This window comes from Gemmobacter caeni (assembly GCF_003054195.1).
Lineage (GTDB): Bacteria > Pseudomonadota > Alphaproteobacteria > Rhodobacterales > Rhodobacteraceae > Gemmobacter > Gemmobacter caeni.
Window position 1 is genome coordinate 1 of the sequence record NZ_QBKP01000005.1, and the last position, 56,561, is coordinate 56,561.

Below are 56,561 nucleotides of genomic sequence, written 5' to 3' on the forward strand. Positions count from 1 at the left end.
CGGTAAGATCCGCCTGACCCTGATCCTGCCGCATGGGCCGATCCCGCTGTACGCACCGCCCGAGGCGCGGGTGATCACGCATCCCGAGCCGATCACCGTCACCACAGACGGGCCGATCCCGCTGCCCAGCTACACACCTGCCGAGGAGGCCGCGTAATGAGCATCGACGCAAACATGATTTTGATTTCTGAAATCCCGGAGGAATGGAAGGATGGGCGGCAATTGCTCGCACTATGTTTTGCAAGCTGTCCCGACATGGTTAGGTGGCGCGTGGTGTGGTGGGAAGACCGGGAAGGATGGGTTTCGCATGAAGAATTTGACGACTATCCCACAAGTTTTGTGAGGGGATGCCCCGACATGGTGATGGAGTTGCCGTCCCCCAAAGACATGGTGATGAAATGAGCATCGACTGGAGCAAGACGATCACCGCCGAGGCCCGCGCCGCAACCGCGCTGGAGGCCGCCAAAGCCGAAGCCCGTGTCACGCTGGCAGCGGCCGTCACCGCCGCCCGCGCCACGCTGATCACCGATCTGCCGGGGCAGAGCATGATCTACCTGGCGAAAGAGGCGGAGGCCCGCGCCTGGATCGCCGATCCCACACCGGACCCCGCCGCCTATCCGCTGCTCTCGGCCGAGCTGGGCATCACCGCCCCCGATGGCGCCAGCCTCGCCCAGATCTGGCTCAACCTCGCCACCCTCTGGCGCAGCACCGCCGCCGGTCTGGAGGCCCTCCGCCTCACCGCCAGCGCCGCAATCGACGCCGCGACCACACTTGAGGAGGTCGGCGCGGCGATGGCAGGCCTTCCAGCCTGAACCAGAAGCGCCATCCGCTGACCTATGCGGGTGGCGCATAGCTCGCACATCGCCATTTCTCCTAACGCATTGAAATCATGTAACTATGAACTGGAAGGCCGCCAGTTCCGAGTTTCCGGCCCAAAAACAGGGGTTTCGGGGGCGAAAGACCCGGTGAAATCCCCGTAAGATATTGAAAAGACGTAACTATGAACTGAGTTGAAAAATCCGCGCACGAGTTCCGAGTTTCGCACTTTCCCCGGATTGGCTGAATCGCCCTGAAACAGCCGTTAAAGCCAAGTTTTATTGATGTTTTCGGGCGATTAGCAGCTCGGGTCCGGGCGCCAGCGAGGGCGCGGATCACGCTCTGGCCACCTGTTTGGCGCAATATTTTCGTCGCGACCGACATGACCGCCCCGAAGCCGCCCAGACACGGCACCAGAGCCTCACAGCCTCGGCAAGCGCCTTATTTTATTGAGGAACGACGGCTGGCGACGGGTAACGACACCTAGCGACGGATAGCGCCCCCTGCTTCCCTAAAAACACCCTTATTTTTGTCGGGTTACACCACTTATTTTTGTCGCGCTACAGATCGGCATGGGGATTCGGTCGATAACGCTAAAAAGCTAGCACAGCGCTATGACAGGACCGCGCGAGGCGCCCCGCGCCCCGAGGGTGGTCGCTAAGTGCTTGAAAATGTGCGGGAAATTGGTCGGAGCGAGAGGATTCGAACCTCCGACCCCCTGCTCCCGAAGCAGGTGCGCTACCAGGCTGCGCTACGCTCCGACCGTGGGGTGGGGGTTAAACCGGATTGCAGGGGTTTGCAAGGGGGCGAATGCGATTCTTCTGCGATCATCCCTCGTTCCTCTCTGCGATTTCGCGGCGGCGCAGCAAAAGAGAGATGCGGGGCGTCGTGCCCGTCTCGGGACGGGAGCGGGATTCCAGCACCGGACGGTTCTCCGACACTTTCGCGCGCCCTTCGCGCAGGACGATGTAGATGCCCGAAGCGATGATCACCGCAGCGCCCAGCAGGGTATAGCCGTCCGGCGTTTCATCAAAGATCAGATAGCCGTAGATCGCGGCCCAGATCATCTGCGAATACTGCATCGGCGCCACGATCACCGCCTCGGCCCGGCGATAGGCCATGATGATCAGCAGCATGGCGACGAAGCTGAACAGCGCGATGATGCCCAGCATACCCAGATGCACCACTGGCATCGGCTTGTAGACGAAGGGAAGCGCCAGCCCCAGCACCACGAAATTCGCCATCATCGGATAGAGCAGCAGCACGACCGAGCGTTCTTCTGCCCCGATCTTGCGCACGATGACCGAGGCAAGCGAGGAGAATACAGCCGCCGCCAGCGCGGCCGCGTGGCCAAGACTGAGCGGCTCTGCACCGGGGCGCAGCACGATCATCACGCCCGCCAGACCCACCAGCACCGCAAGGCCCCGCCGCAGGCCGACCTTTTCGCCCAGCAGGGGAATGGCCAGCAGGGTGATCAGCAGGGGCGCCGCGAACAGGATGGCATAGGTCTGCGCCAGGGGCAGCACCGAGAAGGCATAGAAAGCCGAGACGCCGGTGATGACCGTAGACACCATGCGCAGCGCCGTCCACCATGGATGGCGCGGGCGCAGGTGGCCATCGGTCCGGTCGCTCATCAGCATGGTGGTGGCGAGAGGGAAGCTCAGCAGGCCCGCGAAGAAGATGATCTGGATGGCGTGGTAATCCGCGCCCAGAAACTTCACCACCACATCATGCGTGGCATAGATGGCAAAGGCAAGAAGCGCGAGAAGCGCGCCCTGGGCATTGGGGCTCATGCGTCTGGACCTGCGGAAAGCGGCGCGAGCGCCGGGATGTTTGCGCTAGCGCCCGTTCTACAGAAGCCGCCCCGCCCGCTCAAGGCTTGTGGAGCGGATCGGCGGGAAAGCCCAAACGAAACCGGCCGCCCGAAGGCGGCCGGTCAATGCGCTGTCTGAAGGCTCAGAGGCTGGCGTCCAGCGCGGCCACGATGGCATCGCCCATCGCCGAGGTCGAGACCGGGGTACCGCTTTCAGGGCCCATCAGATCGGCCGTGCGCACGCCCTCGGCCAGAACCTTCTCCACCGCCTGCTCCAGCCGTGTCGCCTCGTCGCCGAGGTCGAAGCTGTAACGCAGTGCCATGGCGAAGCTCAGGACGCAGGCGATCGGGTTGGCCTTGCCCTGACCGGCGATGTCGGGGGCGGAGCCATGGACGGGCTCATACAGCGCCTTCGGACGACCATTGGCCATCGGTGCGCCCAAGGAGGCCGAGGGCAGCATGCCCAGCGAGCCGGTCAGCATGGCGGCGGCATCCGACAGCAGGTCACCGAACAGGTTATCGGTCACGATCACGTCGAACTGTTTGGGCCAGCGGCAGAGCTGCATCGCACCGGCGTCGGCATACATATGCGACAGCTCGACATCCGGATATTCCTTGTCGTGGATCTCCTGCACGACCTGACGCCACAGGATGCCCGACTCCATCACATTGGCCTTCTCCATCGAGCAGACCTTGTTGTTGCGGCGACGGGCCATTTCAAAGGCCGAACGCGCGACGCGGGCGATTTCCGACTCGGTGTAGCGCTGGGTATTGATGCCCACACGCTCGTTGCCTTCGGTGAATATGCCGCGCGGCTCGCCGAAATAAACACCCGAGGTCAGTTCGCGGACGATGACGATATCCAGACCGGCGACGACCTCTTTCTTCAGCGACGAGAAATCGGCCAGCGCGTCAAAGCACTGGGCCGGGCGCAGGTTGGAATAAAGGTCCATTTCCTTGCGCAGGCGCAGCAGGCCGCGCTCGGGCTTCACGCTGAAATCGAGATTGTCGTATTTCGGGCCACCCACGGCGCCCAGCAGCACGCAATCCACCTCTTGCGCCTTGGCCATAGTGTCATCGTGCAGCGGCGTGCCGTGCTTGTCATAGGCGCAGCCGCCGACAAGGTCTTCGCTCACGTCGAAGGTGATGCCGCGCTTGGCGTCATACCAACCGATGATCTTTTTCACCTCGGCCATGACTTCGGGGCCGATGCCGTCACCGGCAAGGATGAGGATGGAGGGGTTTGCCACGTCAAGGGCTCCTTGATCTGCACGCAGGGTTGGCTCCGCAAGAAAGCCTGGCGGTGGCGTAGCCTTTGGGGGCAGTCGGGTCAAGCAGGCTTGGGGATTTCAGGCTAGGGCAGATCAAGCGTGACCCAGACCGGGAAGTGCCGCGAACTGGCTGCAAGCGCCTCGGCCAGCGGGCCGGATGGCGGGCGCATCACCCCGGCGCCGGTGACGCGCAGATCGGCGGAGGGCAGGATGTAATCCACCCGCAATCCACCCAGCCCCCTGGCATAGAACGCCGTATCCAGCGACGGGTCGCTCTTGTGGCCAGGGTCCGCCGGGGCATTGGCCGCACGGGGGGTGGGGTCTTGCAGTCGGGGATCGGCCAGCAGGGCGCGCAGCGCCTGAGGGCGGCCATCGCCATCCTGAATGTCCAGATTGGCGTCCCCCAGCAACACGAAGGGTGCCTGTGGCGGATCGAAAGGCAAGGCGCCATCCATGAGCCGCAGCCAGAAAGCCGCCTCGTCATGGTTGCGGCGGCCATTGCGGTCTTCCGGCCCGTCAAAGACCGGCGGTGTCGCGGCCCAGGCCAGAAGCTCCAGCCTGCCGCCTTCGGGTAGTTCCAGCCCCAGGCGCCAGTGATTGACCGAAGAAAGGCGCTGCACCGCCCTCTCCTCCCCGGTCAGATCGGGCGGCAAAAGCGCGCCCGGCAGATCGGACCAAAGGAAGCCGGTATAATCCTCCGCAAGCTCGCTGTAGACCGGCAGGCGCGACAGCAGCGCCATTCCGCCCTGCCCCCGGAAAGCGCCATAGCCCATCGCATCGCGCGGGCCGTTCAACCGGCCATCCCGGTCAATATCCAGACCCGTGGGCAGACCGGAATTGGGCGCGAGAGCAAATTGCCAGCCGTAGGTCAGGCCCGCTTCGGCCAGCCGCCCCCGCAACGCCGTCAGCGCCGCCTGTTCGGCATCGAAGTCGATCCCCGTCAGCAACAGCACATCGGCATCCAGCGCGGCGATTACCCTTAACGCCCCGGCGATGGCCGGACTTTTGCCGCGTTCGATTTCTTCCAGAAGCAGCCCCGGTCCCTTACGGCCCAGCTCCGCGTTCCATGTAGCAATGAGCAGCGTTTCGGCCCCAGCGGGCAAGGCGGCGCACAGAAGCGCGGCGATCAGGCCGGCATATAGCCCTCGGCGCCCATCACGCTGGAAATGCGCCGCTTCTCGCGGATCATCTCGGCGATCTTGCCCATCGCGATACCGCGCATGAACAGGCTGAACGGCAGGAAGGCCCATGCGGTCATCGTCCAGATCAGGGTTTGCGGATTGGTCAGCGTCAGCGGCTCGAACCCGGCTGATCCGATGCGGACCACAGCGGGGATGAGGAAGGGCAACAGAAACCCGAAGGCAATGTTGATCCGCGCATCGCGCTCCAGCCGCACCACGACATCGCCGCCGGTGGTCGGATCGAATGTCGGCAGATTGACCCAGACGTTGAACCCGTTGCCCCGGTCCGGCCAGCCTTTCAGCTTCAGCATGATGACAAAGAAAGCCAGACCCAGAAGCGAGATCAGATAGGCCATCGCCGCAGCGGTGCGCACGGAAATCACCTGAAGGTCAGAGGCACCCTCGGTCATCATCAGGGTCGCCAGACGAACCGGCGAATAGGGGAAATCCATCGCCTCGCCGATCAGCAGGCCAATGGCGCTGATCAGGGTGCTGAGCGTCGAAGGCTCCACCATGCTTTTCTGGATCACGGTCAGGATGAAGACGGTAAAGAACAGGATGAGAAAGCGGATGCGGTTGAAGGGCGGGGCGTCGCGAAACTCGACCAGACCGGGATAGGTGGTCTTGTATTCCGCAAAGGTCAGTGCGGCCGCGAACAGGGCCACCAGCGCCACCATCTGCTTTTCGTCGGCGCCGGTTCCGGGCATCAGAACCGAAGGGGTAGCAATCAGCACCACCACAAAAAATGCCCGCAACGCGGCTCCTATCAGCCGTGTGATCACTGCCTTGCCTTCCTCGACCCGGCGCCGTCCGATACGTTGCCGGATGGCTTTTCCCAGTTTTCCCCGTGCTTTGCGACGGGCTGCCTCAATCTTGCCCAAGTTTTGCCTTCTTTCTTTCAAAGTCGCAACGGTTCAGACCATTGGACCCGATCAATGAGGCAATTACAGGGAAAAACTGTCGCCGCTTTGCATCAAAGCGGGGCAAGAAAAAGGCCGCCTTGGGGTTTCAGCCCAAGGCGGCACAAGATGTAGTAGCGCCTCAGGTCAGACCCAGGGGCGCAGCAGGTTGGCCTTGGCCTCGAATGTGTCGATGCTGGACACTTTTTCCAGCGTCAGGCCGATGTCATCCAGACCGTTCAGCAGGCAATGCTTGCGGAAGGGATCGACCTCGAAACCGAAGCTCTGGCCATCCGAGGTCGTCACGGTCTGCGCTTCCAGATCGACGGTCATCCGGGCGTTCTCGCCCTTCTTCGCGTCTTCCATCAGTACTTCGACAACCTCTTGCGGCATCACGATCGGCAGGATGCCGTTCTTGAAGCAGTTGTTGAAGAAGATGTCGGCGAAGCTGGTAGAGATCACGCAGCGGATGCCAAAATCCAAAAGCGCCCAAGGCGCGTGCTCGCGCGAGGAACCACAGCCGAAGTTGTCACCGGCGACAATGATCTCGGCCTTGCGATAAGCAGGTTGGTTCAACACGAAATCGGCAATCTCGGCGCCGTCCTGCGTGTAACGCATCTCGTCAAACAGGTTCTTGCCAAGACCCGAACGCTGGATCGTTTTCAGGAACTGTTTCGGGATGATCATATCGGTGTCGATATTGACCAGCGGCATCGGCGCGGCAACGCCGGTGAGGGTGGTGAACTTGTCCATTCCAGATACTCCTCAGACCGTCTCGGCCATCATCTCGCGCACATCCGTCAGGTGGCCGGTCACCGCCGCCGCCGCCGCCATGGCGGGGGACAGCAGGTGGGTGCGGCCACCGCGGCCCTGACGGCCCTCGAAATTGCGGTTCGAGGTCGCAGCGCAGCGTTCACCCGGCGACAGTTGGTCGGGGTTCATGGCGAGGCACATGGAACACCCGGCCAAACGCCATTCAAAGCCCGCGTCGATGAAGATCTGCGCCAGACCTTCTTCCTCGGCCTGAGCCCGCACGAGGCCCGAGCCCGGCACGACCATCGCGCGCATCCCCGGCTTGATCTTCTTGCCCTTCAGGATGGCGGCGGCGGCGCGCAGATCCTCGATCCGGCCATTGGTGCATGACCCGATGAACACGGTGTCGATCTTGATGTCCGACAGTTTCATGCCGGGGGTCAGACCCATATATTCCAGCGACCGGCGCGCGGCCTCGACCTTGCCGCCGGTGAAGTCTTCGGGCGCGGGCACTGTGCCGGTGATCGGCAGCACGTCTTCTGGGCTGGTGCCCCAGGTCACCACCGGGGCGATGTCCTCGCCCTTCAGCACCACCACCTTGTCGAAATGCGCGCCTTCATCGGTGAACAGCGATTTCCAGTAGGTCATCGCGGCTTCCCAGGCGGCGCCTTTCGGGGCATGCGGACGGCCCTTGATATATTCGAAGGTCTTTTCGTCTGGCGCGATCAGGCCAGCGCGCGCACCACCCTCGATCGCCATGTTGCAGACGGTCATACGGCCTTCCATCGACAGGTCGCGGATCGCCTCGCCGCAATATTCGATGACATAGCCGGTGCCGCCGGCGGTGCCGGTCGCGCCGATGACCGACAGCGTGATGTCCTTGGCGGTGACGCCCGGACGCAGCTTGCCGGTGATCTCCACCTTCATGTTCTTCGACTTCTTCTGGATCAGCGTTTGCGTCGCCAGAACATGCTCCACCTCTGAGGTGCCGATGCCATGCGCCAGCGAACCGAAGGCGCCGTGGGTGGCGGTATGGCTGTCACCACAGACCACGGTCATGCCCGGCAGCGTCCAGCCCTGTTCCGGGCCGACGATGTGCACGATGCCCTGACGGATGTCGGACACGGGATAGTAGTTGATGCCGAAATCCCTGGCATTCTTGTCCAGCGCCTCGACCTGGATTCGCGATTCCTCGTTGTCGATATGGGTGTCGCGACCTGCGGTGGTGGGGACGTTGTGGTCCGGCACGGCAATGGTCTTTTCCGGCGCGCGGACCTTGCGGCCGGTCATGCGCAGACCTTCAAATGCCTGCGGGCTGGTGACTTCATGCACCAGATGGCGGTCGATATACAGCAGGCAGGTGCCGTCTTCGGCCTGATGGACGACGTGATCGTCCCAGATCTTGTCGTAGAGTGTACGCGGAGCGGTCATGGCTCTCACCTTCATCAATGGGATAGCTGTGGGATAGGGGAAGGGTGCCCTCGGAGACGAAGGCAGGGCGCGGCATCAAAGCCGGGCAAGCACCGTGCGGGTCATGCCGAAAAAGCGGGCCGGAAGCCGCGCGTGATCGGTGATGTTGAAGTAGATGAACCCGTTCATGGGCCGTTTCATACGCCCGAATCCCCTTGCAAGGCAAGTCAGCTCTCGCGCGGGATGGCCTCCAGCAGGTCACCCGGCTGACAGTCCAGCACCGCGCAGATCGCCGCCAGCGTCTCGAACCGGATACCTTTTACCTTGCCGGATTTCAGCAGGCTGAGATTGGCCTCGGTAATCCCGATCCTTTCCGCCAGCTCGCGCGAGCGCATCTTGCGGCGTGCGAGCATGACGTCCAGTCGAACCACGATCTCCACCTCAGACAAAGCCCCGGTTCTCCTCCGCCACCCGTGCCGCCTCGGTCATGGCCCAGCCGATGGTCACAAGCAAGCCGCCCGCCAGCGCCAGCCAGAGCATTTCCGAGGTCAGGGCAATCGAAACAATCCGGGCACCCGGCGGATTGTCCGCCGTCAGCAGCAGAAGCTGCAAGCCGGGCAGAACCGTCTGGGCCACGGCCAGCAAGGCCAGCGCCACGCCAATCGCCCGGATACGCCGCGCCGCCATCGGCGTCAGCACCTCGGAGGCAGCATAAAGTGCGAACAGCCCCCGCATATGCCAAAGCGCGGCCAGCATAGGCACCAGCGCCAGCAGACCCAGGGCCAGCGTGCCCGAGGATTTCCCCGCCGTCAGCCTGGTTTCCGGCGGCAGCCCCGGAAACGCCGTCAGAAGCCAGCCGGGCTCCCGCACCCCATGCCATCCCCACAGCAGGACCAGCAGCGGCAGGCCGGGCAGCAGCAGGGTCACAACCCACCACAACACAAGCGACAGTCGCAATATTCTTGGCGGCATGATTTTCCCTCTTGCAAAGTAATTTTTCTGTAAAACAATAATTAATAACTGTCAAAGGAGAATCGCATGCGCATCGCCGCCCTGTTGCCGCTGCTACTTGCCGCCTGTTCCAGCCTTGTGCCTTCGACCCTCATGCGCCTGCAGGCGCTTGACCCGCTGACGGTTGATCCGTCGGGGATTGAGCTCGCCCTGGTCCTGCCCGATGGGCTGCGACCACAACCGCAGGGCGCCAGACTGGAGTTCAAGGCGGATCGCGCCGGGCATTCCGTTGCCGAAACCTTCGTGCTGGAGCCCCGGCCCGCCCCATCCCTGCCGGAAGCGAAAGGGGTGGTTATGGCCTTCGGCCTGTCCCGCGCCGATGCCGCGCGGATGCGGGCCGCGCAATCTGCCGTGGCCGCATGGCCGCAGGACGGGCAGAGTCACGGCAGCCTCGGTGTCGCGCTGGATGCCTGCCTGACCGGCGGCCCCCTGCCCCCGACGGCAGAGGGCGGGGTACTGATAAAGCTGGAGCAGGAGCAGGGCTTCCAGCCCCTCGTCCGGCCCGCACCGATTGCAGCCCTGATCGGTGCCGAGGCGATGGCAGGCCTGCGCCCCTGCGGGAACCCCGCCTTGCCGTGATCGGCGGAAGCGTGTAAGCGCCAGCTTTCGCCCGGGTCCGCGCGCATTGAGTCGCGCGGGCTTCGGTGTTAGCCTGAACCTGCAAACCCCGGCGCCGGGGCCTTTGGCGCGCTATCTGGAGGACGATGTCCTGTCTCATTCTGATCCCGCGACCGGCCTGCCGGTCGGACCGAGGGCCGAGCGCATGAACGACGCCGGCCCCAGCAGCGAAGAACTTCTTGCCCGCATCATCGCCTCGCTTGACGACGACAAGGCCGAGGACATCGTGCAGATCGACCTGCGCGGGCGTTCCGACATGGCCGATTACATGGTCATCTGCTCGGGGCGGTCCTCGCGTCAGGTGGCGGCGATTTCCGAAAAGCTGGTCGACCGGCTGAAGCAGGACTATGGCCGTCAGTGCAAGGTCGAGGGCAAGGAAACCGGCGACTGGGTTCTGATCGACACCGCCGATGTCATCGTGCATGTGTTCCGCCCGGAAGTGCGCGAGTTCTATCAGCTTGAAAAGATGTGGCTGCCTGCGGGCCAGCAGCGCCCTGCCCCGACCTCCGGGGTCTGATGCGGGTGCATCTCTGCGCCGTGGGTCGGCTGCGTGCCGGCCCCGAGCGTGACCTGATCGACGATTACACAACGCGCTTCGACCGCACCGGCCGCGCACTGGCGCTTGGCCCCTTCACCGAGCACGAGGTCGAGGACCGCAAGGGCGGCGGCATGGAGGCCGAGGCCGCGCTGCTCGAACGCGCCCTGCCCTCGGGCGCCCTGCTGGTCACGCTGGACGAACGCGGCAAGCTCTTGTCCAGCCCGGAATTTGCCGATCATCTGGCAAAATGGCGCGATGGCGGGCGGCAGGATGTCGCCTTCGTCATCGGCGGGGCCGACGGTATCGCCCCCGCACTGCGGGCGCGGGCCGATTTTTCGATCAGCTTCGGCAAGATGGTCTGGCCGCATATGCTGGTGCGGGTGATGCTGACCGAGCAGCTTTACCGCGCGGCTTCGATCCTTTCGGGCGCCCCCTATCACCGCGCCTGAGGTCAGTCAGGCGTGACTGTCAGTGTCACCCGGTCCCCGGCAAACCATGTCGTGCCGTATTCCAGCGGTCGCCCAGCCGCATCCACATTCACCGCCACGGATCGCAGGATTGGTGCCCCTTCCTGCACCTGCAAGGCAAGCGCCAGCACCGCCCCGGCGCGCTTCGCGGTCAGCCGGGTTTCGGCGCGGGTGTAATCGGCAACCCCCAGCGCGCCCAGCGCGGTGGTGACCGACTGATGTTCCTCCAGCAGCGCCAGCAGGCCGGGCAAAGTTTCCGCAGGAAAGACCGACCGGAACGCCGCCAGCGGCTGCCCGTCAGCAAGCGACACGCCTTCCATGACATGCACCAGAGCGCCGGGGGCCAGCGCCAGCGCCTCGGTCTCCTCCGTGCTGGCGGGGCGGGTCTCCAGCCGGGTCAGCCTGCGCGAGGGCGTGCGCCCCGAGGCGGCGACATTCTGGTGAAACCGCACCCGTCGGCCCAGCGGATAGTCGGTCGGTCGTGCTGTGACGAAAACCCCGGCCCCACGCCGGGCATGCACCGTGCCCGCCTCGGCCAGCGCACCCAGCGCATGCCGCACCGTATGGCGGTTCACGCCGAACCGGCTGGCCAGATCCGCCTCTGACGGCAATTTGTCGCCGGGGCGGTACAGCCCCCCTGCGATCTCTGCCGCGAGCGTCCCGGCAATGGATTTCCAGATCGGGCTGCGGGCCATCATCCATCCTGTCGCAAAAGTTTCACGCCATTGGGCGTTGTGCCGACTCGGCTCATCAGCTATCACTTGTCTAGTTGTATAGTAATCTAGACAAATCCGCAACCTGTCGAGGATCAGATGACCGAACGCCCGGAAGATCTGGCGCGGAAGGGCTGGATGTCCCTTCTGGCCAAGGCACCGCCAGCGCGGCTTGCCGCCCTGCTGCCCGACCTGCCCGAAACCGCATTGCTGCGCCCGGCCGAAGTGGGTTCCGTCATGGTGCGGGGTCGTGTCGGCGGCACCGGCGCCCCGTTCAATCTGGGCGAGATGACGGTGACTCGCTGCTCGCTGCGGCTGGACTGCGGCGCCGTGGGCCATGCCTATGTGCAGGGCCGCGACAAGGATCACGCCCGCCGCGCCGCCGTGGTGGATGCGCTGATGCAGACGCCCGAAGCCGCACGGGTCGAGGCGCAGGTGCTGCATCCCCTGCGGCTTGAGGAAGAGGCGCGCCGCACGACCCGCGCCGTCAAGGCCGCCGCAACGAAGGTCGAATTCTTCACCATGGTACGCGGAGAGGATCAATGACGCCCGAAGCCCTGACCGGCGGCTTCACGAATGCCGCAACCGATGCCGCCATCGCCTTCCGCGCCGCGCTGGAGGCGATGGCCCGCCCCGGCACGCTGCATCGCATGGCTGGCGTCATCCCGCCCGCCCCGCTGTCGCCCGCTGCCGGGGCACTGCTGCTGACGCTGGCCGATACCACGACGCCGGTGCACCTGGCCGGGGCTGTCGATTGCCCGGCGGTGCGCGACTGGATCACCTTCCATACCGGCGCCCCCTTCGCCCCGGCGGATCAGGCCGATTTCGCGGTGGGCGGCTGGGCGGCGCTGCAGCCATTGACCCGCTTCCGCATCGGCCAGCCGGATTACCCGGATCGTTCCACCACGCTGATCGTGGAACTGCCCGCGCTTTCCACAACCGGCGCAACGCTCCGTGGCCCCGGCATCCGCTACACCGCGCAACTGTCGCTGCCCGAGATCGCGGCGTTCCGCGCCAATCGCGCGCTCTTTCCGCTGGGCTTCGATTGCTATTTCACCAGCGGCGACACGCTCGCCGCCCTGCCCCGATCCACCCTCGTGGAGGAAGCCTGATGTATGTCGCCGTCAAGGGTGGCGAACGCGCCATCGACAATGCCCATGCCTGGCTGGCCGAGGAACGGCGCGGCGATCCATCGGTCGCCGAACTGACCCTGCCGCAGATCCGCGAACAGTTGAAACTGGCGGTGAACCGGGTGATGGCCGAAGGCTCGCTGTATGATCCCGATCTGGCGGCGCTGGCGATCAAGCAGGCGCGCGGCGATCTGATAGAGGCGATCTTTCTGATCCGCGCCTATCGCACGACGCTGCCCCGCCTTGGCGCCTCGCAGCCGGTGGAGACGGCGGCGATGGCGGTCGACCGGCGCGTCAGCGCCACGTTCAAGGATCTGCCCGGCGGGCAGGTGCTGGGGCCGACCTTCGACTACACGCACCGCCTGCTGGATTTCAAACTGGCCGCTGAGGGAGAGGCGCCTCTCGCGCCACAGGTGCCGGCGCGACCTGAGCCGGTGCCGCATGTCACCAGCCTTCTGGACCGCGACGGGTTGATCGAGGCCGCACCGCGCGACGACGCCCCTCCGCCCGACCTGACGCGGGAACCGCTGGAACTGCCCGCGAACCGCCCGCTGCGCCTGCAAGCCATAACGCGGGGGGATGAAGGCTTCATCCTGTCGCTGGCCTATTCCACCCAGCGCGGCTACGGTCGTACCCATGCCTTCGTCGGTGAATTGCGCATCGGCCGCGTGCTGGTGGAAATGGAGATCCCCGAACTGGGTTTCTCCATCGAGATCGGCGAGGTGGAGTTGACGGAATGTGAAACCGTCAATCAGTTCAAAGGCTCGAAGACCGAACCCCCGCAATTCACCCGAGGCTATGGCCTGACCTTCGGCCAGACCGAGCGTAAGGCCATCGCCATGAGCCTCGTCGACCGCGCGCTGCGCTGGCAGGAACTGGGCGAGGATTTCACCGGCGCCCCGGCGCAGGACGAGGAATTCGTGCTGAGCCATTGCGACAACATCCAGGCCACCGGCTTTCTGGAACATATCAAACTGCCGCATTACGTCGACTTCCAGTCCGAGCTGGAACTGGTGCGCCGTCTGCGGGCCGAGGCGATGCAGATGCAGGAGGCAGCGGAATGAAGGCCATCGTGTTTGATATCGGCAATGTGCTGATCCGCTGGGAACCGCATCCGGCCTTCCTGCCTGATCTGGGCAGCCGCGACGCGGTGGAGGATTTCCTGACCCGCACCGACTTCATGGCGCGGAATCTGCGCGCCGACGGCGGCGAAAGCTTTGCCGCGCTGGCGGCAGAGATTGCCGACCCGGCCGACCGTGCCCTGTTCGCCACCTATGTCGACCGTTACGCCGCCACAGTGCCCGAAGCTATCGAGGGCACATGGGCGCTGATGGACCGGCTGCGCGCGCGCGGGCTGGCCATCCATGCGATCACCAACTGGTCTGCCGAAACCTGGCCTGCGGGTATCGCGGCGCATCCTCGGCTGGGCTACGCCTTCGACGTGACCGTCGTGTCGGGGCAGGAAGGGATACTCAAACCCGAGGCACGGATCTACGCACGCCTCTGCGACCGTGCCGGGCTGGAGCCGGGCGATTGCCTGTTCATCGACGACAGCCTGAAGAATGTCGAGGGCGCCCGCGCCTTCGGCATGCAGGCCGAACATTTCACCACGCCTGAGGCTTTGGAAGCGGCACTGACCGCGCGGGGGCTGCTGTGAGCGACTACAACTTCGCCTATCTGGACGAGCAGACCAAACGGATGATCCGCCGCGCCATCCTGAAAGGGATCGCGGTGCCCGGCTATCAGGTGCCTTTCGCCAGCCGCGAGATGCCGATGCCCTATGGCTGGGGCACGGGCGGGGTGCAGGTGACGGCGGCCTGCCTGACGCCCGACGACCGGCTGAAGGTCATCGACCAGGGCGCCGACGACACCACCAACGCCGTGTCGATCCGCAAATTCTTTCAGCGCAGCGCCGGCGTGGCGGTGACCGAGGCGACCGCCGAAGCCACCGTGATCCAGACCCGCCACCGCATCCCGGAAACACCGCTCTGCGAGGGTCAGATCCTTGTCTATCAGGTGCCGATCCCGGAGCCCCTGCGCTTTCTGGAGCCGCGCGAGACCGAAACGCGCAAGATGCACGAGCTGGAGGAATACGGGCTTATGCATGTGAAACTCTACGAGGACATCGCGCGCCACGGCACCATCGCCACCGCCTATGCCTATCCGGTGAAGGTGGAGGAACGCTATGTGATGGACCCCTCGCCGATCCCGAAATTCGACAATCCGAAACTGTCGGACAACCCGGCAATTCAGCTATTTGGCGCGGGTCGCGAACAGCGCATCTATGCGCTGCCGCCCTATACGCAGGTCGTGAGCCTCGATTTCGAGGATCACCCGTTCGAGGCATCGAAAGCCCCGCATGACTGCGACCTGTGCGGCGCCGGTGACAGTTATCTGGATGAGGTCATCACCGATGACCGGGGCAGCCGGATGTATGTCTGCTCCGACACCGATTTCTGTGCGGGACGCCGCGCGGCAGGACATGTCGGACGGCTGGGCCAGCCGGGAGCGGCAGAATGACCGGGGCCCAAAATTCTTTGAAGAATTTTGGCGCTCCTGCCCGAGGGGATCGCGCGATGGGGGCGGTGGATATGGATATTTGTGCCAGGGTAAAAGAGGACCGGCCGCTTCTGTCGGTTCAGGGCGTGAAGAAGCTTTATGGCAACCGGATCGGCTGCACCGATGTGACGTTCGACCTGTTCCCCGGTGAGGTTCTGGGGATCGTGGGCGAAAGCGGTTCCGGCAAATCCACGCTGCTGGGCTGCCTGGCCGGGCATCTGAAGCCCGATGCAGGGCGCATCCTTTACGACGGCCGTGACATGGGCGCGCTGGGAGAGCCGGAGCGGCGGCGGCTCAGCCGCACCGAATGGGCCTTCGTGCATCAGAATGCCCGCGACGGTTTGCGCATGGGTGTCAGCGCGGGCGGCAATGTCGGCGAGCGGCTGATGGCGGTGGGTGCGCGCAACTATGGCACCATCCGCGACACCGCGGCCGACTGGCTGGGCCGGGTGGAGATTGCCGCCGACCGGATCGACGACCGGCCTTCCGCCTTTTCCGGCGGGATGCAGCAGCGTTTGCAGATCGCGCGCAATCTGGTGACCGGCCCGCGACTGGTGTTCATGGATGAACCGACCGGCGGTCTGGATGTCAGCGTGCAGGCGCGCTTGCTGGATCTTTTGCGCGGGCTTGTGCGCGATCTGGGGCTTTCGGTCGTGATCGTCACCCATGACCTTGCGGTGGTGCGTCTGCTCGCCGACCGGCTGATGGTGATGAAATCGGGCCGGGTGGTGGAACAGGGGCTGACCGATCAGGTGTTGGACGACCCGCAGCACGGGTATACGCAATTGCTGGTATCCTCTGTCTTGCAGGTCTGAACCATGCTTTACGCCTATGCCCCCGCCGACCGGAAACTGAAGCAATTGCCGCAAGGGACCGACCTTGCGCAGGCGGTCTGGGTGGATCTGTACCGCCCGCTCTCCGGTCAGGTGGCTTTGGCGCAGGCTCTGGGGGTCGAGGTGCCGACGCTGGCCGATATGGAAGAGATCGAGGTGTCGAACCGACTCTACCGCGAGGGCAGCGTCGATTATCTGACCGTGGTGCTGCCGGGGTTGAGCGAGACCAAGGCGCCGATGTCCGGCCCGGTCTGTTTCATCCTGCACCCGGAACGGCTGGTGACCGTGCGCCACCACGCGCCGCGCCCGTTCGAGACCTATCCGGAACGGGCAGACAAAGTGGGGCCGGGCTGCGCCGATCCGCGCCGGGTCTTCCTGTCGCTGATGGAGGAAATCGTCGGGCGGCTGGCCGACCTGATGGAGGGCTCGGGTCGGGCGCTGGATGCTCTGATGGCGCAGGTATTCGAGGAAGGTGCGAAGGCCAGCGATGACGCGCTGCAGGAGGCGCTGCGGCAGGTCGCGCGCGAAAGCGATCTCATCAGCCGGGTGCGACAGTCGCTGCTGACCCTGGAACGTGCGATCAGCTATTTCGGGCAGGCGCTGGACGAGGCCGGCGCGGGCCATGGGTTGCGCCCGGTGGTCAAGGGGCTGATGCGCGATATCCGGGCGCTGGAAGTACATGGCGACTTTCTGACCAGCCGCGTCGCCATGGCCTCTGACGTGACCCTGGGCATGGTGAACCTTGCCCAGAACAAGACGGTGAAGATCGTTTCGGTGGTGGCAGTGATCTTCCTGCCGCCCACGGTGATCGCCTCGGCCTATGGGATGAACTTTGCCCATATGCCGGAATTGCAATGGGCATTCGGCTATCCGATGGCGCTGGCGCTGATGCTGGCCTCGGCGGTGCTGACCTATCTTTTCTTCAAGTGGAAACGCTGGCTATGATCGAGATTACCAATCTTTCCAAGGCCTTTACCCTGCACAATCAGGGCAGCGCCGTGATCCCGGTGATGGCGGGGGCGGCGCTGGCCGTCGCGCCGGGCGAATGTGTCGGGCTGACCGGGCAGTCGGGGTCGGGGAAATCCACGCTGATGCGGATGATCTACGGCAATTACCTGGCCGCAGGGGGTAGCATCCGGGTCGGCGATCTGGATGTCGCTCGCGCCGCCCCGCGCGAGATCATCCGCCTGCGGCGCGAGGTTCTGGGCTATGTCAGTCAGTTCCTGCGCGTGGTGCCGCGCGTGCCGACGCTGGATGTGGTGGCGGAGCCGCTGCTTCAACTGGGCGTGCCGGTCGATGCGGCGCGGGCGCGGGCGGCGGATCTGCTGGCGCGGCTGAACATTGCCGAACGGCTCTGGGGTCTCTCGCCCACCACCTTCTCGGGCGGGGAACAGCAGCGCGTGAACATCGCGCGCGGCTTCGCACATCCCTATCCCGCGCTTTTGCTGGACGAGCCGACGGCCAGTCTGGATGCCGCCAACCGCGAGGTTGTGCTGGGGCTGATCGAGGAAGCCAAGGCGCGCGGCGCGGCCATCGTGGGGATCTTCCATGACGAGGGCGCGCGGGATCGCGTGTGTGACCGGCTGGTCGATGTGACCGGCTTCACCCCGCGTCTGGCGGCCTGATATGCTGATCGCGGTGGTCGGGCCTTCCGGGGCCGGGAAGGATACGCTGATCGCCGGTGCGGTGGCAGCGCGGCCAGGTCTGCGACTGGTGCGGCGGGTGATCACCCGACCGACCGAGGCCGGAGGCGAGGATTTCGAAGGGGTCAACCCCGAGGATTTCGCCGCACGCAAGGCCGCCGGGGACTTCGCGCTGGACTGGCAGGCGCATGGGCTGAGCTATGGCATCCCGCAAGCGCAGCTCGCTGCGCCAGGGGTGGTGATCTTCAACGGCTCGCGCCTGGCCCTGCCGCAGGCGCAGGCGCGGTTTCCCGGTCTGCGCGTGATCCTTGTCACCGCGCCGGATGCGGTGCTGGCGCAGCGGCTGGCCGCGCGGGGGCGCGAGCCCGAGGCCGATATCCGCGCCCGGCTGGCCCGTGCGGCCTTCACCCTGCCCGAAGGCATTCAGGCCACCGAGGTGCGCAATGACGGCAGTCTGTCCGAGGGCATAGCGCGGTTTCTGGCGGCGCTTCAGCCGGTCAGGGCGTAGCGATGCAGAAAATGGAAACGCCCCGCGCCATCCTCTCCGAACAGGCACAGATCCTCGATGGCGAAAGGTTGCGGCAGGACCGGGGCAAAATGCGGCTCCAGCACGTTGCGAGCCGCTGCGGCGTCCGGCGCACTCAGGCTGCTGGTCAGCGTCAGGTGGAAGCGGAATTCCTCCATCACGAAGGGATAGCCCCAGCGGTCCAGCAGGGCGCGCTGTCGCGAGCTGAGCCGTTCAGGGCGGCGGCGGGCGATTTCGGCCTCGTTCAGCGGCGCGCGCAGAGCATCGGTGCCTTCGACCACCGCCGCGCCAAGCGCCTGAAGCGCGGCCTCACCGCCTTCGGGGATCAGCGCCAGAAATCCGTGCAGATTGACCAGCCGCAGGTGGTCACAGACGGCGGGCTTCAGACGGCTGGCGAGTTCGGCAACCCCCGCCGCAACCTCATCCTGCCCCAGCCCGTCTGCCGGGCGGAAGGGCGCGCGGATCGTGCCGTGAAAGCCGTATTTACGCGGCTCTGCCGTCAGATCGGCAACAGCGGCAGGGAGACCCGGCAATTGTGGCTGTGGCCGGGGCTCGGCCGCGACCGGGTCCCAGCCCAACCATTCCGCCGCCCGCGCGGCAAAGGCGCCGGGGCGCGGCGCGTAATAGACAGCATAGCGTTTCATCTTTTCCATGGCGGCTGGCCTACCCTGCGACTGTCACAAAGGCGTGACGGTTTCGTGCCATTGCAGCCGCCTGCGCCCGGAACCGCAAGACAGGACTTTCTGAAATGACCGATACGATCCTTGCCAATGCCACCCTTGTTCTGCCGGGAGAAACCCTGCGCGGCCAGGTGCGGCTGTCTGACGGGCGGATTACTGACATCGCCGAAGGGGCCGCCGTGCCTGCCGGTGCCATCGACTGCGCGGGTGATCTGGTGATGCCCGGCCTGATCGAGTTGCATACCGACAATCTGGAACGCCATATCGAGCCGCGCCCGCGTGTCGGCTGGCCGCATCAGGCCGCCATTATCGCCCATGACGCCGAGCTTGCCAGCGTCGGTATCACCACAGTTTTCGACGCGCTGCGCGTCGGGTCTGTCGTGTCGAACAAGAAGGCCAATTACGGCGAATATGCCCGTGCACTGGCCGATGAAATTCTGGACCTGAGGGCGCAGGGCGCGCTGCGGATCAGCCATTTCCTGCATCTGCGCGCCGAGGTCTGTTCGGAAACGCTGGTGGCTGAACTGGCGAAGTTCGGTGCCGAAGATCGCATCGGCATCGTCAGCCTGATGGACCATACACCCGGCGAGCGGCAGTTCCGCGATGTGACCAAGCTGAAGGACTACCTTTGCGGCAAGCATGGCCTCAGCGAGGCAGAGTTTCACAAGCACGTCGCCGACCAGCGCGCCCTGCGCGATCAGGTGGGCGCGGTGCACGAGGCGGCTGTCGTCTCCGAGGCGCGGCGCTTTGGTGCGGTGCTGGCCAGCCATGACGACACGACCGCGCCGCAGGTTGCGGTTTCGGCGGGGCATGGGGTGCATTTCGCCGAATTTCCCACCACGACCGAGGCCGCGCAGGCCTGCCATGACCATGGCATCCGCGTGATGATGGGGGCACCGAACCTCATTCGCGGTGGCAGCCATTCCGGCAATGTCGCGGCGCAGGATCTGGCGCAGGCCGATCTGCTCGATATCGTGTCGTCGGATTATGTGCCCTCGTCGCTGTTGTCGGCGGCGCTGATGCTGGGCGATGTCTGGGGCGATACCGCGCGCGGCATCGCCACCGTGACCGCCGCCCCGGCCGAGGCGACCGGGCTGGAAGATCGCGGCCATCTGGTGCCCGGCGGTCGTGCCGATGTCATCCGCGTCACGCGGATCGGGCAGGCAGGGGCGGTGCGGGGCGTCTGGGTGCAGGGCCGCCGCGTCGCCTGAGCGCAGGTTTCGCTGCACCGCCGCAATCGTCGTGAAACTACAAGCGAAACGTCATCAAATCGTGGCCTTCCGCGCTCATGGTCCGCTCACGACCCCGTGACGGAGCCTTGCCGTGACCCAGCCGGACCGCCGACCCGCCGCCGCTTGCCCGTATCGGACGCTGTTTCTGTCCGACCTGCATCTGGGCGCGCTTGGCGCGCGGCCGGATCTGGTGCTGGCTTTCCTTCAGGCGCACCGGGCCGAGACCTATGTGCTGGTGGGCGACATCCTCGACCTCTGGCACCCGCTGCTGCCTCACTGGAGCGCGGCCGATCAGGCGGTGATCGACCATCTGGTCGCGCGCAAGGCCGAGGGCGCGCGCATCCTTTACCTGCGCGGCAACCACGATCCCTTCCCCGACCGCGCGCCGCAGCATTGCCGCGTTCCGGCCGAGGCGCAGGAAGCGCTGATCTATACCACCGCCGACGGGCGTCGCTATCTTGTGCTGCACGGCGATGCCTGCGACGGGCGGCTGTTCCGTGCCCATATCTTCACCCGGCTGGGCAGCCGGATCGACCATGGCCTGCGCCGGTTCGAACGCCTGCTGACCCGCCGCCGCCCCGATACCCCGCCCGAAGCGCGCAGCGCGGTGGACATGCTGCTGACCTCGGTCAATGCGCTGCTGTATCTGGGCCGCGCGCACGAGCGGAAGGTGCTGCGCCTCGCACGCCGCAAACAGGTTGACGGCGTGATCTGCGGGCATTTCCACATTGCCGGGCTGCATGACGATTTCGGCCTGACCTATGCCAATTGCGGCGACTGGATCGACAGCCTGACCGCGCTGGCCGAAACCGCCGACGGCAGCCTGCGCCTGCTGGATGCGCGCAAGGCACCCGCGCTGCTGCCGGGTCGCGCCGCCGCTGAACCCGAATTTGCAGGTGCCTGATGATCGCCTTTCTGCTTGCCCTTGCCGCTGCCGGATTTCTGGTGGCGCATTATGCCTCGGTCTTGCTGTTCCTCGGGCGGCTGAGGGCTGACCGCCCGGCTGCCCCCGGACTGATCGGCACACCGCGCGTGACCCTGCTGCGCCCGGTCTGCGGGCTGGACCCGTTCGATGCCGAGACGCTGCGCAGTTCCTTCGTGCAGGATTACCCCGATTACGACGTGATCTTCTGCGCCGCATCGCCCGACGATCCGGTTCTGCCGCTGATCCGCCACCTGATCGCGGAGCATCCGCAGGTGTCGGCCCGTCTGCTGGTGGGCGAGGCGCGGGTGACGCGCAACCCGAAGATCAACAATGTATGGAAAGGCTGGTATTCCGCTACGGCGGAATGGGTCTGCATGACCGATGCGAACCTGTTGCTGCCGCCCGACTATCTGGCGCGCGTGGTGGCAAGCTGGGGTCCGGCAACGGGGCTGGTGTCCTCCCCCGCCGTGGGTATTCGTCCGCAGGGGCTGGCGGGGCGGCTGGAATGCGCTTTCCTGAACGGCAATCAGGCGCGGTTGCAATTCGCCGCTGACAGCCTCGGAAAGGGCTATGCCCAGGGTAAGACCCTGTTCTTCAACAAACCGCTGATCGAGCGTTTCGGCGGACTGGCCGTGCTGGGCCGGGAACTCGCCGAGGATGCGGCGGCGACCCGTCTGATCCGCGAACTGGGCCTGCGGATTCGCCTGACGCCCCTGCCCTTCGCACAGCCGGTGGGGCGGCGCGGCCTTGCGCAGGTCTGGAACCGGCAACTGCGGTGGAGCCGCATCCGTCGCGACGGATTTCCCCGGCTGTTCGGGGCGGAACCGGCGAATGGCGCCGTGCTGCCTGCGCTGCTGTGCCTCGGCGCGCTGGCGGGTGCCGGACTGCCGCCTGCGCTGGCATTGGCCTACCTTGGCCTGTGGTATGCGGCAGAGGCGCGACTGATGCGGCGCGCGGGCTGGCCCTCGGGCTGGCAGGACATCGCGGTGTTGCCGCTGCGCGACCTGATGATACCGGCAATCTGGGGCGCCACCTTCCTGCGCCGTGGCTTCGACTGGCGCGGCAATACCATGGGCTCCGTGCCCGCCCCGGCGCTGCACCCGGCCGAGTGACCCGCCCCCGATGATGCCCCAACCCGATCTGGTCGCCTTGATTCAGCATCATGGCTTGCTGGTGCTGGCCCCTCTGGCCCTGATCGAAGGGCCGGTGGTCACGGTCATCGCGGCCTATCTGGCCCGTCTGGGGCTGATGGACCTGCCTGCCGTGGTGATCTGCGTCATCGTGGCCGATGTGGCTGGCGACGCGCTGTTCTACGCGCTGGGACGCCACGGGCGCCGCCTGGTACGGCAACGCTGGCTCGACCGGATCGGACTGACCCGGCCACGCCTTGCCCGGCTGGTGCGGGCCTTCCGGGCGCAGGGCACGCGGTTGCTGGTGGTGGGCAAGCTGACCCATTCGGCAGGCGCGGCGGTGCTGACGGCGGCGGGCATCGCAAGAATGGATTTCGGGAAGTTCCTGATGGTCAACCTGCTGGCCTCGATCCCGAAAAGCCTGCTGTTCGTCGGGCTGGGCTGGATTTTCGGCTCTGCCTGGCAACGGATCGACGACTGGATCTTCCACGGTGCGCTGGTGCTGACGGCTGTGGTTCTTCTGGCCTCGGGCCTGTGGTTCCTGCGCAAAAGAAGGATCGGGCAATGAGCAGCAAGGTCACCTGTCTGGTTCCCGCCCATGACGAGGCCGCGCGGATCGGCGCCGTTCTGTCCGTGCTGGTCGGTCATCCGCAGATCGACCGGGTTCTGGTCATCGATGACGGGTCACGCGACGGCACCGCCGGAGTCGCGCAGCAGGCCGGGGCCGAGGTGCTGCGCCTTGTGCCGAACCGGGGCAAGACACGGGCGCTGGCGCAGGGTATCGCCGCCAGCGACGGCGACTGGCTGCTGCTGATCGACGCAGATCTGACCGGGCTGACGGCGGCGGATATCACGCGGCTGGTCTGGCCGGTTCTGGAGGGCCGTGCCGATGTCAGCCTGTCGCTGCGCGGCAATGCACCCCGGCTGTGGCACTGGCTGGGGGTGGACTACATCTCGGGCGAAAGAATGCTGCCGCGGGCCCTGATCGCGCCGCATCTGGCAGCACTGGACAGCCTGCCGAAGTTCGGCTTCGAGGTGTTCCTGAACCGGCTGATGCTGAAACGCGGCATGCGCCCGGCAATCGTGCGCTGGCCCGGTGTCGCAAGCCCCGCCAAAGCCGCCAAACGCGGGCTGTGGCGTGGCATAGCCTCGGACGTGCTGATGATCGTCGACATTCTGCGCGCCACTGGCCCGCTGACGGTGCTGAGCCAGATCGCCAGCCTGACGCGGCAGGTGCGCTAGCCGCCGTATTTCTCAAGGAAAGCCTCGGCAGGCAGGCTGCGGAAATCAGGCAAGGCCTGACGCAGCGTCGCGTGATCCCAGTCCCACCAGCCCAGCGTCAGCAGGCGGTCAGCCACCTGCGGCGTGAACCGCGCACGCAGCGGCACGGCGGGGCAGCCTGCCACGATCATGAAGGGTGCCACATCGCGCGTGACCACCGCACCAGAGGCGACGATGGCACCGGCGCCGATGGTCACCTCGGGCTTGATGATCGCACCATGGCCGATCCAGCAATCAGGCCCCAGCGTGCTGCGCCGGGCCGCGCGGACGGCAAAGAAGGCCGGATCATCCACGGCATCCTCCCAATAGTAAGAGGAGCGATACAGGAAATGATGCTGCGCGGCATGGGTGAACGGGTGATCCGTCGGCCCGATCCTTGTCATCGCGGCGATGTTCGAAAATTTGCCGACGCTCGTATTGGCGATGTCGGCCATGCGGTCGCAATAGGCATAATCCCCAAAGTCGGAGTTCAGCACCCGGCTGCCCTCGCCCACCTCGCAATAAGCGCCGAAGGTGGAATTGACCATCTGGCAGCCCGGATGAACGAAGGCTTCGGTGGCGGAGAGTTTCGGCACGGGTTTATCCCTTGATAAGCTTCTTGCGCAGCCAGCCCGACAGGCTGTCCATCGCCATGACCATCAGCACGATCAGCACCATGTAATAGGCGACCTCTTCCCAGTCTTTCTGGGTGATGATGGCCTGGGTCAACAGCAGGCCGATGCCGCCGCCGACGATGGCGCCGATCACGGTGGCGCTGCGGGTGTTGGATTCGAGGTAGTAAAGCACTTGGCTCACCAGCACCGGCGTCACCTGCGGGATCACCCCGAACCGTGCGCGCTGCACGGCGCTGGCGCCGGTGGAGCGGATGCCCTCCACCTGTTTCTCGTCGATGTTTTCCAGCGCTTCCGAGAACATCTTGCCGAAACTGCCGGTGTCGGTCAGAAGGATGGCCAGCGCGCCTGTCATCGGGCCGGGGCCGAAGGCCCGGCTGAGGATGATGGTCCAGATCAGCCCGTCCACGCCGCGGATGAAATCGAACACACGGCGCATGGCAAAGCGCAGCGGCCCCAGCGGCATGAAGTTGCGCGCGGCCAGAAAGCCCAGCGGCAGGGCGATCACCGCCGCCCCCATGGTGCCAAGGAAGGCCATCAGCACGGTTTCAAACATCGCCCAGGCGACGTCGCCATGACGCCACATGCGGTTGTTCCAGAACTCGGACAGCATATAGCCCAGATTGCTGCGCGCATGGTCCACCCGATCCCCCCACAGCGCCAGCGCGGCCAGTTCGCCCGCGCCCTTGCCTGCGAAGGGGCTGTCGAGTGTGAAGAAGAACAGCTCCCTCCCTGGCTGGTAGCGGAAGGTTTCAACCTTCGACCGGGTATAGGCGAAGCGCCCGGCATCCGTGGTGACGCTGACCCGGTTGTCAGAGGCGTTGATCCAGTCTGGCAGCGGTTCAGGCGCGGTCAGGCGCAGCTTGCCGTCTTCGGGCGCGATGTCGATGGTGCCGTAGCCCGGCACCACATAGCGCGCACCGGCCGCGTCATAAGTGACGATATTGCCGCCGCCGAGGTCGATGACCGTGGTGTCGCCCGTCTGCATCACCCAGTCGGGCAACTGGCCTTCGGGGTAAGCCCCTTTCGCCTCGCCTTCGATGGCGACGCTCAGCCTGCCGCTGCGGTTGTCGCGGGTCACATGGGTCTTGTAGGACCAGAAATCCGACAAAAGGATGACCGCATTGTCAGGCCGCATCCGCGCGGCAATGCCCGCGATATCGAAGGCGAAGAAGATATAGACAAAATAGGCGCAGATCACTGCAGGCACCGCCAGCGCCATGCGGCGACGCAGGGTAAAACGCCGAATGACCGTTTCGGTCAGCGGAGCGCGGGCCCCGGTAAAATCGGTCACGGCCATGTTCAGCGCCCCCTCACCAGTTTTTCACGCGCGCGGTCCGACAGGCGGTCGATGGCCACGATGGTCAGGAACAAAAGCAGGAAGATCGCGACGACTTCGTCATATCGCCCCTGCCCCCATTGCATCGCCAGTTTCAGATCGTGGCCGATGCCGCCCTCGCCCACGAAGCCAAGGATGGCCGAGGCGCGCACATTGATTTCAAACCGCAGCAGCGCATAGCTGAGCCAGTTCGGCGCCGCCTGCGGGATGACACCGAGCCACATCTTCTGGCCCCATGTGGCGCCAACCGAGGTCAGCCCCTCGACCGGCTTCAGATCGGCATTTTCGGCCACTTCGGAAAACAGCTTCCCCAGAGCCCCCGAGGTATGCAGGGCGATGGCGATGACTGCCGGAACCGGGCCACCGCCCAGGAGGTAGATCAGCACCAGCGCGATGACGATTTCGGGCACGGCGCGAAAGGCATCCATCATGCGGCGAAACACGCCGGTGAAGCGCGGCCAGCGCGACAGCCCCCGCGTGGACAGCAAGGCCAGCACCATGGCGGCCAGCCCGCCCGCGAGTGTGGACACCGCCGCGATGTTGATCGTCTCGATCAGCGAGGGCACATGCGCCCAGATCAGGCCCGGCACCTCGGCCCGTTTTGCCCAGGCTTCGGAAATCACTTCCGACGGAAAGGCAAAGACCTGCGGCAACCCGTCGATGAAGCCACCCGCATTGCGGCTTTCAGCCAGACGGAAACCCGAGGCCATCAGCGCCACGAACAGCACCAGCAGAATCCCGCCATACATGCGGCGGCGACGCACCAGATCAAGATAGGCGTCGCGCCCGTTGGTGGGGCCGGGGCCTTTGTCGCCCTGCGGGCCGAAGGCGATATCTACCATTGTGCAGTCCTGTTGCGGGGCCGGAAAAGAAATTGCCGGGCTCCCTTCAGGGAACCCGGCGACACGTCAGAAAAACTCACATGCCTTCTTGCAGCTTCCGGGCCGCAACGATGCCCAGATACTCGTCATGGGTAACCGGAACGAAGTCTTTGGCTTCGCCCGCAGCCACGCCATAGGCGCAATCCTTGTCGGTTTCATGAAGATCGGCGGTCAGCGCGATCACCTTGTCCTTGACGTCCTGCGGCAGCGCTTTGCGCACCACCATCGGCCCTTCGGGGATCAGCTTCGACTTCCATATTTCCACGAGGTCATTCATGTCGACGAGGCCCGCATCGGCAGCCTTGCGGAAGGCGCCGGAATTGTAGCCGTCTTCCCAGTTGCCCAGACCGTCAGCCCAGCTTACGCCAGCGTCGAAATCGCCCTTGGCAACGCCGACGATGGTTTGCTCGTGGCCGCCCGAGAATTTCACTTCACCGAAGTAATCTTCCAGCTTGCCATACTTCTCTTGCAGCTCTGCACCCGGCACCAGATAGCCCGAGGTCGAGTTCGGTTCACCGAAGGCAAAGACCTTGCCCTTGGCATCCTCGATCGAGGTGATCCCCGAGTCCTTGCGGGCGAAACCGATCGAGTAGTAGCCGGTCGAGCCGTCCATGTTCTGCTTGGTCAGAACCGGCTCCACCGCTTCCGGGTCGGTCAGGTAGATCTTAGCATAACCCGAGGCGCCCAGCCACGCGAGGTCAAGCGTGCCGCCCAGCAGGCCCTGGATCACGCCGTCATAATCGGCCGGGGTAAAGACCTTGACCGGCACGCCCAGCGCCTCTTCGATCTTCGCGCGATAGCATTCGTTCGAGGTCATACGATCCTGGGCGTTTTCGCCGCCAAGGATGCCGACATTGAACTGGGTGATGCCTTCGGCGCTGGCAGCGCCGGTCAGCGCGGTGGTCGCGGCAAGGGCGAGGAGGAGGTGTTTCATCGGTGTGCTCCGGGTTCTGCCCTGCATTCTGCGGGGCGGGTGAAACGGGTTCAGTTGGCCAGCATCCGCTCGGCCCAGGCCCGGTCGGGCGCGGTATCGGCGGGAATGGCGGTCGAGGTCGCGGCCTCGTTGAAGCTGTCGTCGGCGCCGTAGATGTCGCGCGCGACGCCGGTCGAAAGCTGTTCCGGCGTGCCGTCAAAGACGATGCGGCCGTCCCGCATGCCGATCACCCGGTCGCAATAGCGCCGCGCGGTATCCAGCGTGTGCAGGTTGGCGATGACCATGCGGCCATCCTCGACATTGATGCGCTTCAGCGTGTCCATCACAATCTGCGCATTCATCGGGTCGAGGCTGGCAATGGGTTCGTCAGCAAGGATGATACGGGGGTCCTGCATCAGCGCCCGCGCGATGGCGACGCGCTGCTGCTGGCCACCCGAAAGCGCCTCGGCCCGTTTTGGCGCCTGCTCGGCGATGCCCAGCCGGTCAAGGATTTCCAGCGCCTTCAGGATGTCGGCGCGGGGCCAGAGGTTGAACAGCGTTTGCAGGGTGGACCGGCGGTTCAGAATGCCATGCAGCACGTTCGAGGCCACATCCATGCGTGGCACAAGGTTGAACTGCTGGAAGATCATCGCGCAGTCACTTTGCCAGGCGCGGGCGGCGGCACCTTTCAGCGCAAGGATATCACGACCCTCAACCATGATCTGTCCGGCGCTGGCGTCGGTCAGGCGGTTCATCATGCGCAGGAAGGTCGACTTGCCCGCACCGGACCGGCCAATGATCCCCACGAAGGCGGGGCGGTCGATATCAAAGCTGATCGCGTCCACCGCGGCCTTCTGGCCGAACACGCGCGATACATTGCGGACTTGCAGCATCCCCGCCCCTTCCGTTCGAGTCGGGGCGATTGCTATGCGGGCCGCATGACAGCCACGCCAAAGTCAGGTGACGACTTGGTGACAATGCGGGCGAACAGGGTGGAAAGCCGGTTGGTCACGCCCCTGAAGCGAGGGCAGCACCGCACGGTACCGCCCTCTGGTTGCCGCGCCGGGCTTCAGCGGTCAAACATCGCCAGCTTTGCGAAATCAAGCTGTTCCAGCACCGGAATCATCGCCGCTGGCTCCATCCCCTGTGCCTGGACCAGCACCCGGTTGCCGACCAGCGCCGACAGGTCGGTTCCCTGCTCCAGCATATCCTGCCCGCCAACCTTGGTGACCTTACCCATCATCTGCATCATCTGCGCGTTGCCCAGCATCCCCGCCATCGAGGCCACCAGCGGGCTGTCCGCCGTCAGCGTCAGGGTGAATCCGTTGCCATCAGCATCGGAGTAGCGCGCGGAAATCAGCGTTCCGGCCATGCCCATCATCGCCATGCCATTGGCAGCTTCGGCATCGACCTCACGCGTCCAGCCCGAAGGCGCCTCGGGCAGCAGGGCTTGCAGTCGCTTCGATTGCAGGGCCTGCACCGCCTTCCCGGCAGCAATCACCTGCGCCGCGGTCCCGTTCAGGTCACCCGCTTCATAAGACGCTTTCGCAGCGTCAAGCGCGTCGGTTACCTCGTCGGCAAAAGCAGGCGTGGCCAGCACAAATCCGGCACAGGCGGCAAAAATGGCTTTCTTCAGCATATCTTCCTCGTGTTCTGAAATCCGTCAGCCCCGCAGAAAAACCGGGGCCAGTGCACACCTGACGCGAGGAAGTCGCCCTGGTCCAGCAGAAACCGACATTCGGGTGGCATTTCCTTCCGCCGCCCCGCCACCCGTTCCATCGGACAACCGGTTCGCAACCGGCCCGGTTACGACGGGTTTCCTATCGGAAACGACATTTCCGCTTGCAAGAATCTCAGGGCTTCCGTAATTCCGGCGGCGGGACACCTCTCCCCAACGAGAGGCTTATATCTGGAAGGATACCATGGCTGATCTGATCGCCCCGGCTGCGCGCCCGGCCAATCCGCGTTTTTCGTCTGGCCCCTGCGCCAAGCTTCCCGGCTTTACCCTCGACATGCTTGCTGATGCGCCGCTGGGCCGCTCGCACCGTGCCGCCGTGGGTAAGGCGAAGCTGAAAGAGGCCATCGACCTCACCCGTGAAATTCTGGGCGTGCCCGCCGAATACCGCATCGGCATCGTGCCCGCCTCTGACACCGGCGCCGTGGAAATGGCGCTGTGGAGCCTTCTGGGCGCGCGTCCGGTTGAAATGCTGGCCTGGGAATCCTTCGGCGAAGGCTGGGTCACCGATGTCGTCAAGCAACTGAAGCTGGATGCCAAGGTGCAGAAGGCCGGCTATGGCGAGATCGTCGATTTCACCACCGTCGATTTCGACCGGGATGTCGTGTTCACCTGGAACGGCACCACCTCGGGCGTGCGCCTGCCGAATGGCGATGCGATCCCGGCAAACCGCGCGGGCCTGACCATCTGTGACGCGACCTCGGCCGCCTTCGCGATGGACCTGCCCTGGGACAAGCTCGATGTCACCACTTTCTCCTGGCAGAAAGTGCTGGGCGGCGAGGGCGGCCATGGCGTGCTGATCCTCAGCCCGCGCGCGGTGGAACGGCTGGAAAGCTACACCCCGGCCTGGCCCATGCCCAAGATCTTCCGCATGACCAAGGGCGGCAAGCTGATCGAAGGCATCTTCACAGGCGAAACGATCAACACCCCGTCGATGCTCTGCGTCGAGGATTATCTGGTCGCGCTGAAATGGGCGAAGTCCATCGGCGGGCTGAAGGGGCTGATCGCGCGCAGCGAAGGCAATGCCAGGGCCATCGCCGATTTCATCGCCGACAAGGACTGGATCGCCAATCTGGCGGTCGATCCGGCCACGGCCTCCTGTACCTCGGTCTGCCTGAAGTTCACCGATGCCCGCATCAGGGACGGTGCTGCCTTCGCCAAGGCCGTCGCGAAGCGGCTGGAGAAAGAGGGCGTGGCACTGGATGCCGGCGCCTATCGGGACGCACCTCCGGGCCTGCGCATCTGGTGCGGCGCGACGGTGGAAACCACCGATGTGGCGGCACTGATGCCTTGGGTTGAATTCGCCTTTGCGGCGGAAATAGCGGCGCTGACCGAAGCTGCCTGATCCTTTCGGGGGCGCCCCGATGCGCCCCCTCCCCACAATCCCCCGGATGCGCCCTGCGCATCAATGTGAACATACATTCGCAAAGGATACCGCAATGGCTCCCCGCGTTCTAGTCTCCGACGAACTCTCTGAAACCGCCGTCCAGATCTTCCGCGACCGTGGCGTCGAGGTCGACTACATGCCGAAGCTCGGCAAGGACAAGGAAAAGCTGGCTGAACTCATCAACCAGTATGACGGTCTCGCCATCCGCTCGGCCACCAAGGTCACCGAAAAGCTGCTGGAAAGCGCCACCAACCTGAAGGTCGTGGGCCGCGCCGGTATCGGTGTCGACAACGTCGACATCCCGGCAGCTTCGAAGAAAGGCGTGATCGTGATGAACACGCCCTTCGGCAACTCGATCACCACAGCCGAACATGCCATCGCCATGATGTTCGCCGTCGCCCGGCAAATCCCCGAGGCCAATGCCTCCACCCATGCCGGGAAATGGGAAAAGTCGAAATTCATGGGGGTCGAGCTGTTCAACAAGACGCTCGGGGTGATCGGCGCGGGCAATATCGGCGGCATCGTCTGCGACCGTGCGGTTGGGCTGAAGATGAAGGTCATCGCCTATGATCCCTTCCTCTCGGAAGAGCGCGCGAAAACGCTGGGTGTACACAAGGTCGAGCTGGAAGAGCTGCTGGCCAAGGCTGATTTCATCACGCTGCACGTTCCGCTGACCGACAAGACCCGCAACATCCTGTCGCGCGAGAACCTCGCCAAGACCAGGAAGGGTGTGCGCATCATCAACTGCGCCCGCGGCGGTCTGGTGGATGAGGCGGCACTGAAAGACGCGCTGGACAGCGGCCATGTGGCAGGGGCGGCGCTGGATGTGTTCGAAGTCGAACCGGCGACCGAAAACGTGCTCTTCGGCCACCCCAATGTCGTCTGCACCCCGCACCTCGGCGCCTCGACCACCGAAGCGCAGGAAAACGTCGCGCTGCAAGTGGCCGAACAGATGTCGGACTACCTGCTGACCGGAGCGGTGCAAAACGCGCTGAACATGCCGAACGTCACCGCCGAACAGGCCGCCGTCATGGGCCCCTGGATCAAACTGGCCGACCATCTGGGCGCCTTTATCGGCCAGATGACGGACGAGCCGATCAAGGCCATCAATATCCTCTACGATGGCCGCGTGGCGGACATGAACCTCGCCGCGCTGAACCAGTCGGTCATCGCCGGCGTGCTGAAGGCGCATAACCCGGATGTGAACCTCGTCTCCGCCCCCATCGTGGCCAAGGACAAGGGCATTCAGGTTTCGACGACCAAACAGGACAAGACCGGCGCCTTTGATGCCTATATCAAGGTCACCATGGTAACGGACAAGCGCGAACGCTCGGTCGCGGGCACCTGCTTCGCCGATGGCAAGCCGCGCTTCATCCAGATCAAGGGCATCAATATCGACGCCGAGGTCGGCGCCCATATGCTCTACACCACCAACGAGGACGTGCCGGGCATCATCGGCCTTCTGGGCATGACCATGGGCAAGAACGGCGTGAACATCGCCAACTTTACCCTTGGCCGCTCCGGCGTGGGGCAGGACGCCATCGCGCTCCTGTATCTCGATCAGGCCATCGACCCGAAGGTGGTGGACACGCTGGAGGCGACCGGCATGTTCCAGCAGGTCAAACCCCTTCAATTCCACGTTGCATGATACGAAAGGGCCGGGCATCCCCCGGCCCTTTTCCTTTCAAAGCGGCGCGACAGCCGTTCCGCCCGTGAAATCCGCTCACCCGCGCCGCAACCCGGCCTCAGCGCCTGTGGCACCCTTGCCCTTTGCCCCTTGTCCAAATACTCCACGGGGGTCCGGGGGCGTGAAGCCCCCGGCGCTTTCCATTCCGCGAAGGGATACCCCATGCGCGCCTATGCCATCGGTGACATCCACGGTCATCTGAACCTGCTGCTTGCCGCACATACCTTCATCGCAGAGGATATGGCCCGCCATGGCGGCCCTGCGCCGGTCATCCATCTGGGTGATCTGGTGGATCGCGGCCCCGACAGCCGCGGCGTCATTGAGCATCTGATGCAGGGGCAGGCACGCGGCGAAGACTGGGTGGTGCTGAAGGGCAATCATGACCGCATGTTCAGCCTGTTCCTGGATGACCCTGCGGCACAGGACCCGGGGCTCCGGCCCGACTACACCTGGCTGCACCCGCGCCTTGGCGGGGCAACCACGCTCGCCTCTTATGGCATCCATGCCCCCGGCGACCGGCCGGTCGCGCCGGTCCATGCCGATGCGCTGGCGGCTGTGCCGCAGGCACACCGGGACTGGCTGGCCTCCCGCCCCACGATGCACCGGGCAGGCGATCTGGTCTTCGTCCATGCCGGCATCCGCCCCGGTGTCGCGTTCGAGGATCAGACGGAAACCGATCTGGTCTGGATTCGCGAACCCTTCCTCTCGGACGACCGCGACCATGGCGCGCTGATCGTGCATGGCCATACCGCGCTGGATGCACCGACGCATTACGGCAACCGGCTGAACCTCGACAGCGGTGCCGCCTATGGCGGGCCGCTGACCGCCGTCGCCTTCGAGGGGCGCGAGGTATTTCACCTGACACCCTCCGGACGCGTGCCATTGCAACCCTGAGCCGCGCGCAACCCGAACAAAACGCCACAATCCCGTCACCCGGCGGTAAGCTGGCGTTAATCGACCCGGCACAGGCTGGACTGCGGGGGCAGGTCCAGCAAGGGAGTGTCGGAAATGACGGTGGAAATGATCGACGGAATGCGCGTTCTGAAACTGAGAGATCATTCGCGCAACGCCCAACCCAGGGGCGATGACATGGTGACCATGGTGCATCTGTGGCGCCTGCTCTCGGGCGGGCACGCCCTGCGCGACACGACGCTGGCGCCGCGGCGGTTTCTCTGACCCGGCTCAGGGGGCCGGTTCTGGCCCCCTGCCCCCAGCCACGGGCCAACCGCGCAGGCCGAAGGCCAGCGCCGCCAGCACCACCATGGCGGACAACATTGCCAGCAGAAGGAACAGGCCGCGCGGCCCCATTGACTCGACCATATGGGCAAGTGCGAAGGGCATCCCGATGCCCCCAACCAGACCACCAGCGACGATCAGCGGCGAAACACGGGGATCATGGCCCATGCGCTGCACCGCTGCGACGAAGTAACCGGGGAAGATCGTCGCGGCAAAGGCGCCAGAAGCCACGAACATCCAACCCGGCGAGATGACCATGGCCCCGCCCAGAGACAGCGCCAGCCCTGCGACAGACAGTGTAAACAGCGTGAAGGGCGCCACGAGGTGTGCGACAAAGACCAGAAGGATACGCGCCGCCAGAAACGCCACGAAGAACAGGCTGAGCATTTCCGCAGCGCCCACCTCGGACATGCCGCTGCGCACCAGAGCGGCGGGGCCAAGGCCGATCAGGGTGGCCTCGAACCCCACCCCGAAGGCACCGAAGCCCAGTATGATCCAGTCGGCCCGCAGGCGACCATGGGCCGTATCGGCCAGCGGACGCCCGATGTCGCGGGCAAGCACAAGCGTCACGACGAAACCGGCAGCCAGCACCAGAAACAGCGGCCGGAAGGTCCCGGCGAGCGCGACAAAGGCCAGTGGCGCAAAGATGGCCCCTGCCCCGAAAACCGCATTGATCAGCGTCAGCATTGCCGGGCCGCGCGGCCCGTAGGCGGCCAGCAGGCGCGGGTTGAACAGCACGGCGGCGCAGCCCTGCCCCATCCCGGCCAGCACCGCCCCCGCCAGCATCACGCCCCATCCCATCCCGGCGCCAAGCAGGGCAGAGCCCGCTGCCAGCACGATCACCACAACACGCGGCGTCATCCGCGCGCCCAGCGCGAACATCGCCGCCACCCCCACGGCAGCGCCGATCCAATGCGCAGTGAACAGCACCGAAACCGAGGCCAGCCCGCGCCCGGTTTCCCGTGCGATCACCGGCAGGGCCGGACCATAGACCGCCTGCACCGCGCCCATCAGCACAAAGACCGCCATTCCCGCCGCCAGCAGGACGTGCCGGTCCCGCGCTGTCATTTCCATATCCGTCTCCTGCGGCGTTGCCGCCTTTGCCTTTCGCCCGCTGATGACGCAACGTCAGACTCGCGCCCATCGCGCTCTGCCGCCAGTCTCGCACCGACCCGAGTGAAAGGCTTCCTCATGACCGACATCGTTATCCTCTCTGGTGCCCGGACTGCAATCGGCGCTTTTGGCGGCAGTCTCTCAGGCTTTGCCCCCATCGACCTTGCCACCCATGTCGCGAAAGCCGCGCTGACGCGGGCGGGGGTGGCGCCGGGCCAGATCGGCACGACGGTCTTCGGCCATGTGATCAATACCGAACCGCGTGACATGTATCTGTCGCGGGTTGCGGCGGTGCAGGCCGGGGTGCCCGAAACCGCGCCCGCGATGAACGTGAACCGGCTGTGCGGCTCCGGCGCGCAGGCGGTGGTTTCTGCGGCGCAGATGCTGATGCTGGGGGATGCCGATTTCGCGCTGGCGGGTGGCGCGGAATGCATGAGCCGCGCGCCCTATGCGCTGCCTGCCGCCCGCTGGGGGCAGAAGATGGGCGACGCCCGCGCACTGGATATGATGACCGGCGCGCTGACCTGCCCCTTCGGCACCGGGCATATGGGCGTGACCGCCGAGAATGTGGCGGCGGAATGCGGCATCTCGCGCGAGGATCAGGATGCCTTCGCTCTGGAAAGCCAGGCCCGCGCCGCCCGCGCCATCGCGGAAGGCCGGTTCAGTGACCAGATTGCGCCCATCGAGATTCAGGGCCGCAAGGGCATCGTGATCTTTGACACCGACGAACATCCCAAGGCCACCACGGCCGAGGCGCTGGCCGGGCTGAAAGCGGTATTCCAGAAGGGCGGCAGCGTCACCGCCGGCAATGCCTCCGGCATCAATGACGGGGCGGCGGCGCTGGTGCTGGCGCGGGCCGATGCGGCGGAAAAGGCCGGGCTGTCGCCCCGCGCCCGCATCCTTGGCTATTCTGTCGCCGGTGTGCGGCCCGAGGTGATGGGCCTTGGCCCCATCCCCGCCGTGCGGCAACTGATGGAGCGTACGGGCCTGACGCTGGCTGATTTCGACGTGATCGAATCGAACGAAGCTTTCGCAGCCCAGGCCCTGGCGGTGACGAAGGAACTGGGGCTTGATCCGGCGAAGGTGAACCCGAATGGCGGCGCCATCGCACTGGGGCATCCGGTCGGCGCAACCGGCGCGCTGATTACCGTGAAAGCGATGTACGAGCTGGAGAGGATCGGCGGCAAGCGCGCCATCGTCACCATGTGCATCGGCGGCGGTCAGGGTATCGCGCTGGCGCTGGAGCGGATCTGACCGCTATTTCAGCAGCACCCGGACGCGGGAGGATCGCCCTTCGGCGTCAATCACGCTCAGCGTGACAAAGCCCGCGCCGGGCATCGCCAGCAGCGCCTCGCGGCTGCGCAGGTCTGTCCGCAGTGGCACACCATCCACCATCACCGTCAGCGGCAAGCGCCCGCCGCGCAGCTTCACCAGCAATTGCCCGTCCAGCCGCTCGACCTCCGCGCCTTCCGGCGGGAAGGTGACGACCGGCGCGTCGGCGGTCAGTTCGAACGCGGCGGTGCGGGACCGGAAACGGCGAAGGGGTTGCGGCAGTTCGGCATTTGACACCAGCAGCGTCGCCGGGGGGGCCGGTGGCAGCGGCGTTAGGCTGCGGCTGATCCGACCGATCGCCTGAAACAGCACCGGCGCGGCGGTATCGGCGCCGAAGGCCCCCGGCACTGGCGTGCCATCCGCCCGACCCATCCAGACGCCCACCACATAGCGTCCGTCAAAGCCGATGGCCCAGGCATCGCGGTGGCCGTAGGAGGTGCCGGTCTTGTAGGCCAGCCGGTTCGAGGGCGCGCCAGGCGGCGGCGGCAAACCGGCCAGCACATCGGCCACCTGCCACGCCGCGACCGCCGACATCACCCTTTGCCCCGGCGCACCATCCCCCATGACCCGCAGGGGAAGCGCCACGCCGCCGCGCGCGATGGCGGCGTAAAGCTGCACCATATCGTGCAGCGTCACCCCCACTCCGCCAAGGCTGATCGCCAGCCCCGGCTCGTCCCCCTTCAGCACCGGCGCCATGCCCGCACGGCGCATCCCGGCAATGACCTTGGCCGGACCCAGCGCATCGGTCAGCAGGACGACGGGGATGTTCAGCGACATCTGCAACGCCTCGCGCACCCGCACAGTGCCGCGGAAGATCTTGTCGAAGTTCCGCGGCGCATAGGTGCCGAAGTTGACCGGCTTGTCGTCGATCATGGTTTCGGGATGAGCCAGCCCCTCGTCGAAGGCGAGGCCATAGACAAGGGGTTTCAGCGTGCTGCCGGGCGAGCGGAGCGCCTGCGTCATATCCACGAAGCCCTGCCGCCGGTCAGCCAGAAACCCCGCCGATCCGACCGAGGCGAGAATCTCCCCCGAGCGGTGATCGGCAGCCAGAATGGCGATCTGCAACTGCTCGCCACGCGCCTGCACCGCCTCGCGCGCCAGCGCCTCCAGCGACTTCTGCAATCCCGCCTCGATGGTCAGCTTCAGGCGCGGCACGCCGGGGTTTTCGGCCACCACCCGGTCGGCCAGATGCGGGGCGAGCATCGGTACCGGCTGGCGCCCATCGGGCACCCTTTCGCCCTGCGTCTGGCGCGCCTGCTCGGCGCTGATCACACCATCGCGCAAAGCGCGCTCCAGCACGCGGCCCCGTGCCTCTGCCGCGCGACCGGGGTGGCGGTCGGGACGACGGCTTTCCGGAGCCTGAGGAATGGCGACCAGCAGCGCGGCTTCCGCTGGCGTCAGGCGGCGCGGTTCTTTGCCGAAGTAGGTCAGCGAGGCCGCGCGCAGCCCTTCAAGATTGCCGCCAAACGGCGCGAGGTTGAGGTAGAGTTGCAGGATCTGCGACTTGGTCAGCCGCTGTTCCAGCGCCAGCGCCACCCGCATCTGCCGCAGCTTGCCCGACACCTTGCCGGTGCCACTGTCTTCCAGCAACCGCGCAACCTGCATGGTCAGGGTCGACCCACCCGAAACCACGCGCCCCGACCGGACCGCCTGCGCAACCGCCCGCGCCATTGAACGCCAGTCGACGCCATCATGCTGCCAGAACCGCTTGTCCTCATAGGCCACCAGCATGGCGAGGTAACTCGGGTCCACCTCATCCGGCGTCACAGTCATGCGCCAGCGGCCATCTGCCACGGTATAGGCACGCAGCAGGATGTCGTTGCGGTCCACCACCTCGACCGAGCTTGGCAGGGTCAGCGGCGGCAGATCGGTCGCCGCCACCCAGTCCCGCGCCCGGTCAAGGCCAAAGGCCGCCACCCACAGGGCAGCGACCAGGGCAATGGGCCAGCGCGCGCGCATCACTCGGCAATCGTCACCCGGCCGGTGCCGCTTTGGGCGCGGAAGCTCGGGCGATACATGTCCTCGACCGAGGCGGCGGGATGGGTGAAGCTGCCGGGCGAGACCGCGCGCACGATATAGGCCAGCCGGAAGCTGCCGTTATCGTAACGGTCCACCGCCGTCAGGAAACGATCCTGCCGGAACTCGCTATGCGCGGCCTCGGTTTCCAGGCCCAGCCAGTCCAGTGCATCGACATTGCCGCCACCGATCAGGTTAGGGTTGTCGATCTCGAAACCGGCGGGCAGCGGATCGTTCACCATCAGCCGCGCCTCACCGCGCCCGAAGGGGGTCACCTCCAGCACGGTGACCAGACGGTCGCCGACCTTCAGCCCGTCCAGCGTCGCCGCCTGACCATCCAGCGTGTAATAGCTGCGGCTGATGGAATAGCCGTTGCCAGCCGCCGACAGCGGTTCGGCAGGCACGCCGTAGGTGGTGACCGTCAGGAAGGTCTTCGCGCCGTTGTTCTGTACCTTCACCGGCGCATCGCCATCGGACAACACGCGCACCAGCGGCCCGTCGACGGGCGCCCCGTTCATCGTGACATCCGCCCCTGCCCCGTCAATCAGCGCGTTGGAGGCCAGCAGCGTCCACACACTTTCCTGCGTCGAAAGCGCGCCGGTGGTGGCGATGCGACTGACCAACTCGTCGCGGTTCACCGCCTGCGAGCCGGATTCCACCGCCAGCGTGAGCACCGCCGCCGCGTCGCGCCGGGTGGTGCCGTAATCCGCCCGCAGGATCTGCGCCGTGTCGGGCTTCGCTGCATCCAGCCGCGCCATCGCCTTGCGGAACATCGCATCGGCCCGCGCCGGATCGCCGTAAGAGGCGAGCGCCGCGCCAAGTTGCGCCTGTGCCAGCGGCGTGGCGAAGGCATCGCCCTTCACATCGGCGTAATAGCGCAGATCGCCAATCGCCGCCGCCCCTTCGCGCGCCAGAACCAGCAGCGCATAGGCCAGCGCCTCGCCGCCCTCGTCGAAGTCGGACTGGTAGTTCACCTGATTGCGCAGATTATCCAGCGCATTGCGGAAGGCCAGCGCCGGCACCTCATGCCCTTGCGCACGGGCCCGGCTGAGGAAATCGGTCACATAGGCATCCAGCCACAGGTCGCCGCCCGAATATTCCGGCGCCGACCACAGGCCAAAGGCACCTTCTGCATTCTGGTTCTGCAGGATTTCGGTAATCGCCTGGTCGATACGGAGGTTGATATTCCCGGCCCCTTTCAGCTGCATCGCCTGCGCCACCTGATCAAAGTAGACAAGCGGCAACGCGCGCGAGGTCATCTGTTCGGTGCAGCCATAGGGGTAACGATCCAGCGCCTCCAGAAGCCCCGGCGCATTCAGTCGCGCGATGGGACCGACGGCCAGCGTGGCCTTGGCGGTGCCGGGCATCATCCCGTCGAAGGCAGCGGAATCGAAGGTAAACGCCTGCCCCTTGTCCAGATCAAAGCGGCTGACGCGCGCGATCTCGGGTTCGCCCGATTGCACGGGCAGGGTCAGGGTTTTCACCAGGTCCCTACCTTCCGGCGTGGTCAGCGTGACGGTGATCTTGTCGATCCCCGCCGCGCCCGCAGTCACCGGAATACGGAGGCTGGTCTTCTGCTTCTCGCCAAGGTCGATTTCGGCAGGCACGTTGCCAAGGGTAACACCCTCTCCCGCGACGGCCAGTTTCATCCGCCCGGCCGGGCCGGTGGCATGCACGATTTCCAGCAGCAGGCGGCTTTCGTCGCCGGGGGCCATGAAGCGCGGCAGCGAGGCGGTCACCACCACCGGGTCACGCACCAGCACATCGGCGCTGGACTGGCCGACGCCCTTACCGCTCCAGGCGACAGCCATCACCTTCACGGTGCCGTTGAACGAAGGCAGATTGAAGCTGACGCGCGCCAGACCATCGGCCCCCACCTCGACCGGGCCGGTGAAATAGGCCACCAGTTCTTCAGTGGGGGGTGGGGCTTGCAGCCTTGCCTGCGCGCCCGCATCACCGCCGGAACGCACCTGGCCTTCGGCTCCGTTCAGCCCGTCGATCAGACGGCCATAGACGTCGCGGATGCCGATGCCCAGCTTCTGCTGGCCAAAGTAATAACCCGCCGGATCAGGCGCGGTGAAGCCGGTGAGGTTGAGGATACCCACATCCACCGCCGCAACGGTGACATAGGCGGTATCGCCCTCGGCCAAACCCGCCACCTTCACCGCGATGTCCAGCGGACCGCGCGGCGCAGCCTCGGCCGGGGCCTGCACGGCAACGTCAAGCTTCGCGGCGCCGGGGTCGATGCTGGCATGGGCCAGACCCAGCGCCCGCGCCGGATTGCGGCCAGCCGCCACATCCATCGGCCGCAGAACCGAGGCCGTGACATAAACCCCCGCCCCCCATTCATCGGTCACGGGCAGATCAATCAGGTTCTCGCCTTCGGTCACATTCACCGCCTGCATGGCGATCAGACGGTCAGACATCACCATGACCAGCGCCTTGCCCGCCGCGCGCGGCACCATGCGCAGTTTTGCCGTCTCGCCGGGCCGATAGGCGGGTTTATCCAGTGACAATTCCAGCGTGTCGGGCGTGGCCGTGGCATCGGCGGGGGCATACCAGCCCGCATAGAAGCTGGTCGAGGTTTCGGCAGGTGTACCGTCGATGCGGCTGACCGAAAGCTCATATTCGCCCCATTGTACCGGGGCCGAAACCTCGACCGGCGCCGCTCCCAGATCGACCTCGCCACTGGCAATGCGGGTCCGTGTCGTCACCGGCTCCCAGTTCCAGTTGCCCGAGTAGCTATACCATTGGTAATTGGTCTCGACCCGCGTCAGCTCCCAGGCCGCTTTCATCGGCGTGGCGGCCAGATCGGTGCCGACGCCGATCAGCGCGAAACGCGCCTCAGCGTTTTCCGGCACGGTGCCATCGAACAGCGGCTTCACCCCGATCATCGGCGATACCGGCACCAGCGGGGTTTCCACTCGCCGCTCCACCGGACGGCCCGAGCCTTCGGCGATGCGCAGGGTAAAGCGCGCCTCCAGCGGGCGGCCCGGATCATCTGCTTCGGGCAGCGCGGCGGCAACGGTCGCCTTGCCGGCCGCATCGGTGCGGGTGCCGGAGGCGATCGCCTCCATCCGCGCGTCGAACGGCTGATCATGGCGGCCAAAGACATAGCCGGGCCAGGCAGGCAGACCTTTGGCCGCGCGCAGCAGCACCTCGCCCTCGATCGCCAGATCGGCACCGGGCGCGCCAAACAGGTATTTCGCCTCGACACCGATTTCGGCCACATCGCCGGGGGCGAGCGGGGTATCCGGCAGGGTCAGCGCATAGTCGATGCGTTCCGGCAGGAAATCCTCGACGAGGAAGGTCTGCGTCGCCAGCGGCTTCGCCTCAAGATCGGCATAGACCTGCATCTTCCACACGCCACGCGGCGCGCTGCCCGCGATGGGTTGTGCAAAGACATGGCCGCCCTTACCCCCATCCGTCGCCTGCGCACGGGCGTATTCCACGCCGTCAGGCCGACGATAAATCGCGGTCAGCGGCAGTCCTTCAACCGCCTGCGCACGCGGATCGCGGGTCAGCGCGGTTGCATAGACGGTTTCGCCCGCACGATAGGCGCCGCGATCCGTGGTCAGGAACACATCCACCGGCCCCGCTGCCTCTCGCCCTTCCACACCACGGTCGGACAGGTCGAACTCCGGGTCGGTCAGCGACAGGAAGGCCAGATCCTTGTCGCCATCTTTCGCCACCAGCATCGAGGGCGCCGCCCCGCCGGTGCCGCGCGCCAGCCCGGCGTCAAACCGGGCATAACCTTGCGCGTCAGTCACCGCAGTGCCCAGAACATTGTTGGTCCGGCTCAGCAGTTCGACCGTCACACCTGCCCGTGCCTCGGCACTGGCGAGGCTGCGAATGATGACATGCAGCCCGTCAGTCCCCGAAAGCGAAGTCATGCCAAGATCGGAGACCACGAACCATTGCCAGGCCGCCGGGATGGCATAGGGGTCCACCCCCGGCACCGCCGCCTTCAGCGCATAGATACCGGCGGGCAGGTCATGCAGCGCCTCGGCCAGCGGCAGGCGCGTGGTGACATCCTTGTTCACCTCGCGCACCACGGTGGCGCTACCCTTCCACAGCTCCTCGCCCACTTCACCGGCGAAACCCTGTTCCTGATATTCGGCAATCGGCCAGTCGATATAGCCATTCTGCGCCGCCCGCAGGATGTTGCGGTCGGATACGCGATACAACGCAAGATCCAGCTTGTCGGTATTCACCGTCACCACCGGCAGCGCCGCCTGATCGGTTTTCGGCAACACATAAGCCCGGCCGGGGAAGCGCACCTGCGCCGCGCGGTCGCGGACATAGGCGCTGATCTGCACTGATTTCGCCAGTTCCTGCCCATCGGCCGAGGGCAGGCCCTCGCGGAAGGTGAACTGATAGCGTTTGCCATGGCTGACGCCCTCGACGCACAGCTGCCGCCAGCCACCCGGCTGCACCGTCAGCCCGGTTTCCGGCAGTTGCACGAAGGGGGTGTAATCCAGCCCCGACTCCACCAGATCTTCCGACACATTCACGCAGACACGCGGGCGCGCCGTGTCACTTTGGATATCCGTTTCCAGGATACGGAAGCCGTATTTGCCCGCCGCATTGTCCAGCAGCGCTGCCGTATCGTCCCGCGGCTGGATGGATTGCGCCAGCCGCAGCGCCTTGACCATATCGCCACCACGCCCCTGCGTTTCCATCGCCAGCGCCATCTGCACCAGCGCATTGTGGCGGATCGCGGGTTGCCCGGCCCTCAGATAGGCATTGACCGCCGCTGAAAGCGCCCTTTGGCGCAACGATCCGGCGTCATTCTGGTTCTGGCCCGCCGCCGCCAGCAGAAGCCGCGCATATTCCACCCAGAGGTCAGAACCATCCTCGACGTTCAGCGCCGCACCGACATAGTTCGCGGCCCGCATCGGCTTGCCTTCGGCCTCGTTCTGACGCGCCGCAGCCATGTGTTCCGCCGCCGTCCACTCCCCCGCAGTGTGAAGCTTGCCAAGCCCCTGCGCCTGATCCAGCGCGGCGGCAAGATCGCCGTCGTTCAGGAACGTCAGATCGGCGCGACGGGCAGGAGCATCACGCAGCAGCGCGGCATCGGCCAGAATCAGGCGCCCGGAAATCGCCCCCTGATAAAAGCCAGGCTCGCCCGGCGCCGCCTTCACGAAACACGATCCGTTCCGCGTGTTGAAGGTAAAATTGGTACAGCGGGATTCCGCCATGCAGGCGCGTTCACAGGCGTCCAGAGTCGTATCGAACTGCGATGACAGATCCCCGCCCGGAAGGTCGGCATCCTGCGTCAGCGCGAATCGCTTGGCCGGAACCAGTTCCTGCGCAGACGACAGCCCCGGCAATCCCACGGCAAACACGGCTGCAACAAAGGCAGAGCGAAACAGGCGCATCGGAAAATCCCCCGGAAAACACTTGGGCCTGATGCTGCCACGCCCGGAGGCGCGGTGCAATCGCCGCTTCCGCCTGTTCGCGGTCCGGTCCCGGTTAAGCCTTGCTTTACGATGTTGCGCCAACCTGCCCGAAACCGGCGGAGCCACGATCCCCGGAACGATCTGGATGATGGGTAGCGGATGGAACTGGCGGAACGGCTGGCCAAAGAACGGCGCGGGCGGCTGGCGGCCGAACGGCTGCTGGAACAGAAAAGCAGGGAACTGCACGCCGCCAATGAAAAGCTGGCCCTGCATGCCCGCGCCCTGTCTGACCAGATCGTCGAACAGCGGCAGGTCGTCAGATCCGCCCTGTCGGAGGCTGAGGCCCTGAAGGGCCAGAATCTGCGCTTCCTGACCGATCTTGAACGCGCCCACACCGCTGCCGTCATGGCCGAAAGACGGTTGTGGGATTCGATCAATACGATCCGCGATGGCTTTGCAGTGTTTGATTCCTCGAATCGGCTGGTCGCCGCAAATCGGGCCTATCTGGCGGTCTTCGAATCCGAGGCGATCCCGCCGGGCACCGAATATGCGGAGATTCTGGATACCGTGGCGGAATCCGGGCTGGTCGACATCGGCGAGCATACGGTCGAAAGCTGGCGTGATCACATGCTTGCCCGCTGGGAGGATGATCCGATCCCGCCAATCGTGCTGCAATTCTCCAGCGGGCTCTGGGTGCGGCTGGTCGACCGTCGGGCGCGCGACGGCGATATGGTCAGTCTGGCCGTCGACATCACCGAACAAATGCGCATCTGGGCCGCGATAGAGGCAATTCCCGACGGGTTCGTTCTGTTTGACAGGGAGGACAGGCTGATGGTCTGCAATCAGCATTACCGCGCGCTGTACAGCGAAAGCGCCCCCGCCATGGTTCCGGGTGCCAGTTTCGAGGCGATCCTGCGCTATGGCCTGGAGCACGGCCAGTACCCCGAAGCCATAGGCCGTGAAGACGACTGGATCGAAGAACGGCTGAGCCTGCGCGAATCCGCCAGTGTTGATTTCGAACAGGCCATCGCGGGCGGGCGCTGGCTGCGTGTCATCGACAAGGAAACCCCGGATGGCGGCCGCGTCGGGTTGCGGGTCGATATCACCCGCGCGCGCGAACAGCAGGATGCGCTGGAACATGCCCGCGAAACCGCCGAGGCGGCGGTGCGCGCCAAATCGGCCTTCCTTGCCAATATGAGCCACGAAATCCGCACGCCGATGAATGGCGTCGTCGGCATGGCCGAACTGCTGTGCGACACGCCGCTGAACGATGAACAGCGTCTGTTCGCCGATACCATCCGCTCCTCCGGTGAGGCATTGCTGGTCATCATCAACGACATTCTGGATTACTCGAAGATCGAGGCCGAGCGGCTGACACTGCATCCCGAACCCTTCGATCTGGAGCGGGTGATCCACGAGGTCGCCATGCTGTTGCAGCCGCGCGCGCAGGCCAAGGGCATCGATCTGATGATCGACTACGATATGTTCCTGCCAACCCGCTTTGTCGGCGATCCGGGCCGGTTGCGGCAGGTGCTGACAAATCTTGCCGGCAACGCGGTGAAGTTCACCGAGAAGGGCCATGTCCTCATCCGGGTCGTCGGCCTTGAGGCGGTACCCGGCGCGCAGCAACTTCACATCACGGTCGAGGATACGGGCATCGGCATCGCCGCCGAGAACCTTGACCATATCTTCGGCGAGTTCAATCAGGTGGAAACCGCCGCCAACCGCAAGTTTGAGGGAACCGGGCTTGGCCTCGCAATCTCGCGCCGTCTGGTGGAGCATATGGGCGGCGCCGTCTGGGTCGACAGCGAGCCCGGTCGTGGGTCATGCTTCGGCTTCCGCCTGTCACTGCCGGTCGCGGAATCGGGCGAGGATCATCCCGCCAGCGTCTCGCTGAAACGTGCGCTTGTTGTGGACGACCAGTTCATCAACCGAACCATCCTGGAGCGCCAGCTTGCGACCTGCGGTATGCAAAGCGCCCTGTGCCGCTCTGCGGCCGAAGCCCTGTCCCTGCTGGAACAGGACCGCGATTTCGACGCCATTCTGGTGGACGAAGACATGCCGGAGATGGGCGGGCTTGCCTTCGTCGAACACGCCCGCGCAGCGGGGGTGACGACGCCCGTCTTGCTACTTTCGGCCAATCCGGTTCAGGCGCGGGAACAGGATCGCGACGGACATATCTCGGGCTTCCTGCAAACCCCCATCCTGCGCGCCGATCTTTACCGCAGGCTTCAGGCACTGGCGCCCTTGCCGGCGGCTCCGCCTCCCGCGCCGACGGGACGGCGCCTGATGCGGGTTCTGGCGGCCGAGGACAACCGCACAAACCAGCTCGTCTTCCGCAAGATGGTGCGCGATCTGGCTATAGAACTGATCTTCGCTGACAATGGCCGCGAGGCTGTGGAACTGTTCCAGAGCTTTAAGCCCGATCTGGTGTTCATGGATATCTCGATGCCCGAGATGGACGGCCGAGACGCCGCCCGCGCCATCCGCAGACTGGAAGGGGACCAGCGGCATGTGCCGATCATCGCCCTGACCGCCCATGCCATGGAAGGGGACGAGCAAAGCATCCTTGCCGCCGGGATCGACAGGTATCTGACAAAGCCACTGCGCAGGACCGCGATTTGCGAGGTTCTGGCCCGGTATGCGCCAGAGGACACGCTGCCCGCGCGGACTGATTTGCCCGAAAGCGGGGCAGCCTGAGGCTCAGGCCGTCCTGCGAAAGACCAGACGCGGCCCTTCGGACGCGGATGCATCATGGCGATAGCCGCCTGCGGTAAAGCCGCGTAGGTCCGCCGGGTCGGAGAGGCGGTTCTCCATGATGAACCGCGCCATCGCCCCACGGGCTTTCTTGGCCCAGAAACTAATGACCTTTGCCCCGTCCGCTCGGTCCTCCAGAAAGACCGGGGTGATCACAGGCAGGCGCAACGCGCCAGCATCGACCGCCGAGAAATATTCAACCGAGGCGCAGTTCACCAGAAATCGCGCGCCCGCCTCCTCCGCCGTCGCGTCCAGCGCCTGCGCCAGCCGCTCGCCCCACCAGTCGTAAAGCGAGCCGCCGCGCGGATTGGCAAGCCGCGAACCCATCTCCAGCCGGTAGGGCTCAATCCGGTCGGTCGGGCGCAGAAGACCGTAAAGCCCCGACAGGATACGCAGATGCGTCGTGGCCCAGCGCCAGGCATCAGCATCAAGCTTGCCAGCCTCCAGCCCGGCATAGGTATCGCCCGCAAAGATCAGAGCGGCAGGCGCGCGGTCCTGGGCACCGAAAGCGGCGAAGCGATCCGCATTCAACTCGGCCAGCGCTGGTGAAATCCCCATCAGCCTGCGCAGATCCGCGGGCGTCAGACCACGCGCGATCCGGGCAAGCTCGGCTGCTTCAGCCGCAAACTGCGGATCGGTCGCAGCAAGACCGGCGGGCAGAGCGGGCGGCGCGGGATCGAGACGTTTGGCGGGGGAAATCACAGTCAGCATGAAATATCTTTCAGGCGTCACGGCACAGGGTCAGAAACGCTTCACCAAAGCGTTCCAGCCGCGCGGGGCCAAGATCTCCGGCGCGATCCAGGTCCGACAGGGTAGAAGGCCGTGCCTCGGCGATGCGGCGCAGGGCGCTTTGCGACAGAGACATCGGTTTGCCAGTGCCATCCTCGCCGCGCATCAGCCGCAACTGCGCTTCGGCCAGCAGGTCGAACAGTGCCCCGGCCGGCTGCCCGGCCAGTCGGGCACGAGCCGGATGCACCGGATCGGCCGCACCATTGATGACTGAAAGGAAAGCCGTGCCATAGCTTTCCAGCTTCTTCGCGCCTACGCCGCTGACGCGCGACATCTCGTCCAGCGTCGCGGGGCGGCGTTCTGCCATCTCGATCAGCGTGCGGTCAGGGAAGATGACATAGGCGGGCACGCGCGCAGCCTCGGCCAAAGCACGGCGTTTCGCTTTCAGCGCAGACAGCAGCGGCGCATCCTCTTCCGCCACCAGTGATTTGACCGCTGGCCGCGCGGTGGTCTGCACCGTGTCGCGCCGCAGGGTGATGTTTGCCTCACCGCGCAGGATCGGACGCGCGGCCTCGGTCATGCGCAGGGCGCCAAAGCGTTCGGGATCTGGGCGCAGCAAGTCGCGCCCCATCATCTGACGGAACACCGCACCCCAGCCGGTTTTCGTCAGGTCGCGCCCGACGCCGAAGGTGGGTAGCTGGTCATGCCCCTTCTCGCGTACCTTGGGGGTGTCATTGCCGGTCAGAATATCAATCAGATGCCCGGCACCGAACCATTCACCGGTGCGCAGCACGGCTGACAGTGCCTTACGCACGGGTTCCGTTGCATCAAAAACCTGCGCGGGGCGGTCGCAGATGTCGCAACTGCCGCAAGGCTCTGACGCCTCACCGAAGTAGCCCAGCAGCACCTGACGGCGGCAGCCTGTCGCTTCGGCCAGACCCAGAAGCGCGTTCAGCCGGGCGTGATCGGCCTCTTTCCGGTCGGCGGGGGCGGGGCTTTCGTCAATCTGCGACCGGCGGAGGCGGATATCATCGGGGCCGTAAAGCGTCAGCGTCTCGGCCGGGGCACCGTCACGCCCGGCGCGACCGATTTCCTGATAATAAGCCTCGATCGACTTCGACAGGTCAGCATGCGCGACCCAGCGGATGTCAGGCTTGTCGATCCCCATGCCAAAAGCGATGGTGGCGCAGACGATCAGCCCGTCCTCCTGCTGAAACCGCACCTCGACGCTTCGGCGGTCCTCGGCATCCATGCCGCCGTGATAATAACAGGCCGCATGTCCTGCCTCGCGCAGCGCCTGGGCCAGCACCTCGGTCTTGGACCGTGTGGCGCAATAGACGATGCCGGATTGCCCCTTCCGCGCCCCCGCGAAATCAAGGATCTGGCGACGCGGGCTGTCCTTCACGGCGAAAGCCAGATGGATATTGGGCCGGTCAAACCCGCGCAAGAAGGTAGCAGGCGCCTCCCCCCCGAACAGCCGCGTCACAATCTCGGCGCGGGTTTCCTCGTCCGCTGTGGCGGTGAAGGCGGCCAGCGGCACATTCAGCGCACGTTTCAGCTCGCCGATGCGCAGGTAATCGGGGCGGAAGTCATGGCCCCACTGGCTGACGCAATGCGCCTCGTCCACCGCGATGAGATTGGTGCCGACCCGGCGCAAGAGCGCAGTGGTGCTGCCGGAGGCGAGCCGTTCCGGCGCCATATACAGCAGCTTCAGCCGTCCTTCATCCAGCGCGCGGAACACCTCTTCGGTTTCCTCGTCGGTATTGCCGGAGGTCAGCGCCCCGGCTTCCACCCCCGCCTCGCGCAAGCTGCGCACCTGATCGCGCATCAGGGCGATGAGCGGCGAGATGACGACCGTGACACCCTCGCGGCACAGCGCCGGAAGCTGGAAGCACAGCGACTTGCCGCCGCCGGTGGGCATGATGGCCAGCGTGTCGCGGCCTGCCAGCACCGCCTCGACGATCTCTTCCTGACCGGGGCGAAAGGCCCCGTAGCCGAAGACCCTCGCCAGAAGCTCGCGCGGGTGTTGCATGGATCAGTAGAAAGAGGCGGCGTTGTTGATAATGACGATGCGCAGCGCGTAGATGCCCAGAAGCACGATGAGCGGCGCGAAGTCGATGCCCGACATCGCGGGCAGGATGCGGCGCACCGTGCCGTAAACCGGCTCCAGCAGGCGGTTCAGGCCATACCACAGCTGCGCGACCAGCGGCTGCCGGGTGTTGAGCACCTGAAAGTTGATCAGCCACGACATGATGATATGGGCGATGATCACCCACTGCGCCACGTCAAGCAGCAGGAGCAGGATTTGCAGAATGGAAACCATGGTGCCCTCACAAGCTGTTGTGGTCTAGGTAACGCGATGACCCTAGGGGAGCAAGCCTTTCCGCAGCGTTCCGCTTGACCCTGTGGATGACGCGCGGCAGGCCACGGGGACAGGAGGCGCCCATGTATCCCTATGCCCGACTCGCCAAGGAAATCGTGAAGTTCCGCAATGCCCCCACCCTGGGGATCTTCGACACCCATGTCAGCACACATCGCATCTGGCCTTGGGATATCGACCCGTGGATGGAACTGAACAACGGCCGCACGCTGACGCTGTTCGATCTGGGCCGGGTGCCGCTGGCCATCCGCACAGGGCTGGTGCGGGTGGTGCGCGAACAGGGCTGGGGCATGGCGGTGGCAGGCAATACCACACGCTATCGCAAGCGGGTCACGACATTCCAGCGCGTGACGATGCATTCGCGCTGCGTGGGCTGGGATGCGCGGTTCATGTATCTGGAACAAAGCATGTGGCGGGGCGATGACTGCACCGGCCAGATGCTTGCCCGATCAGCCTTCACCTCCAAAGCCGGGATGGTGCCGCCCGCGCGCGTGCTGGAGGCGATGGGCCAGCCCGTCGAAAGCCCGCCTCTGCCCCAATGGGTCGCCGCCTGGATCGCGGCGGATGCCACCCGCCCCTGGCCACCGGAACGGCACGGCTGACTGCATCGGAGGGGTTGCCAGCCGATAGCCTTTCAGGCTTGATCGGCCCGAACAGGCAAAGGGGACAGCCATGGTCAGCGCGAAGAAACGCATCTGGGGCTGGTTTTTCTTTGACTGGGCCAGCCAGCCCTACAACACCTTGTTGCTGACCTTCGTCTTTGGCCCCTATTTTGCGGAAGTGGCGAAAAGCTATTACCTGACCCAGGGCCTTTCGGCCGAGGCGGCGGGCGCACAGGCACAAGCTTTCTGGGGCTATGGTCAAACCATTTCCGGCGTGCTGATCGCCCTGCTGGCCCCGGTTCTGGGTGCCATCGCCGATGGCTCCGGTCGCCGGATGATCTGGATCTGGGTATTTTCCGCCTTCTATGTCATCGGCTCGTGGGGCCTTTGGTATCTGCCCCCCGAAATGCCCGACCTGACGATGGCGATGATGTTCTTCGGGCTGGGCCTGATCGGCATGGAGTTTGCCACGATCTTCACCAATTCCCTGATGCCCAGCCTCGCCGATCATGAGGAGATGGGAAAGATTTCCGGCTCGGGCTTCGCTTTCGGCTATCTGGGCGGGATCATTTCGCTGGTGATCATGCTGCTGTTCCTTGCCGAAAGCGGCGTCACCGGCAAGACGCTGATCGGACTGGACCCGGTGCTGGGGCTGGATGCAGCCAGCCGCGAGGGCACCCGCGCGGTCGGGCCCTTCACCGCTCTGTGGTATATCGTCTTCATGGTGCCCTTCTTCCTGTGGGTGCGCGAAACACCCGGAACTGGCACAGGTCAGCCGGTGAAGGCCGCGCTGGCCGATCTGGGACGGCTGCTGAAGACCCTGCCCAGCCGTCAGAGCCTGTTCGCCTATCTCATGTCTTCGATGTTCTACCGCGACTCGCTGAACGCGCTTTACGGCTTCGGCGGGGTCTATGCCTCGGGCGTACTGGGTTGGAGCGTCACGCAAATCGGCATTTTCGGCATCATCGGCGCCATTTCTGCCAGCCTTGCCACCTGGATCGGCGGCAAGCTGGATGCCGCGCGCGGGCCAAAGCCGGTGATCGTGATGTCGGTCTGGGTGCTGATTGTCGTCTGTGCCGTCATCGTCGGCATGTCACGCGAACAGATCTTTGGCATTCCCTTCGCAGAAGCGTCCGGCACACCGGATATCATCATGTATCTCTGCGGTATCCTGATCGGCGCGGCGGGAGGCACGGTTCAGGCCGCCTCGCGCACCATGATGGTGTTTCACACTACCCCCGAACGCGCGACCGAGGCCTTTGGCCTGTTCGCCCTGTCGGGCAAGGCCACATCCTTCATCGCACCCTTCGCCATCGCCGTCGCCTCGGACATCAGCGGATCGCAGCGCATTGGCGTCGCCCCGCTGATCGGGCTGTTTCTCATCGGCCTCATTCTGCTAATCTGGGTGAAACCGAATGGTGAACGGGCAGTCTGATGATCCGCAAGATGTTTCTGGCCAGCCTGCTGGCCGCCGCAAGCCTTTCCCTGGGCGCAGCACCCGTCAGCGCCGAGAAACTGGCGAACAAACTGTTCGGCGCGAAAGATGCGCCGTCGCAACAGGCGCCCATGCCCATCGGGTCTTACGCGCGGGGCTGTGCGGCAGGACTTGTGGAGCTGCCCGAAACCGGCCCGACCTGGCAAGCCATGCGTCTGTCGCGTGGCCGGAACTTCGGCCAGCCGGAAATGATTGCCTTCCTTGAGGATCTGTCGGCGCAGGTATCCCGCATCAATGGCTGGGCCGGACTATACATCGGCGACATCAGCCAGCCACGCGGCGGCCCGATGATCAGCGGCCATGCCAGCCACCAGATCGGGCTTGATGCCGATATCTGGATGCTGCCTCCCAAGCGGCTGAACCTCAGCCGGGCGGATCGGGAAAAGATCAGTTCGATTTCGGTGCGCTCTGCCGATCAGCGCAAGATCACCACGAACTGGACGGCACAGCATGCGGCGGTGCTGAAGGCCGCCGCCTCTGACCCGCGCGTGGATCGTATCTTCGTGACGCCGCCGGTGAAGATCGAGCTTTGCCGCACCGCCGGTCGCAAGGACAAGGACTGGCTTCAGAAAATCCGCCCCTATTGGGGGCATGACACGCATTTTCACGTCCGGCTGAAATGCCCGCGTGGTGCCACGGCCTGCGAGACGCAGAAACCCACAGTGGCCGAACTGTCCAATGGTGGCGATGGTTGCGACGACAGCCTAACCTGGTGGGTGACCGCCGCGCTGGAGCCGCAGCCGAAAAAGCCCAAAGACCCGAATGCGCCGAAAAAGCGCGGGCCGCGTGAATACACGATGGCCGATCTGCCCAAGCAATGCGCCGCCGTTCTGTCATCACGCTGATCCTCGCCTGCGGGCTCGCCCTTGAAGGCAGCGCCAGCCCGACCGAGGCGCCCGGCCATATCGGACGCTTCGTCTGGCGGTCGGATGATCCGCGCATGGGCGGCATGTCGGGGCTGGAGATCAGCGACGAGGGTCTGCGCTTTACCGCCCTGTCAGATCGCGGCGGCTGGACTTCGGGCCGTTTGCTCCGCGATGGGTCCGGCCGGATCACCGGGATCGAGGCCGCGCCGGTGCAGCCGTTGCGCGGCAAGGGCAAAGAACCGCTGGCCGCTGGCCGCAATGACAGCGAGGGCCTCGCCATCGCCCCGGATGGCACCGCCTATGTGTCGTTCGAAGGAGTGGCGCGGGTCTTGCGCTATGCCCGGATGGGCGCCGGGGCCGAAAACCTGCCGACGCCGCCCGCCTTTGCGAAGATGCAGCGCAACTCCTCGCTGGAGGCGCTGGCCATCGGGCCGGATGGCACGCTTTACACCATGCCAGAAAGATCGGGGCGCGAGGACAGGCCATTTCCGGTCTGGCGGTTTCGCAACGGTGGCTGGGATCAGCCCTTTACCATCCCGCGCGAGGGTTCTTTCCTGCCGGTCGGTGCCGATTTCGGGCCGGATGGACGGCTTTACCTGCTGGAGCGCCAGTTCCGCGGTCTGATGGGCTTTGCCTCCCGCGTCCGGCGCTTCAACGTGACCGGCAACCAGATCGACAGCGGGGAAACCGTGCTGCAAACCCGCGCCGGGCAACATGACAATCTGGAGGGCATTGCCGTCTGGCGCGATGCGCAGGGCATCCGGCTGACGCTGATTGCGGACGACAATTTCCGCTTCTTCCAGACCACCGAAATCGTCGAATACCGCCTGCCGGATTGACTCGCGCAGCGTCCGGGCGTAACGGAGCGGCCTGCCCGAAGGGCCAAGTCTCCGCGACCTTGTAAAAACGGATATCACATGTCGAAATCCCTCCTGCCCGGCGTTCTCGCCATGGCGGCCACTGTCGTGGCTTCCAACATCCTTGTGCAATACCTGCTTGGCCCCTGGCTGACCTGGGGCGCACTGACCTACCCCGTTGCCTTTCTGGTGACCGACCTGACCAATCGCCTGCATGGCGCCGCTGCTGCGCGCCGCGTCGTGCTGGTGGGCTTTGTCGCTGGAATCCTGTGCTCGCTGATCGGTTCGCAGATCATGGGAGAATTCGGGCCGCTGGTTACCCTGCGTATCGCAATCGGCTCGGGCGCTGCTTTCCTTGCCGCACAACTGACCGACATCGCTATTTTCAACCGCCTGCGCGCGGGAAGCTGGTGGCGCGCGCCGCTCGTCTCCACGCTGTTCAGTTCCAGCCTTGATACAGCGATCTTCTTCACCACCGCCTTCTCCGCCAACCTCACCTTCATCGAGCCCGCGAACGATGTGTCCTGGGCTGGCGAAGTGCTGCCGATCCTGGGTTTCGGACCGCAAGCCCCGCTGTGGGTTTCGCTCGCCGTCGCCGACTGGATGGTCAAGCTGGCACTGGCAGCTGTTGCACTTGTGCCATTCCGCATCATTGTCGGAAAGTTGACTCTACGTCCGGTATAAAACCTTTTGACAAAGCCCAGATCTGTGTCACGCTCCCTATATCGGCAATCTTTTGAAAGGAGGTGATCCAGTGTCTAGAGTGATATTGGAGAGAGGTGTCGGGACAGTCAGGAGGAGCGATATTTAAGGGCAACCCCTTGAAAATCAATCCTATGATTGGGCTTGAAACCTAACTGGCCCATCTCCTTGGAACTCGGAAAGGGTCGCCGATTTAAGGCGGCCCTTTCTCGTTTCCGACGCCGGAATTACCAGCGTCGGGCACCCCCCTGAATATCGTTTCGTCAGGTCGCTATTTCCCTCTTTTCCAGACGGTCAAAGCCGCTAATCTCGCGCCATGCTGCGCATCACCGAGACAATCTCCATCGCCGACTGGGAGCTTTCAGAAAGCTTTTCCCGGTCCTCCGGGCCGGGCGGGCAGAATGTGAACAAGGTGGAAACTGCGGTGGAACTGCGGTTCGAGGCAGAACGCTCGCCCCACCTGACACCTGCGGTGAAGGCGCGGCTGAAGCGCATCGCCGGGCGACGCTGGACCACGGAAGGCGCCATCGTGATCCGGGCAGAGGAAACCCGCAGTCAGGCCCGCAACCGCGAACTGGCCGAGGCGCGCCTGGTCGAAATGATCCGTCAGGCGTTGGTCGCCCCCAAGCGGCGCATCGCCACCAAGCCGACACTGGGCAGCCAGCGGCGGCGGCTGGCAGCCAAAAGCCAGCGTGGTGAAGTGAAGGCCCTGCGCGGCCGGGTGGAGGGCGAGGAATGACCGAAGCGGAAGAGGCGGCGGCGCTGTGGGGCGCGCGCATCCTGCATGAATTGCGCAACCGCGAGAATGCGGTATACGCCATCGCCCTGCCCGATGGCGCGCAAGCCGCCCTGCGCCTGCATCGCACCGGCTATCAGAACCCGGCCGCCATCCGCTCGGAACTGTGGTGGTGTGCTGAACTGGCAAAGGCAGGCGTCGCGGTGCCTGCCCCCGTCGCCTCTGCCAGCGGTGCAAGTCTTCACCAGTTACAAGGCGGACGCCTGGCTTCGGTCATCTCCTGGGTTGAAGGCGCTCCCTTCGGCGAAGCACTGGTGCCGCTGACCGGCACCGCCGCAGAACAGACAGCGCGCCATCATGCGCTTGGGCGTCTTCTGGCCGAAGTGCATGACGCCACCGACCGGCTGACGCTGCCGCCTGATTTCACCCGCCCACGTTGGGACATCGACGGCCTGACAGGCGAGACCCCGCTTTGGGGCCGCTTCTGGGATCATCCCGCGCTGTCGGCCACAGAGGCGGCACTGCTGCGCCGCGCCCGCGATCTGCTGCGCGAGCGTCTGACCGATCATGCCCGGCACAGCCAGCCCGGCCCGGTTCATGCCGATGTGCTGCGCGAGAATATCCTCGTTTCCGGCGACCGGCTTTCGCTGATCGACTTCGACGACAGCGGGATTGGCTTCCGGCTTTACGACCTTGGCACCGTTCTGTCGCAAGACCTTTATGAGCCGCAGCACCCCGCTTTGCAGGCGGCCTTGATCGAAGGCTACGGCAGCCTTCGGCAAGATGATTTCAATATGGCGCCACTGTTCACATTGGCGCGCGTGCTGGCTTCGGTCGGCTGGGCGATGACCCGTCTTCCTGCCGATCACCCGGTTCACCGCAGTCATATTGCCCGCGCGACGATGTGGGCCGACCGCCAGCTTTCCGCAGGAAACTGACCAAAACATCAGGAATAAACCGGGAATCGGTTGCCCGCCCGCAGTGGCCGGGCTATGCGCAGCGCGTGTAACAGGCCGATGACGGAACATGCCACAATTTCAGCAGAACAAGTGGAAGACGCTCGACAAGGATCTGTCCCGCCTCGTGGTGCTGGAGCAGGCAACCGTCTTCCTGTCCCGGCCCCTGATTGCGGTCGGCATCGGCCTCGCGTTCATCGCCCTGTGCGCCATTGCGGCGGCCATCCTGACCGGCGGGGCACCCAATTCTGTCATCATCATCACGGCGGCGGCCTTCGGCGCGTATATGGCACTGAACATCGGCGCCAATGATGTTGCCAACAACATGGGGCCTGCGGTCGGCGCCAATGCCCTGACCATGGGCGGCGCCCTGATTATCGCCGCCGTATTCGAAACGGCGGGTGCGCTGATCGCGGGCGGAGATGTCGTGTCCACCATTTCGGGCGGGATCGTGGCGCCTGAAGCTGTGGCCGACCCGCAGACCTTTATCTGGGCCATGATGGCCGCACTGATCGCCGCCTCGCTCTGGCTGAACCTTGCAACCTGGTTCGGGGCGCCGGTCTCGACAACCCATGCCATTGTCGGCGGCGTGATGGGTGCGGGCGTTGTCGCCGCCGGTTTCGGCGCTGTGGACTGGGGCAAGATGGGGCAGATCGCGGCAAGCTGGGTGATCTCGCCTATTCTCGGGGGTGTCATCGCCGCAGGCTTCCTTGCCTTCATCAAATCCCGCATCAATGATGTCGAAGACAAGCTTGGCGCGGCGCGGCTGTGGGTGCCTGTGCTCATCGGGATCATGGGTGGCACCTTCACCACCTATCTGGCCGTCAAGGGCCTGAAAAAGCTGTTCTCGGTCTCGATGCCCATGGCCCTGCTGCTGGGACTTGCGGTCGGAATCGCAGCGGTTGTGATCACCCGCCCGCTGATCCGGCGCAAATCCGCAGGGATGGAGAACCGCAAGAACTCGCTCAAGGTGCTGTTCTCGATGCCGCTGGTCATTTCGGCCGCGCTGCTCTCCTTCGCGCATGGCGCCAATGATGTGGCCAATGCAGTTGGCCCGCTGGCGGCCATCGTCCATGCGGTGACCGATCACGCCACCTCCGACAAGGTGGGGATTCCGCTCTGGGTCATGCTGATCGGCGCAGCCGGGATTTCCTTTGGCCTGACCCTGTTCGGGCCCAAGCTGATCCGCATGGTGGGCACCGAGATCACCAAGCTGAACCCGATGCGCGCCTATTGCGTCGCCCTGTCCGCAGCGATCACGGTCATCGTGGCAAGCTGGCTTGGCCTGCCGGTCAGCTCCACCCATATCGCTGTCGGGGCGGTGTTCGGCGTCGGCTTCTACCGGGAATGGCATGCCGACCGGAAAGCCCGGCGGACTGGCATCATCAAGGGCAAGCCCG

At 65.1% G+C, this 56,561-nt stretch carries 55 protein-coding genes and 1 tRNA gene (1 of these 56 running past the window's edge); 33 read left to right on the top strand and 23 right to left on the bottom strand.

Translation table 11 applies throughout. The annotated features are described in order from the left end of the window. The first annotated feature begins 156 nt into the window (after positions 1-156). Both C8N34_RS09075 and C8N34_RS09080 read left to right on the top strand, forming a co-directional pair. Complete coding sequence (locus C8N34_RS09075; protein ID WP_108128602.1) at positions 157-402, top strand: hypothetical protein; 246 nt, start codon at positions 157-159, stop codon at positions 400-402. Then, positions 399-812: a hypothetical protein gene (locus C8N34_RS09080; protein ID WP_108128604.1), complete on the top strand. Its 414-nt coding sequence runs from the start codon at positions 399-401 to the stop codon at positions 810-812. Before C8N34_RS09075 ends, C8N34_RS09080 begins: the two co-directional genes overlap by 4 nt. Positions 813-1,500: 688 nt before the next feature. Here the strand turns inward: C8N34_RS09080 and C8N34_RS09085 are convergent. The 9 genes from C8N34_RS09085 to C8N34_RS09125 form a co-directional block, all read right to left on the bottom strand. Next, a tRNA-Pro gene (locus C8N34_RS09085) sits at positions 1,501-1,577 on the bottom strand. A gap of 66 nt (positions 1,578-1,643) precedes the next feature. Beyond that, on the bottom strand, positions 1,644-2,609 hold the full coding sequence (locus C8N34_RS09090) for a DMT family transporter (protein WP_054301923.1): 966 nt from the start codon (positions 2,607-2,609) through the stop codon (positions 1,644-1,646). Positions 2,610-2,772: 163 nt separating this feature from the next. Then, positions 2,773-3,879, bottom strand: coding sequence for a 3-isopropylmalate dehydrogenase (gene leuB, locus C8N34_RS09095; RefSeq protein WP_108128606.1), 1,107 nt, complete (start codon positions 3,877-3,879; stop codon positions 2,773-2,775). 104 nt (positions 3,880-3,983) lie between these two features. Further along, positions 3,984-5,003 (bottom strand): endonuclease/exonuclease/phosphatase family protein, encoded by a 1,020-nt coding sequence (locus C8N34_RS09100; protein ID WP_242013815.1) that lies wholly within the window; start codon positions 5,001-5,003, stop codon positions 3,984-3,986. 23 nt (positions 5,004-5,026) lie between these two features. Beyond that, positions 5,027-5,863: a hypothetical protein gene (locus C8N34_RS09105; protein WP_054301965.1), complete on the bottom strand. Its 837-nt coding sequence runs from the start codon at positions 5,861-5,863 to the stop codon at positions 5,027-5,029. A 264-nt stretch (positions 5,864-6,127) separates the two neighbouring features. Next, entirely contained in the window at positions 6,128-6,733 is a 606-nt protein-coding gene (gene leuD, locus C8N34_RS09110; protein WP_108128610.1) for a 3-isopropylmalate dehydratase small subunit, read from the bottom strand. Between the two features lie 12 nt (positions 6,734-6,745). Beyond that, positions 6,746-8,164: a 3-isopropylmalate dehydratase large subunit gene (gene leuC, locus C8N34_RS09115; RefSeq protein WP_054301926.1), complete on the bottom strand. Its 1,419-nt coding sequence runs from the start codon at positions 8,162-8,164 to the stop codon at positions 6,746-6,748. 206 nt (positions 8,165-8,370) lie between these two features. Then, a complete protein-coding gene (locus C8N34_RS09120) occupies positions 8,371-8,583 on the bottom strand; it encodes a helix-turn-helix domain-containing protein (RefSeq protein WP_054301927.1) in 213 nt (70 codons plus the stop codon). 1 nt (position 8,584) lies between these two features. Further along, positions 8,585-9,115: a DUF2975 domain-containing protein gene (locus C8N34_RS09125; RefSeq protein ID WP_145693630.1), complete on the bottom strand. Its 531-nt coding sequence runs from the start codon at positions 9,113-9,115 to the stop codon at positions 8,585-8,587. Between the two features lie 66 nt (positions 9,116-9,181). Here C8N34_RS09125 and C8N34_RS09130 point away from each other — a divergent pair, with 66 nt between their 5' ends. From C8N34_RS09130 to rlmH, 3 genes are all read left to right on the top strand, one after another. Beyond that, entirely contained in the window at positions 9,182-9,733 is a 552-nt protein-coding gene (locus C8N34_RS09130) for a hypothetical protein (RefSeq protein ID WP_108128614.1), read from the top strand. Positions 9,734-9,917: 184 nt separating this feature from the next. After that, positions 9,918-10,289: a ribosome silencing factor gene (gene rsfS / locus C8N34_RS09135; RefSeq protein ID WP_170120548.1), complete on the top strand. Its 372-nt coding sequence runs from the start codon at positions 9,918-9,920 to the stop codon at positions 10,287-10,289. Then, positions 10,289-10,759, top strand: coding sequence for a 23S rRNA (pseudouridine(1915)-N(3))-methyltransferase RlmH (gene rlmH / locus C8N34_RS09140; protein ID WP_108128616.1), 471 nt, complete (start codon positions 10,289-10,291; stop codon positions 10,757-10,759). The genes rsfS and rlmH overlap by 1 nt, the downstream gene beginning before the upstream one ends. A gap of 2 nt (positions 10,760-10,761) precedes the next feature. On the opposite strand, the gene phnF is transcribed toward rlmH, so the two are convergent. After that, positions 10,762-11,472, bottom strand: a complete 711-nt coding sequence (phnF, locus tag C8N34_RS09145) for a phosphonate metabolism transcriptional regulator PhnF (protein WP_108128618.1) — start codon at positions 11,470-11,472, stop codon at positions 10,762-10,764. A gap of 117 nt (positions 11,473-11,589) precedes the next feature. On the opposite strand from phnF, the gene phnG reads away from it, so the two are divergent. From phnG to phnN, 9 genes are read left to right on the top strand one after another with little or no spacing between them, the layout of a single operon-like run. Continuing rightward, the gene (phnG, locus tag C8N34_RS09150) at positions 11,590-12,036 is read left to right on the top strand and encodes a phosphonate C-P lyase system protein PhnG (protein ID WP_108128620.1); all 447 of its coding nucleotides are present in this window, start codon (positions 11,590-11,592) and stop codon (positions 12,034-12,036) included. Next, the gene (gene phnH, locus C8N34_RS09155) at positions 12,033-12,602 is read left to right on the top strand and encodes a phosphonate C-P lyase system protein PhnH (protein WP_108128622.1); all 570 of its coding nucleotides are present in this window, start codon (positions 12,033-12,035) and stop codon (positions 12,600-12,602) included. Before phnG ends, phnH begins: the two co-directional genes overlap by 4 nt. Further along, on the top strand, positions 12,602-13,684 hold the full coding sequence (locus tag C8N34_RS09160; RefSeq protein WP_108128624.1) for a carbon-phosphorus lyase complex subunit: 1,083 nt from the start codon (positions 12,602-12,604) through the stop codon (positions 13,682-13,684). The genes phnH and C8N34_RS09160 overlap by 1 nt, the downstream gene beginning before the upstream one ends. Continuing rightward, positions 13,681-14,277 (top strand): HAD family hydrolase, encoded by a 597-nt coding sequence (locus tag C8N34_RS09165; RefSeq protein ID WP_054301935.1) that lies wholly within the window; start codon positions 13,681-13,683, stop codon positions 14,275-14,277. The genes C8N34_RS09160 and C8N34_RS09165 overlap by 4 nt, the downstream gene beginning before the upstream one ends. Then, on the top strand, positions 14,274-15,140 hold the full coding sequence (locus tag C8N34_RS09170) for an alpha-D-ribose 1-methylphosphonate 5-phosphate C-P-lyase PhnJ (RefSeq protein ID WP_108128626.1): 867 nt from the start codon (positions 14,274-14,276) through the stop codon (positions 15,138-15,140). Before C8N34_RS09165 ends, C8N34_RS09170 begins: the two co-directional genes overlap by 4 nt. A 56-nt stretch (positions 15,141-15,196) precedes the next feature. Then, complete coding sequence (gene phnK / locus C8N34_RS09175) at positions 15,197-15,994, top strand: phosphonate C-P lyase system protein PhnK (protein ID WP_229825538.1); 798 nt, start codon at positions 15,197-15,199, stop codon at positions 15,992-15,994. A gap of 3 nt (positions 15,995-15,997) precedes the next feature. Next, on the top strand, positions 15,998-16,957 hold the full coding sequence (locus C8N34_RS09180; protein WP_108128628.1) for a magnesium transporter CorA family protein: 960 nt from the start codon (positions 15,998-16,000) through the stop codon (positions 16,955-16,957). After that, entirely contained in the window at positions 16,954-17,637 is a 684-nt protein-coding gene (gene phnL / locus C8N34_RS09185) for a phosphonate C-P lyase system protein PhnL (RefSeq protein WP_054301938.1), read from the top strand. Before C8N34_RS09180 ends, phnL begins: the two co-directional genes overlap by 4 nt. Position 17,638: 1 nt before the next feature. Next, entirely contained in the window at positions 17,639-18,163 is a 525-nt protein-coding gene (phnN, locus tag C8N34_RS09190) for a phosphonate metabolism protein/1,5-bisphosphokinase (PRPP-forming) PhnN (protein ID WP_108128630.1), read from the top strand. Here phnN and C8N34_RS09195 read toward each other — a convergent pair. Next, complete coding sequence (locus tag C8N34_RS09195) at positions 18,145-18,834, bottom strand: DUF1045 domain-containing protein (RefSeq protein WP_108128632.1); 690 nt, start codon at positions 18,832-18,834, stop codon at positions 18,145-18,147. The genes phnN and C8N34_RS09195 overlap by 19 nt on opposite strands. A 95-nt stretch (positions 18,835-18,929) precedes the next feature. Between C8N34_RS09195 and C8N34_RS09200 the strand changes: the two genes are divergently transcribed. From C8N34_RS09200 to C8N34_RS09220, 5 genes are all read left to right on the top strand, one after another. Further along, on the top strand, positions 18,930-20,072 hold the full coding sequence (locus C8N34_RS09200) for an alpha-D-ribose 1-methylphosphonate 5-triphosphate diphosphatase (protein WP_108128634.1): 1,143 nt from the start codon (positions 18,930-18,932) through the stop codon (positions 20,070-20,072). 112 nt (positions 20,073-20,184) lie between these two features. Further along, positions 20,185-20,997 (top strand): UDP-2,3-diacylglucosamine diphosphatase, encoded by an 813-nt coding sequence (locus tag C8N34_RS09205; protein WP_108128636.1) that lies wholly within the window; start codon positions 20,185-20,187, stop codon positions 20,995-20,997. After that, the gene (locus tag C8N34_RS09210; protein WP_108128637.1) at positions 20,997-22,130 is read left to right on the top strand and encodes a ceramide glucosyltransferase; all 1,134 of its coding nucleotides are present in this window, start codon (positions 20,997-20,999) and stop codon (positions 22,128-22,130) included. The genes C8N34_RS09205 and C8N34_RS09210 overlap by 1 nt, the downstream gene beginning before the upstream one ends. 10 nt (positions 22,131-22,140) lie before the next feature. Continuing rightward, positions 22,141-22,716 carry a DedA family protein gene (locus tag C8N34_RS09215; RefSeq protein ID WP_108128640.1) on the top strand — a complete coding sequence of 192 codons (576 nt, stop codon included), beginning with the start codon at positions 22,141-22,143 and terminating at the stop codon, positions 22,714-22,716. After that, the gene (locus tag C8N34_RS09220; protein ID WP_108128642.1) at positions 22,713-23,390 is read left to right on the top strand and encodes a glycosyltransferase family 2 protein; all 678 of its coding nucleotides are present in this window, start codon (positions 22,713-22,715) and stop codon (positions 23,388-23,390) included. The genes C8N34_RS09215 and C8N34_RS09220 overlap by 4 nt, the downstream gene beginning before the upstream one ends. Here C8N34_RS09220 and C8N34_RS09225 read toward each other — a convergent pair. From C8N34_RS09225 to C8N34_RS09255, 6 genes are all read right to left on the bottom strand, one after another. After that, positions 23,387-24,004, bottom strand: a complete 618-nt coding sequence (locus tag C8N34_RS09225; protein ID WP_108128644.1) for an LbetaH domain-containing protein — start codon at positions 24,002-24,004, stop codon at positions 23,387-23,389. The genes C8N34_RS09220 and C8N34_RS09225 overlap by 4 nt on opposite strands. Before the next feature lie 4 nt (positions 24,005-24,008). Further along, positions 24,009-25,340, bottom strand: a complete 1,332-nt coding sequence (gene phnE / locus C8N34_RS09230) for a phosphonate ABC transporter, permease protein PhnE (RefSeq protein ID WP_108128645.1) — start codon at positions 25,338-25,340, stop codon at positions 24,009-24,011. 2 nt (positions 25,341-25,342) lie between these two features. After that, entirely contained in the window at positions 25,343-26,221 is an 879-nt protein-coding gene (gene phnE / locus C8N34_RS09235; protein WP_108128647.1) for a phosphonate ABC transporter, permease protein PhnE, read from the bottom strand. A gap of 76 nt (positions 26,222-26,297) precedes the next feature. Next, positions 26,298-27,194 (bottom strand): phosphonate ABC transporter substrate-binding protein, encoded by an 897-nt coding sequence (gene phnD / locus C8N34_RS09245; protein ID WP_108128651.1) that lies wholly within the window; start codon positions 27,192-27,194, stop codon positions 26,298-26,300. Positions 27,195-27,244: 50 nt separating this feature from the next. Next, entirely contained in the window at positions 27,245-28,066 is an 822-nt protein-coding gene (gene phnC / locus C8N34_RS09250) for a phosphonate ABC transporter ATP-binding protein (protein WP_054301950.1), read from the bottom strand. A gap of 176 nt (positions 28,067-28,242) precedes the next feature. Beyond that, positions 28,243-28,812, bottom strand: coding sequence for a hypothetical protein (locus C8N34_RS09255; protein WP_108128653.1), 570 nt, complete (start codon positions 28,810-28,812; stop codon positions 28,243-28,245). Positions 28,813-29,095: 283 nt separating this feature from the next. Between C8N34_RS09255 and C8N34_RS09260 the strand changes: the two genes are divergently transcribed. From C8N34_RS09260 to C8N34_RS26330, 4 genes are all read left to right on the top strand, one after another. Beyond that, positions 29,096-30,253, top strand: a complete 1,158-nt coding sequence (locus C8N34_RS09260) for a phosphoserine transaminase (protein WP_108128655.1) — start codon at positions 29,096-29,098, stop codon at positions 30,251-30,253. 94 nt (positions 30,254-30,347) lie between these two features. After that, positions 30,348-31,943 (top strand): phosphoglycerate dehydrogenase, encoded by a 1,596-nt coding sequence (gene serA, locus C8N34_RS09265; RefSeq protein WP_054302840.1) that lies wholly within the window; start codon positions 30,348-30,350, stop codon positions 31,941-31,943. Between the two features lie 201 nt (positions 31,944-32,144). Beyond that, positions 32,145-32,876 carry a metallophosphoesterase gene (locus tag C8N34_RS09270; protein WP_108128656.1) on the top strand — a complete coding sequence of 244 codons (732 nt, stop codon included), beginning with the start codon at positions 32,145-32,147 and terminating at the stop codon, positions 32,874-32,876. A gap of 114 nt (positions 32,877-32,990) precedes the next feature. Further along, positions 32,991-33,158, top strand: coding sequence for a hypothetical protein (locus C8N34_RS26330; protein WP_158640712.1), 168 nt, complete (start codon positions 32,991-32,993; stop codon positions 33,156-33,158). Positions 33,159-33,164: 6 nt separating this feature from the next. Here C8N34_RS26330 and C8N34_RS09275 read toward each other — a convergent pair whose 3' ends face one another. After that, the gene (locus C8N34_RS09275) at positions 33,165-34,292 is read right to left on the bottom strand and encodes an MFS transporter (protein WP_108128657.1); all 1,128 of its coding nucleotides are present in this window, start codon (positions 34,290-34,292) and stop codon (positions 33,165-33,167) included. A gap of 117 nt (positions 34,293-34,409) precedes the next feature. Here C8N34_RS09275 and C8N34_RS09280 point away from each other — a divergent pair, with 117 nt between their 5' ends. Then, complete coding sequence (locus C8N34_RS09280; protein WP_108128658.1) at positions 34,410-35,585, top strand: acetyl-CoA C-acyltransferase family protein; 1,176 nt, start codon at positions 34,410-34,412, stop codon at positions 35,583-35,585. A gap of 3 nt (positions 35,586-35,588) precedes the next feature. Here the strand turns inward: C8N34_RS09280 and pbpC are convergent, their stop codons facing one another. Both pbpC and C8N34_RS09290 read right to left on the bottom strand, forming a co-directional pair. Beyond that, positions 35,589-37,625, bottom strand: a complete 2,037-nt coding sequence (gene pbpC, locus C8N34_RS09285) for a penicillin-binding protein 1C (RefSeq protein ID WP_170120549.1) — start codon at positions 37,623-37,625, stop codon at positions 35,589-35,591. Beyond that, a complete protein-coding gene (locus C8N34_RS09290; protein WP_108128660.1) occupies positions 37,622-43,060 on the bottom strand; it encodes an alpha-2-macroglobulin family protein in 5,439 nt (1,812 codons plus the stop codon). The genes pbpC and C8N34_RS09290 overlap by 4 nt, the downstream gene beginning before the upstream one ends. Positions 43,061-43,240: 180 nt before the next feature. Here C8N34_RS09290 and C8N34_RS09295 point away from each other — a divergent pair, with 180 nt between their 5' ends. Beyond that, entirely contained in the window at positions 43,241-45,781 is a 2,541-nt protein-coding gene (locus C8N34_RS09295) for a hybrid sensor histidine kinase/response regulator (RefSeq protein ID WP_108128662.1), read from the top strand. Between the two features lie 3 nt (positions 45,782-45,784). Here C8N34_RS09295 and yaaA read toward each other — a convergent pair whose 3' ends face one another. The 3 genes from yaaA to C8N34_RS09310 are packed head-to-tail and all read right to left on the bottom strand — an operon-like array spanning position 45,785 to position 48,890. Further along, positions 45,785-46,549 carry a peroxide stress protein YaaA gene (gene yaaA / locus C8N34_RS09300; RefSeq protein WP_108128664.1) on the bottom strand — a complete coding sequence of 255 codons (765 nt, stop codon included), beginning with the start codon at positions 46,547-46,549 and terminating at the stop codon, positions 45,785-45,787. Between the two features lie 10 nt (positions 46,550-46,559). Next, the gene (recQ, locus tag C8N34_RS09305; protein ID WP_108128666.1) at positions 46,560-48,599 is read right to left on the bottom strand and encodes a DNA helicase RecQ; all 2,040 of its coding nucleotides are present in this window, start codon (positions 48,597-48,599) and stop codon (positions 46,560-46,562) included. Positions 48,600-48,602: 3 nt separating this feature from the next. After that, entirely contained in the window at positions 48,603-48,890 is a 288-nt protein-coding gene (locus C8N34_RS09310; protein WP_054302831.1) for a YggT family protein, read from the bottom strand. A gap of 122 nt (positions 48,891-49,012) precedes the next feature. On the opposite strand from C8N34_RS09310, the gene C8N34_RS09315 reads away from it, so the two are divergent. The 8 genes from C8N34_RS09315 to C8N34_RS09350 form a co-directional block, all read left to right on the top strand. Continuing rightward, positions 49,013-49,549 carry an acyl-CoA thioesterase gene (locus C8N34_RS09315; protein WP_108128668.1) on the top strand — a complete coding sequence of 179 codons (537 nt, stop codon included), beginning with the start codon at positions 49,013-49,015 and terminating at the stop codon, positions 49,547-49,549. Between the two features lie 70 nt (positions 49,550-49,619). Next, entirely contained in the window at positions 49,620-50,984 is a 1,365-nt protein-coding gene (locus tag C8N34_RS09320) for an MFS transporter (RefSeq protein ID WP_108128670.1), read from the top strand. Further along, positions 50,984-51,889, top strand: coding sequence for a penicillin-insensitive murein endopeptidase (gene mepA, locus C8N34_RS09325; RefSeq protein WP_108128672.1), 906 nt, complete (start codon positions 50,984-50,986; stop codon positions 51,887-51,889). Before C8N34_RS09320 ends, mepA begins: the two co-directional genes overlap by 1 nt. After that, positions 51,862-52,749, top strand: coding sequence for an esterase-like activity of phytase family protein (locus tag C8N34_RS09330; RefSeq protein ID WP_108128674.1), 888 nt, complete (start codon positions 51,862-51,864; stop codon positions 52,747-52,749). The genes mepA and C8N34_RS09330 overlap by 28 nt, the downstream gene beginning before the upstream one ends. 78 nt (positions 52,750-52,827) lie before the next feature. Beyond that, positions 52,828-53,451, top strand: coding sequence for a queuosine precursor transporter (locus tag C8N34_RS09335; RefSeq protein WP_108128676.1), 624 nt, complete (start codon positions 52,828-52,830; stop codon positions 53,449-53,451). A gap of 334 nt (positions 53,452-53,785) precedes the next feature. Continuing rightward, positions 53,786-54,208 carry an alternative ribosome rescue aminoacyl-tRNA hydrolase ArfB gene (gene arfB, locus C8N34_RS09340; protein ID WP_108128678.1) on the top strand — a complete coding sequence of 141 codons (423 nt, stop codon included), beginning with the start codon at positions 53,786-53,788 and terminating at the stop codon, positions 54,206-54,208. Next, positions 54,205-55,143: a phosphotransferase enzyme family protein gene (locus C8N34_RS09345; protein ID WP_108128679.1), complete on the top strand. Its 939-nt coding sequence runs from the start codon at positions 54,205-54,207 to the stop codon at positions 55,141-55,143. Before arfB ends, C8N34_RS09345 begins: the two co-directional genes overlap by 4 nt. 88 nt (positions 55,144-55,231) lie before the next feature. Then, positions 55,232-56,561, top strand: the 5' portion of a protein-coding gene (locus tag C8N34_RS09350) for an inorganic phosphate transporter (RefSeq protein WP_108128680.1). Its footprint extends 140 nt past the window's final position; the window shows 1,330 of its 1,470 coding nt (coding positions 1-1,330); its start codon is at positions 55,232-55,234; its stop codon lies off the right edge, out of view.

Coding starts and splice junctions, on each gene's coding strand:
- phnL (WP_054301938.1), top strand. CDS start 16,954: ATGATCGAGATTACCAATCTTTCCAAGGCCTTTACCCTGCACAATCAG.
- yaaA (WP_108128664.1), bottom strand. CDS start 46,549: ATGCTGACTGTGATTTCCCCCGCCAAACGTCTCGATCCCGCGCCGCCC.
- C8N34_RS09320 (WP_108128670.1), top strand. CDS start 49,620: ATGGTCAGCGCGAAGAAACGCATCTGGGGCTGGTTTTTCTTTGACTGG.
- phnH (WP_108128622.1), top strand. CDS start 12,033: ATGACGCCCGAAGCCCTGACCGGCGGCTTCACGAATGCCGCAACCGAT.
- phnC (WP_054301950.1), bottom strand. CDS start 28,066: ATGCTGCAAGTCCGCAATGTATCGCGCGTGTTCGGCCAGAAGGCCGCG.
- arfB (WP_108128678.1), top strand. CDS start 53,786: ATGCTGCGCATCACCGAGACAATCTCCATCGCCGACTGGGAGCTTTCA.
- phnD (WP_108128651.1), bottom strand. CDS start 27,194: ATGAAACACCTCCTCCTCGCCCTTGCCGCGACCACCGCGCTGACCGGC.
- C8N34_RS09260 (WP_108128655.1), top strand. CDS start 29,096: ATGGCTGATCTGATCGCCCCGGCTGCGCGCCCGGCCAATCCGCGTTTT.
- serA (WP_054302840.1), top strand. CDS start 30,348: ATGGCTCCCCGCGTTCTAGTCTCCGACGAACTCTCTGAAACCGCCGTC.
- phnE (WP_108128647.1), bottom strand. CDS start 26,221: ATGGTAGATATCGCCTTCGGCCCGCAGGGCGACAAAGGCCCCGGCCCC.
- C8N34_RS09075 (WP_108128602.1), top strand. CDS start 157: ATGAGCATCGACGCAAACATGATTTTGATTTCTGAAATCCCGGAGGAA.
- C8N34_RS09290 (WP_108128660.1), bottom strand. CDS start 43,060: ATGCGCCTGTTTCGCTCTGCCTTTGTTGCAGCCGTGTTTGCCGTGGGA.
- C8N34_RS09215 (WP_108128640.1), top strand. CDS start 22,141: ATGATGCCCCAACCCGATCTGGTCGCCTTGATTCAGCATCATGGCTTG.
- C8N34_RS09165 (WP_054301935.1), top strand. CDS start 13,681: ATGAAGGCCATCGTGTTTGATATCGGCAATGTGCTGATCCGCTGGGAA.
- C8N34_RS09315 (WP_108128668.1), top strand. CDS start 49,013: ATGTATCCCTATGCCCGACTCGCCAAGGAAATCGTGAAGTTCCGCAAT.
- C8N34_RS09270 (WP_108128656.1), top strand. CDS start 32,145: ATGCGCGCCTATGCCATCGGTGACATCCACGGTCATCTGAACCTGCTG.
- C8N34_RS09195 (WP_108128632.1), bottom strand. CDS start 18,834: ATGGAAAAGATGAAACGCTATGCTGTCTATTACGCGCCGCGCCCCGGC.
- C8N34_RS09275 (WP_108128657.1), bottom strand. CDS start 34,292: ATGGAAATGACAGCGCGGGACCGGCACGTCCTGCTGGCGGCGGGAATG.
- C8N34_RS09125 (WP_145693630.1), bottom strand. CDS start 9,115: ATGCCGCCAAGAATATTGCGACTGTCGCTTGTGTTGTGGTGGGTTGTG.
- C8N34_RS09330 (WP_108128674.1), top strand. CDS start 51,862: ATGCGCCGCCGTTCTGTCATCACGCTGATCCTCGCCTGCGGGCTCGCC.
- C8N34_RS09130 (WP_108128614.1), top strand. CDS start 9,182: ATGCGCATCGCCGCCCTGTTGCCGCTGCTACTTGCCGCCTGTTCCAGC.
- phnG (WP_108128620.1), top strand. CDS start 11,590: ATGACCGAACGCCCGGAAGATCTGGCGCGGAAGGGCTGGATGTCCCTT.
- phnN (WP_108128630.1), top strand. CDS start 17,639: ATGCTGATCGCGGTGGTCGGGCCTTCCGGGGCCGGGAAGGATACGCTG.
- C8N34_RS09180 (WP_108128628.1), top strand. CDS start 15,998: ATGCTTTACGCCTATGCCCCCGCCGACCGGAAACTGAAGCAATTGCCG.
- C8N34_RS09210 (WP_108128637.1), top strand. CDS start 20,997: ATGATCGCCTTTCTGCTTGCCCTTGCCGCTGCCGGATTTCTGGTGGCG.
- C8N34_RS09160 (WP_108128624.1), top strand. CDS start 12,602: ATGTATGTCGCCGTCAAGGGTGGCGAACGCGCCATCGACAATGCCCAT.
- C8N34_RS09295 (WP_108128662.1), top strand. CDS start 43,241: ATGGAACTGGCGGAACGGCTGGCCAAAGAACGGCGCGGGCGGCTGGCG.
- C8N34_RS09080 (WP_108128604.1), top strand. CDS start 399: ATGAGCATCGACTGGAGCAAGACGATCACCGCCGAGGCCCGCGCCGCA.
- C8N34_RS09335 (WP_108128676.1), top strand. CDS start 52,828: ATGTCGAAATCCCTCCTGCCCGGCGTTCTCGCCATGGCGGCCACTGTC.
- C8N34_RS09090 (WP_054301923.1), bottom strand. CDS start 2,609: ATGAGCCCCAATGCCCAGGGCGCGCTTCTCGCGCTTCTTGCCTTTGCC.
- leuC (WP_054301926.1), bottom strand. CDS start 8,164: ATGACCGCTCCGCGTACACTCTACGACAAGATCTGGGACGATCACGTC.
- C8N34_RS09345 (WP_108128679.1), top strand. CDS start 54,205: ATGACCGAAGCGGAAGAGGCGGCGGCGCTGTGGGGCGCGCGCATCCTG.
- C8N34_RS09200 (WP_108128634.1), top strand. CDS start 18,930: ATGACCGATACGATCCTTGCCAATGCCACCCTTGTTCTGCCGGGAGAA.
- rsfS (WP_170120548.1), top strand. CDS start 9,918: ATGAACGACGCCGGCCCCAGCAGCGAAGAACTTCTTGCCCGCATCATC.
- phnE (WP_108128645.1), bottom strand. CDS start 25,340: ATGGCCGTGACCGATTTTACCGGGGCCCGCGCTCCGCTGACCGAAACG.
- phnF (WP_108128618.1), bottom strand. CDS start 11,472: ATGGCCCGCAGCCCGATCTGGAAATCCATTGCCGGGACGCTCGCGGCA.
- mepA (WP_108128672.1), top strand. CDS start 50,984: ATGATCCGCAAGATGTTTCTGGCCAGCCTGCTGGCCGCCGCAAGCCTT.
- phnK (WP_229825538.1), top strand. CDS start 15,197: ATGGGGGCGGTGGATATGGATATTTGTGCCAGGGTAAAAGAGGACCGG.
- C8N34_RS09220 (WP_108128642.1), top strand. CDS start 22,713: ATGAGCAGCAAGGTCACCTGTCTGGTTCCCGCCCATGACGAGGCCGCG.
- C8N34_RS09310 (WP_054302831.1), bottom strand. CDS start 48,890: ATGGTTTCCATTCTGCAAATCCTGCTCCTGCTGCTTGACGTGGCGCAG.
- leuD (WP_108128610.1), bottom strand. CDS start 6,733: ATGGACAAGTTCACCACCCTCACCGGCGTTGCCGCGCCGATGCCGCTG.
- recQ (WP_108128666.1), bottom strand. CDS start 48,599: ATGCAACACCCGCGCGAGCTTCTGGCGAGGGTCTTCGGCTACGGGGCC.
- C8N34_RS09255 (WP_108128653.1), bottom strand. CDS start 28,812: ATGCTGAAGAAAGCCATTTTTGCCGCCTGTGCCGGATTTGTGCTGGCC.
- C8N34_RS26330 (WP_158640712.1), top strand. CDS start 32,991: ATGACGGTGGAAATGATCGACGGAATGCGCGTTCTGAAACTGAGAGAT.
- rlmH (WP_108128616.1), top strand. CDS start 10,289: ATGCGGGTGCATCTCTGCGCCGTGGGTCGGCTGCGTGCCGGCCCCGAG.
- C8N34_RS09280 (WP_108128658.1), top strand. CDS start 34,410: ATGACCGACATCGTTATCCTCTCTGGTGCCCGGACTGCAATCGGCGCT.